The 57671-nt window shown below is 51.6% G+C and carries 45 protein-coding genes, 2 pseudogenes and 1 riboswitch (1 of these 48 running past the window's edge); of the genes and pseudogenes, 41 read left to right on the top strand and 6 right to left on the bottom strand.

The features are described 5' to 3' along the window. From ALO_RS07290 to ALO_RS07220, 16 genes are all read left to right on the top strand, one after another. Positions 1-301 carry the end of a phosphatase gene (locus ALO_RS07290; RefSeq protein WP_004094352.1) on the top strand. It extends 422 nt beyond the left edge of the window, so only the last 301 of its 723 coding nucleotides appear in the window; its start codon lies off the left edge, out of view; it ends in the stop codon at positions 299-301. Between the two features lie 43 nt (positions 302-344). Continuing rightward, on the top strand, positions 345-1223 hold the full coding sequence (rapZ, locus tag ALO_RS07285; protein WP_004094350.1) for an RNase adapter RapZ: 879 nt from the start codon (positions 345-347) through the stop codon (positions 1221-1223). A 4-nt stretch (positions 1224-1227) separates the two neighbouring features. Continuing rightward, positions 1228-2604, top strand: a complete 1377-nt coding sequence (locus ALO_RS07280; protein WP_004094348.1) for a gluconeogenesis factor YvcK family protein — start codon at positions 1228-1230, stop codon at positions 2602-2604. A gap of 267 nt (positions 2605-2871) precedes the next feature. Then, on the top strand, positions 2872-3840 hold the full coding sequence (gene whiA, locus ALO_RS07275) for a DNA-binding protein WhiA (RefSeq protein ID WP_004094346.1): 969 nt from the start codon (positions 2872-2874) through the stop codon (positions 3838-3840). A 152-nt stretch (positions 3841-3992) separates the two neighbouring features. Then, positions 3993-5078, top strand: coding sequence for a hypothetical protein (locus ALO_RS07270; protein ID WP_004094344.1), 1086 nt, complete (start codon positions 3993-3995; stop codon positions 5076-5078). Positions 5079-5222: 144 nt separating this feature from the next. After that, positions 5223-5684, top strand: a complete 462-nt coding sequence (locus ALO_RS07265; protein ID WP_004094342.1) for a chemotaxis protein CheX — start codon at positions 5223-5225, stop codon at positions 5682-5684. Between the two features lie 153 nt (positions 5685-5837). Continuing rightward, positions 5838-5978, top strand: a complete 141-nt coding sequence (scfA, locus tag ALO_RS21325) for a six-cysteine ranthipeptide SCIFF (RefSeq protein WP_004094341.1) — start codon at positions 5838-5840, stop codon at positions 5976-5978. Positions 5979-6169: 191 nt separating this feature from the next. Next, complete coding sequence (scfB, locus tag ALO_RS07260; RefSeq protein ID WP_004094340.1) at positions 6170-7531, top strand: thioether cross-link-forming SCIFF peptide maturase; 1362 nt, start codon at positions 6170-6172, stop codon at positions 7529-7531. Between the two features lie 369 nt (positions 7532-7900). After that, positions 7901-9313, top strand: a complete 1413-nt coding sequence (gene rpoN, locus ALO_RS07255; protein ID WP_004094339.1) for an RNA polymerase factor sigma-54 — start codon at positions 7901-7903, stop codon at positions 9311-9313. A gap of 468 nt (positions 9314-9781) precedes the next feature. Then, positions 9782-9988, top strand: a complete 207-nt coding sequence (locus tag ALO_RS07250; protein WP_004094337.1) for a Com family DNA-binding transcriptional regulator — start codon at positions 9782-9784, stop codon at positions 9986-9988. 32 nt (positions 9989-10020) lie between these two features. Beyond that, positions 10021-11037, top strand: a complete 1017-nt coding sequence (locus ALO_RS07245) for a FecCD family ABC transporter permease (protein WP_004094335.1) — start codon at positions 10021-10023, stop codon at positions 11035-11037. After that, entirely contained in the window at positions 11034-11837 is an 804-nt protein-coding gene (locus tag ALO_RS07240) for an ABC transporter ATP-binding protein (RefSeq protein ID WP_004094333.1), read from the top strand. The genes ALO_RS07245 and ALO_RS07240 overlap by 4 nt, the downstream gene beginning before the upstream one ends. A 58-nt stretch (positions 11838-11895) precedes the next feature. Beyond that, positions 11896-12417, top strand: coding sequence for a flavodoxin family protein (locus ALO_RS07235; RefSeq protein ID WP_004094326.1), 522 nt, complete (start codon positions 11896-11898; stop codon positions 12415-12417). Beyond that, entirely contained in the window at positions 12414-13835 is a 1422-nt protein-coding gene (hutW, locus tag ALO_RS07230; protein WP_004094319.1) for a heme anaerobic degradation radical SAM methyltransferase ChuW/HutW, read from the top strand. The genes ALO_RS07235 and hutW overlap by 4 nt, the downstream gene beginning before the upstream one ends. 126 nt (positions 13836-13961) lie before the next feature. Continuing rightward, positions 13962-14936, top strand: a complete 975-nt coding sequence (locus ALO_RS07225; protein ID WP_004094306.1) for an ABC transporter substrate-binding protein — start codon at positions 13962-13964, stop codon at positions 14934-14936. Between the two features lie 31 nt (positions 14937-14967). Beyond that, a complete protein-coding gene (locus ALO_RS07220; RefSeq protein WP_004094301.1) occupies positions 14968-16905 on the top strand; it encodes a TonB-dependent receptor plug domain-containing protein in 1938 nt (645 codons plus the stop codon). A 118-nt stretch (positions 16906-17023) separates the two neighbouring features. Here ALO_RS07220 and ALO_RS07215 read toward each other — a convergent pair whose 3' ends face one another. From ALO_RS07215 to pdxR, 3 genes are all read right to left on the bottom strand, one after another. Further along, complete coding sequence (locus ALO_RS07215; protein WP_004094300.1) at positions 17024-17659, bottom strand: outer membrane beta-barrel protein; 636 nt, start codon at positions 17657-17659, stop codon at positions 17024-17026. Between the two features lie 275 nt (positions 17660-17934). Then, positions 17935-18732, bottom strand: coding sequence for an SDR family NAD(P)-dependent oxidoreductase (locus ALO_RS07210; RefSeq protein ID WP_040292942.1), 798 nt, complete (start codon positions 18730-18732; stop codon positions 17935-17937). 88 nt (positions 18733-18820) lie between these two features. Next, positions 18821-20272, bottom strand: a complete 1452-nt coding sequence (gene pdxR, locus ALO_RS07205; protein WP_004094298.1) for a MocR-like pyridoxine biosynthesis transcription factor PdxR — start codon at positions 20270-20272, stop codon at positions 18821-18823. A 120-nt stretch (positions 20273-20392) separates the two neighbouring features. Between pdxR and pdxS the strand changes: the two genes are divergently transcribed. From pdxS to ALO_RS07135, 14 genes and pseudogenes are all read left to right on the top strand, one after another. Next, positions 20393-21271, top strand: coding sequence for a pyridoxal 5'-phosphate synthase lyase subunit PdxS (gene pdxS, locus ALO_RS07200; RefSeq protein WP_004094297.1), 879 nt, complete (start codon positions 20393-20395; stop codon positions 21269-21271). Between the two features lie 4 nt (positions 21272-21275). Further along, a complete protein-coding gene (gene pdxT, locus ALO_RS07195) occupies positions 21276-21875 on the top strand; it encodes a pyridoxal 5'-phosphate synthase glutaminase subunit PdxT (RefSeq protein WP_004094296.1) in 600 nt (199 codons plus the stop codon). Between the two features lie 80 nt (positions 21876-21955). Beyond that, positions 21956-22062: riboswitch (SAM riboswitch) on the top strand. A gap of 118 nt (positions 22063-22180) precedes the next feature. Further along, complete coding sequence (gene metA, locus ALO_RS07190; RefSeq protein ID WP_004094295.1) at positions 22181-23098, top strand: homoserine O-acetyltransferase MetA; 918 nt, start codon at positions 22181-22183, stop codon at positions 23096-23098. Between the two features lie 207 nt (positions 23099-23305). Further along, positions 23306-24112, top strand: a complete 807-nt coding sequence (locus tag ALO_RS07185; RefSeq protein WP_004094294.1) for a class I SAM-dependent methyltransferase — start codon at positions 23306-23308, stop codon at positions 24110-24112. Positions 24113-24462: 350 nt separating this feature from the next. Next, positions 24463-25437 carry an ABC transporter substrate-binding protein gene (locus ALO_RS07180; protein WP_040292941.1) on the top strand — a complete coding sequence of 325 codons (975 nt, stop codon included), beginning with the start codon at positions 24463-24465 and terminating at the stop codon, positions 25435-25437. Positions 25438-25553: 116 nt separating this feature from the next. Further along, positions 25554-27476 carry a TonB-dependent receptor plug domain-containing protein gene (locus tag ALO_RS07175; protein WP_004094289.1) on the top strand — a complete coding sequence of 641 codons (1923 nt, stop codon included), beginning with the start codon at positions 25554-25556 and terminating at the stop codon, positions 27474-27476. Positions 27477-27803: 327 nt separating this feature from the next. Then, positions 27804-29054 (top strand): ABC transporter substrate-binding protein, encoded by a 1251-nt coding sequence (locus ALO_RS07170; RefSeq protein WP_004094286.1) that lies wholly within the window; start codon positions 27804-27806, stop codon positions 29052-29054. 1 nt (position 29055) lies between these two features. After that, positions 29056-29757, top strand: coding sequence for a GTP-binding protein (locus ALO_RS07165; protein WP_004094283.1), 702 nt, complete (start codon positions 29056-29058; stop codon positions 29755-29757). After that, on the top strand, positions 29754-30770 hold the full coding sequence (locus tag ALO_RS07160; RefSeq protein WP_004094282.1) for an ATP-binding cassette domain-containing protein: 1017 nt from the start codon (positions 29754-29756) through the stop codon (positions 30768-30770). Before ALO_RS07165 ends, ALO_RS07160 begins: the two co-directional genes overlap by 4 nt. A 202-nt stretch (positions 30771-30972) precedes the next feature. Beyond that, positions 30973-31949, top strand: a pseudogene (locus tag ALO_RS07155) (diaminopimelate dehydrogenase). Positions 31950-32248: 299 nt separating this feature from the next. Further along, positions 32249-33145, top strand: a complete 897-nt coding sequence (locus ALO_RS07150) for a tetratricopeptide repeat protein (RefSeq protein ID WP_004094276.1) — start codon at positions 32249-32251, stop codon at positions 33143-33145. Positions 33146-33340: 195 nt separating this feature from the next. Further along, positions 33341-34288: an ABC transporter permease gene (locus ALO_RS07145; RefSeq protein ID WP_004094275.1), complete on the top strand. Its 948-nt coding sequence runs from the start codon at positions 33341-33343 to the stop codon at positions 34286-34288. Further along, positions 34282-35062, top strand: a pseudogene (locus ALO_RS07140) (ABC transporter ATP-binding protein). The gene ALO_RS07145 and the pseudogene ALO_RS07140 overlap by 7 nt, the downstream one beginning before the upstream one ends. A 26-nt stretch (positions 35063-35088) precedes the next feature. Further along, a complete protein-coding gene (locus ALO_RS07135) occupies positions 35089-36102 on the top strand; it encodes an ABC transporter substrate-binding protein (RefSeq protein WP_004094273.1) in 1014 nt (337 codons plus the stop codon). 59 nt (positions 36103-36161) lie between these two features. On the opposite strand, the gene ALO_RS07130 is transcribed toward ALO_RS07135, so the two are convergent. Both ALO_RS07130 and ALO_RS07125 read right to left on the bottom strand, forming a co-directional pair. Further along, positions 36162-37349 (bottom strand): MalY/PatB family protein, encoded by a 1188-nt coding sequence (locus ALO_RS07130; protein ID WP_238528228.1) that lies wholly within the window; start codon positions 37347-37349, stop codon positions 36162-36164. A 275-nt stretch (positions 37350-37624) separates the two neighbouring features. Then, positions 37625-38803, bottom strand: a complete 1179-nt coding sequence (locus ALO_RS07125; protein ID WP_004094271.1) for a MalY/PatB family protein — start codon at positions 38801-38803, stop codon at positions 37625-37627. A 360-nt stretch (positions 38804-39163) separates the two neighbouring features. On the opposite strand from ALO_RS07125, the gene pdxK reads away from it, so the two are divergent. After that, entirely contained in the window at positions 39164-39970 is an 807-nt protein-coding gene (gene pdxK, locus ALO_RS07120; protein ID WP_004094270.1) for a pyridoxine/pyridoxal/pyridoxamine kinase, read from the top strand. Between the two features lie 188 nt (positions 39971-40158). Then, positions 40159-43269 carry an AAA family ATPase gene (locus ALO_RS07115; protein ID WP_004094265.1) on the top strand — a complete coding sequence of 1037 codons (3111 nt, stop codon included), beginning with the start codon at positions 40159-40161 and terminating at the stop codon, positions 43267-43269. 68 nt (positions 43270-43337) lie between these two features. On the opposite strand, the gene ALO_RS20765 is transcribed toward ALO_RS07115, so the two are convergent. Continuing rightward, a complete protein-coding gene (locus ALO_RS20765) occupies positions 43338-43937 on the bottom strand; it encodes a HutD family protein (RefSeq protein WP_004094262.1) in 600 nt (199 codons plus the stop codon). Positions 43938-44134: 197 nt separating this feature from the next. Between ALO_RS20765 and ALO_RS07105 the strand changes: the two genes are divergently transcribed. The 9 genes from ALO_RS07105 to nifH all read left to right on the top strand — a co-directional run bounded on the left by ALO_RS07105 (position 44135) and on the right by nifH (position 57632). Next, positions 44135-45748, top strand: a complete 1614-nt coding sequence (locus ALO_RS07105; protein ID WP_040292938.1) for a sigma 54-interacting transcriptional regulator — start codon at positions 44135-44137, stop codon at positions 45746-45748. A 90-nt stretch (positions 45749-45838) separates the two neighbouring features. Further along, on the top strand, positions 45839-47209 hold the full coding sequence (locus ALO_RS07100) for an amino acid permease (protein WP_004094258.1): 1371 nt from the start codon (positions 45839-45841) through the stop codon (positions 47207-47209). Between the two features lie 262 nt (positions 47210-47471). Next, positions 47472-48863 carry a tryptophanase gene (locus tag ALO_RS07095; RefSeq protein WP_004094253.1) on the top strand — a complete coding sequence of 464 codons (1392 nt, stop codon included), beginning with the start codon at positions 47472-47474 and terminating at the stop codon, positions 48861-48863. A gap of 435 nt (positions 48864-49298) precedes the next feature. Continuing rightward, positions 49299-51332: a urocanate hydratase gene (locus tag ALO_RS07090; protein WP_004094251.1), complete on the top strand. Its 2034-nt coding sequence runs from the start codon at positions 49299-49301 to the stop codon at positions 51330-51332. Between the two features lie 37 nt (positions 51333-51369). Next, positions 51370-52629, top strand: coding sequence for an imidazolonepropionase (hutI, locus tag ALO_RS07085; RefSeq protein WP_004094248.1), 1260 nt, complete (start codon positions 51370-51372; stop codon positions 52627-52629). 25 nt (positions 52630-52654) lie between these two features. Continuing rightward, positions 52655-53968, top strand: coding sequence for an SLC13 family permease (locus ALO_RS07080; protein WP_004094245.1), 1314 nt, complete (start codon positions 52655-52657; stop codon positions 53966-53968). 46 nt (positions 53969-54014) lie between these two features. Then, on the top strand, positions 54015-55541 hold the full coding sequence (hutH, locus tag ALO_RS07075) for a histidine ammonia-lyase (protein WP_004094243.1): 1527 nt from the start codon (positions 54015-54017) through the stop codon (positions 55539-55541). Positions 55542-55722: 181 nt separating this feature from the next. Further along, the gene (locus tag ALO_RS07070) at positions 55723-56397 is read left to right on the top strand and encodes a DUF1847 domain-containing protein (protein WP_004094242.1); all 675 of its coding nucleotides are present in this window, start codon (positions 55723-55725) and stop codon (positions 56395-56397) included. 359 nt (positions 56398-56756) lie between these two features. After that, positions 56757-57632, top strand: coding sequence for a nitrogenase iron protein (nifH, locus tag ALO_RS07065; RefSeq protein ID WP_004094239.1), 876 nt, complete (start codon positions 56757-56759; stop codon positions 57630-57632). The last annotated feature ends 39 nt before the right edge of the window (positions 57633-57671 follow it).

Genomic DNA, 57671 nt, shown 5'->3' with positions numbered 1-57671 from the left:
TTATGAGAAAGTGGTACAGGCCGCCGTGGAATACGATGTAGCTTTGGAGATCAACAACAGTTCTCTGACCATCAGCCGCAAAGGCAGCCAGCCTAATTGCGAACAAATCGCCGCCCTCATGAAACAATACGGCGCTAAACTGATCATAGGCTCCGACAGCCATTACTGCGAAACAGTGGGCGAATTTACGGCTGCCTTAGCCTTGATTGCGAAATATAATTTCCCGCCGGAACAGATACTGAATTCCAGCATGGAGCAAATCGCCGCCCATTTGCGCCGGAGAAAATATCGAGTGATATAAAGCATCGAAGCCACTTTCCGAGTCTGCTGAAAGGATGATTGCAATGGAACAATTTCGACTGGTGATTGTTACAGGCTTATCGGGCGCCGGAAAAACCCAGGTCATGCGCGTGCTGGAAGACCTAGGCTATTTTTGCGTGGATAATCTGCCGCCGGCGCTGATTCCCAAATTTGCCGACTTATGTTCCCAGTCCGCCGGCCGGGTCAGCCGCATAGCACTGGTAGTGGATATCCGGGGCGGTGAATTTTTCGACAAGATGGTACAGGTGCTGGAAGACATGGAAAGCCAGGGCATTCTGTATGAAATATTGTTTTTGGAGGCTTCGGACGAAACCCTGATCCGGCGCTATAAGGAAACCCGGCGACGACATCCCCTGGCAGCCGAGGGACGGGTCAGCGAAGGTATTACTCTGGAACGGGCGCGCCTGGAAAAGATTCGCGGCCGGGCCACTCATATCATCGATACTTCGGAATTGTCCACTCCCCAGTTGAAAGAGAAAATTACCGCACTGTATTCCGAGAGCACGGAACATGAGCGCATGACCATTACGATCGTTTCCTTTGGTTTTCGCCATGGACTGCCACTGGATGCGGATATGGTCTATGACGTCCGGTTTCTGCCGAATCCCCACTATGTGGAGTCTCTCAGGCGGCGCAGCGGTATGGAAGCGCCGGTGCGGGAATACATCTGGAAATGGCCTATTACGCAGCAATTTACGGAAAAACTATTAAATTTGATTGACTTCTTAGTGCCGAACTATGTTAAAGAAGGAAAAAGCCACCTGGTTATTGCTGTCGGCTGCACCGGCGGCATGCATCGCTCGGTGTTCATTGCCGAAAAGCTCTATGCTCATCTGAAAAACAAAGGCTACAAAGTGAATGTGGAGCATCGGGATGTGAAGCATAACTTGGTTGAGGAGTAGAAATATGAAGTGGATACAGTGGCTATATCCCGGAATGAAGCTGAAACGCTGGCTGTTTCTCTTTGCTCTCGGCGTCATTCTGACCAGTTTCGGACTGGCGGTGGTGTTCAATTATCAGTTCATCAGCCAGGTGGAAACCCAGATCTTTCTTACGGTATACAGGCTAACCGGGACTCATATGCCGGGAAGCGCCCCTCTGGCCGGTTTGTTGGTGTTTTTTGCCGGAGTGGCAGCCATGGTGCTGGCCACCAAGCAGATGATCCTATCGATTACCAGCGTGCTGTTGCCGGAAGGCGTCGGCAGCATCGTACAGAAAATCTATGATAAACGCAAGCGGGACAAGGGGCCGTCGGTGGTCGTACTGGGCGGCGGTACCGGATTATCGGTACTCCTCAGGGGATTAAAAAAATACACCAGCAATCTTACTGCTATTGTGACTGTGGCCGATGACGGCGGCTCCTCGGGACGGCTCCGGCAGGAACTGGGCATGATTCCTCCCGGTGACCTGCGCAACTGTCTGGTGGCTCTGGCAGAAACCGAGCCGCTGATGGAAAAACTGTTTCAGCACCGCTTTGGCGGCGGCGGCATGCTGGCCGGACACAGTTTCGGCAACCTGTTCATCGCTGCTATGAATGAGGTGTTAGACGATGTGGAACTGGCCATCAAAGAATCCAGTAAAGTGCTGGCGGTTTGCGGCCAGGTGCTGCCGGCCACTACCAAGCCTGTACGGTTGGTGGCCACTATGACTGACGGCAGCCAGGTTGACGGTGAATCGCGGATTCCTTTGTCCGGCAAGAAAATTAAACACGTTGCCATCGAGCCGGCTGATGTAAAACCGGTGGCCAGTGCTCTGGAGGCTATCGCTGAAGCCGATGCCTGCATTTTGGGGCCGGGCAGTCTATACACCAGCATATTGCCTAATCTTTTGGTTAAAGAAATTGCCGATGCGCTGCGGCATTCGCCGGCGGTAAAAATTTATATCTGCAACGTCATGACTCAGCCGGGTGAAACCGACCGATATACCGCATCCCAGCATATCAAGGCGATTATCAATCATTTAGGACCGGGTGTGATTGATTACGCCATCATCAATGTCCAGACTGTAGCGTCCCATCTTAAAGAAGCATACGCCAGAGAAGGAGCCGCCCCGGTCGAGGCCGATGTCCAGAATGTGAAGGCGCTAGGCGTAGAGCCGGTTATGGCCAACATCATCAGCGAGACCAGCCTGGTGCGTCACAATTCAGCCCAGTTGTCCCGCATTATTATGGATATGGTTGAAAAAATAAGATATAAGAGCCAGGTACCTTTCCTGGATTATTACCTATATAATCTACCGGTTTCGTCGGAGAATGATTCCAATGACAATGAGGATGTCTGTTGAAAATCATCTGTGGCCTGGAATCAGAGACCGTTCCAAAAGATCCGGATGCTAGGTAAGAGCAACGCTTGCGTTGCCGTACTGAAGAATTTAGGTGACTTTTCGGCTTATGAGAAATCATCCGTTACTGCCTATTCTCCCGAAAGGTCACAAATTTTGATACAACACGACGAGGACGGGCGTGAGACTGTACGTCGAGGTGTACGTCAACGCCCACGGGAGTAACGATGCAGATGGGCCTTTTTCATGGTCCCCAGGGGGTGAAGTTGGTTGTCCTTCTCTTCCGACGTTCGCAACGAATTGGCGCGGGTAACGGGTGAAAAGCGCTGCTGCCATATTGCTGAGCTGGCAGCATTGATGCGTATGGGCGGTGCCATGCTCATTGGCGGCAATTCTAATCTGGGCATCAGCTTTACTACGGAAAATGCGGCGGTGGCCCGGAAGGTTCTCAAACTCTTAAAACAAGGCTTCGATGTTAAGACCGAAATTATGGTTAGCCGGGCCTTGCGCCTCAAAAAAAACAATTCTTATATGGTAAGAGTCACTCCGTCAGCCCTGGTAACCCAGCTCTTATCTACTTTAGGGATCATTGATGGCCAGACCCTGAATGCGGGCAAAGACAGCGGGATTATGCGCAAGATTTGCTGCCGGCGGGCCTATCTGAGGGGGGCCTTTTTGGGCGGCGGCTCGGTGAACAGGCCGGAAGGCGACTATCATCTGGAACTGGTCACCGGCAATCTGGATTTCGCCAAAACTCTGCTGCGGCTCCTCAGGACGTTTCAGCTGAGCGCCGGCCTTACCGACCGGAAAAATGATTACATTGTCTACCTGAAAGACGGCGATGCCATTGGCGCGGTTCTGCAGATCATCGGGGCCCATGATGCCCTGATGATCTATGAAAATGTGCGGGTAATGAAGGAGATGCGCAACCAGGTTAATCGTCTGGTAAACTGTGAGACAGCCAATCTGCAGAAAACCGTCAATGCCGCTGTACGCCAACTGGAAGCCATTCGTTACATTGAAGCCACCGTCGGACTTCAATCCCTCTCCGAGGGATTGCGGGAAACCGCCGAGCTCAGATTGCAGCATCCCGAGGCCAGTCTGCAGGAGCTGGAACGGGCTCATGGCGATCAGGTCAGTAAATCCGGCATCAATCACCGGTTGCGAAAACTAGAAAAAATTTCTGAGAAATTACAAGGAAGAAGTTTTTCTCCTGGAAAAAAATCAACGTTTACATAGACAATACGATATTGCTATACTTGTGGTTGTATCGGAATTCATGACTTTTCAGAGAACGGTAGTAATGGATGCTCTTTCATCAGTGAAAAGTCATCTGAATTCTTCACAATACGGAGACGCAGAGCGTCTCTCTGATATAGGAGGTGAAAAAAGTGAAGTGGCTGCCAATTTATGTAGTACTTACTGTATGTCTGCTGATGCAAAGCGGTTTGACGAAGGCAAGCGCCCCGGAGTCGCAGTCTCTCTATGACATAAAGGAATGGCCGGTTACTATTTCCAGCTACGGCGGCACTCTCTTGTTTTCCGACAGTCCCGAGGAAGTGACTGCCGATGGTATTCTGTATCAGGATACAGTCAGCGGCAATATCCGGGTCTTTTTCCATCATGTAAATTCCAGCACGGGCAATAAACGTTTGACTGTAGTCCTGGAAAATCCGGGGAATAAACCGGTGCGGGTGAATGTTCACCAATACGGATTAGGTGGTCCCAGCAAGAATTACCTGGCAGTGGGCAAGGATGCTCAAATGCAGTATTTCGCCGGCAGCGAGCAGTATGAGGTACTGATTCCTGAGCGGGACAGCGTTCATTTGTCCAAGGAACTGGCTTACAGAATCATCAAACCGGACGAACTGGTCAACGGCATTTACGATTTTATCGCCGATCAGCCGGTAAGGGTCAAAGTGGTGATGGGTCCTACCGGGATCAGCTTGCGGCAATTTGCCCGTATTGCGCCGATCCTGCCCAAAGACCAGTACAAGCTGCGGGGAACTTTTCCCAGGATGGATCGGATGGTACTGCCGTACAAAGTATATGATCCGGCGAAACACGGCATGGTGGCCATTACCCTGGCGGATCACCAATTGGATCAATACGCCAGAGGGATCGATGCTACTGACGGGTTCGAAGCATTGAATTACGGAAATTTTGGGATTATCTACCGCTTATTTCTGCCGGGAGCAGAGGGAAATGTCTCTTATTATCTGAATCCCCGCGGCGGCGTTTATGCCGGCGCCATGGGAGTCAGGCACCAGTATCTCCGGCAGCCGCCGCTGGCTACACCCAACGACAGACTGTATATCGGCCAAGGCACCGTAACGACCCTCACTCCCCTGGGTACTTACGCCGGACAGGATTCCCTCTGGTTTACCTTCAGTCCTCCCGGCGCTTCCAATCTGCCGGTTAAAATCGTCATCATGCCCAATAGTCCTGCTCCCGATTCCGGTCGTACTAAATCTTAAACTGCATAATACTATGATCTTGAGGACAGTGTTGATAAGAAAAAATTCTTGTTAATACTGTCCTCATTTGGTAATATAGTACTATTAATGACAAATATTTATTGATTAACAGTAAAAACTAGCGCGGTTAAGGGGGGGCAAAGTATGGAGATGGGGGTCGTTTCTCCCTTTACAGAAGCAGTTGCAGGAGTATTGCAACGGTTTGGCATGCAGCAGGTGGAAGTTGGGGAACCCAGAACTGAGGAAGGGTTGTTGCGCAGTCAAGAGGTGACAGCCCTGGTCGGGTTGACAAAAAACGTAAAGGGAAATGTGGCTTACAGTATGTCGGAGGGCATGGCCAAAAGTATCGCTTCTCTGATGATGTCAGGGATGCCGGTGAATGAGCTGGATGCCATGGCTCAAAGCGCTGTGGCCGAAATGGCGAACATGGTGACTGCCCACGCGGCAACCGGCCTTGAAAAATTAGGTTATAGCGTGGATATCACAACGCCTTCGCTGGTTATGGGCGATGGCATGATGGTCCGGCTGACACATCTGAAAACACATGTATTTCCGGTGAAAACCGAAAAAGGCATCATGGACGTCAGTGTCGGACTGGAATTTTAATCCATAGCCACCATTGCCGGACAAATGGCGGGATTATGGCATAAGCTATAGTGCCCTCCTTTGTTTACAACGAATACTTGCCTAGTGAGGCAAAAGCGGCTAAAATAAGAAATGAACCCAGGTACCAGATACCAGGCAAAGGAGGGGATTCTAGTGGCCAAACACGTGAAAACCATTAATACAGCCTCACTGCAACAAACCGTACATACCGGCGGTTGCGGCCAGTGCCAGACTTCTTGCCAGTCGGCCTGCAAAACATCCTGTACAGTAGGCAATCAGGTCTGCCAGAAGTAAGCTCAGGCGAAAAAGCCCCGTGCCGTAGCGGTGCGGGGCTTTGCGTATTTAGGGAACCGTTGAAAAAGGCCCATCTGCGTTTTCGGGCCTGCGAGAACGCGCTGTTCAGAAAGCGTCCCTTTTCGGACGGTTCCGGATTTGAGACCGCAGATAGGATTTACACATAGAGTATGTTATGAAAGGAAACGAAAATGAAAAAGAGTATTCACACATTTACCCAGGGCGATTTGCATATATTGCTGGATGTCAACAGCGGCGCCGTACACCTGATTGACGGCATGACTCAGGATATTCTCCAGGTGTTTGAAGGCGGCAATGACCAGGCGGTTTTGAATGCCCTGTCAGGTCACTACGACAGAGGGGATGTTACGGAGGCCCTGGAGGAACTTCACCAGTTAATGGACCAGGGACTCCTGTTTGCGCCGGAACTCTCTTTACCGGACGTATTCCGCCAAAAACCTGTCGTTAAATCCCTTTGTCTGCATGTGGCCCATGACTGTAATCTGCGCTGCGGTTATTGCTTTGCCGGGACCGGCGCTTTTGGCCATCAGCGGGGATTGATGGATGCAACGGTGGGGAAAAAGGCGATTGACTTTCTGATTGAACATGGCGGGGATCGCCGTTATGCGGAAATCGACTTTTTTGGCGGGGAACCCCTTTTAAATATGGAAACCGTCCGGGCTGTGACAGACTATAGCCGTCAGCGCGGCCAGGAGACAGGCAAGATCTTCCGCCTGACCCTGACGACTAACGCGGTCCTCCTGGATGACGCAACCATACAATATTTAAATGATAACGACATCAGCGTCGTACTCAGCCTGGACGGCCGGCGCCAGACCCACGACCGGATGCGCCCCCGTACCGGCGGTGCCGGCAGTTTCGACGAATGTGTGCAAAATATCACCAAGCTGGTTCAGTCCCGTAATGACCAGAACTACTATGTGAGGGGCACTTTCACCGCCTGGAATCTGGACTTTGCCGCCGATGTGCTGGCCATGGCTGATCTGGGCTTCACCCGGCTGTCAGTAGAACCGGTTGTGGCAAAAGGCGCTGCTTACGGGATTGAAAGCCGCCATTTGCCGGAGCTGTTCCGGCAGTACGATCTCTTGACGGAAGAGTATCTGCGGCGAAAAGAACAAGGCGTCGGATTCGATTTCTTCCACTTTAACGTGGATATCAATAACGGTCCTTGTGTAGCCAAACGGCTCAGCGGCTGCGGCGCCGGCCATGAATACTTCGCAGTTACACCTGACGGAGACCTGTACCCCTGTCATCAATTTGTGGGACGGGACGGCTTCTGTGTCGGCAGTGTATTTGATGGCATTCAGCGGCCGGAAATCGGCCAGCGATTCCGGGACGCTGATGTCCTGACTAAAGAAGCTTGCCGTTCCTGCTGGGCTAAATTCTATTGCAGCGGCGGCTGTCATGCCAATGCCGATTTATTCCATGGCCGGCTGGACCAACCTTATGAGATTGGCTGTGAACTGCAAAGAAAGCGCTTGGAATGTGCCATTTATATCCAGGCAAAACTGGCTCTGACTCGGGAAAAATAGAATAGAAGAAAAAATTCGGCCTGACTATAATAATTATGGAAAAAGAAGAAGTCAACCGCATATTAATTAATAACAGCCGGCGCGGAATACGCTCGCAGGATCCGCAATATTTTACTATAACCTGCCTGATCCTGCAAGGCAGGAAATTTAGTTTCTTTTGTCGAATCTAAATTTACAGACAAATGATCGTCGGTTATTTAGCTTTTATTGTCCCCGGCCGGAAGCGGACAATGGCAGAATAGCCGACCTGCGGTAAGACAGGACGGTCATGTTCTTAATATTCAAATAATATTAGCGCGACGGTTATACCACCGGGATACCGGGGACCCTGGACGGCCATGTTAAGATCGGAAAGGAGGGCTTGCCGCAATGCGAATGGAATTTGGTCTGAAACTTGATGTCAATCAAAAGCTGGTTATGACGCCGCAGTTATGCCAAGCCATCGCTATTTTGCAGCTTTCCACACTGGAACTGGCTGAAATGGTGGAACAAGAGATGCTGGAGAATCCTGTTTTGGAACTGGCGGATGTACAGGCTGACTCCGACGGTGAAGAATCCGAGTCGGGAGAAAGTGCCGAGTCCACGCTGCCGGAGGCTGAATCGGATCAGCAAGTGAAAGAATACCTGGAGTGGGAGAATTACTTCAATCAAGGTTATGATGCCGGCGAAACCACAGTTTCGGACGAGAAGACTTCTTTTGAGGGGTTCGCTAAATCAGCCGTCACTTTGCAGGAGCATCTGGAGCTGCAGCTCAGATTCTCGCCCCTTAGTCCGGCGGCTTTGTGCATCGGTGGCTACCTGATTGGCTGCATCGATGACCAGGGGTATTTATCCTGCTCCGTTGAGGATGCGGCCGCCGCACTGGGGGTCCAGCCTGAAGCCGCGAAAAAAGTCCTGCGGGTGATTCAATCCTTTGATCCGGTGGGTGTGGGGGCCAGAGATTTAAAAGAATGTCTGAATATCCAGCTGGATCATCGTCGTATCCAGGATGTTTTGGTGAGGGTAATCGTGGACCGATACCTGGAGGAAGTGGCCAACAGCCACCTGAAACAGATCGCCGATCAGCTCCAGGTCACGCCCCGTGAGGTGCAGCAGGCTGTCGACATTATCCGGACTCTGAATCCAAAACCCGGCAGTGCCTTCAGCAGCGGCTCGGAATCAGGCTATATCGTACCGGATGTGAATATTGACAAGGTCGGCAATTCGTTTGTAATCATCATTAATGATCATTCGATTCCGCGCCTGGTCATTAATCCGTATTACCGCCGGGTCATGCGGGATATTGACTCTGAGGCCAAAAAATACGTGGAAGGCAGGATTCATGCCGCGGTGTGGCTGATGAAAAGCATTGAGCAGCGGCGGCGCACCCTGTATAATGTGGTCGGCGCTATCCTGGACTGCCAGAAAGATTTCTTCGAGTTGGGGCCTAAACATTTGGCGCCTTTAACCATGCGGCGGGTGGCCGATCAGCTGGGAATCCATGAATCCACCGTCAGCCGGGCGATTGCCAATAAATATGCTTCTACTCCCCATGGCGTGTTTTCGTTGCGCACCTTCTTTTCCGCCGGTGTTTCAGGCAGCGGCGGAGCCCAGCTTTCGTCTTCCCGGGTAAAACGTGAAATCAAAGAGATGGTTGCCGGCGAAGCTTCAGGCCAGCCCTTTAGCGATCAAACCATCATGGAACGTTTGCAGCAACAGGGCATCGCCGTATCCCGGCGCACTGTGACCAAATATCGCGAGGAACTGGGGATACCCGCGTCCAATAAACGCAAACGCTATTAAGGATCGTTGAAAAAGCCCATTGTGTTGCTTCAGCCTCCTGCGGCGGTCTCAGTCGGAAAGCGACCTCTTTTCTCCTTAATCCCACGCTGCTCCACAGCTTTCTAGTATCAAGGTACCTTCCGAGCGTACAGTCTCCCGCCCGTTTTCGTCACGCTGTCAGAAATTCGTGACTTTTCGGGAGAACAGGTAGGGCGATCACAAGACAAAAGAACCTGCTGGCTTCAGCAGGTTCTTTTATTCATATATGGGAAAGATTTCAATATATCCCTCTTGACAAAACGATAAAGCGCAGGATAAAATGATAATGAAATTCATTATCATCAAATCAATGAGGTTTCAGATGCTTCCATACCTGCAGAGAAGAGAGCCAAGAGCTCCGTTGCGGTCTTATATCGCGCGGAGTTTTTTTACTGCGGAGTACAGGCCTTAAGACTGACACAGTTCGGGAGAAAAAAGGAGAGATTGCGGATGATGGCCGGTTGCGATCGGGCAGACGAAAGGAAACGAAAAGAAGCCTTGCCGCCTATACGTTGCAAGCATTGCAGCAGGCTGCTCTGCCGGGGTATTGCCCAGACCATTGAAATTAAATGCCCCAAATGCGGTACGATTCAAATAATACAAGGCTGCGAAGCCGTGACGGCTAAATGCTGCGTCAATGGCCGACCGCTTTTGTAGTTCCGGTAATATTTTTATGAGGGGAGCCATTTATGAATTTGGCCAACAGTACGTTAAAGGACCCTAGGATATCTTTGCGCAACGGCGTAAGTTTGGCTGCTATAGGGCTGTTGCTCGGCATGATTTTCAGCGGAATTTTATGGGGGGCGGTAGCGGTCAGCTGGCAAGAGATCTGGCAAGTGCTGACAGGGCGCACTACCGGAGAAAATTATCAAATTATTTATAATATCCGGCTGCCCAGGGTCTTATTGGGGGCGATGGTGGGGATGAACCTGGCGTTGTCCGGGTGCGTGCTGCAGGGTATCATGCGCAATCCTCTGGCGGACCCGGGGATTATCGGCGTGTCGGCCGGGGCCGGTTTGGCGGCGATGATCATTATGATTCTTCTGCCTGAGATGACCCTGCTTGTGCCGATAGCTGCCTTTATCGGCGCGCTTTTGGCGCTGTGTTTGGTGCTGGTTCTGGCCTGGAACAAGGGGGTCCAACCCCTGCCTATGGTTTTGGCCGGAGTAGCGGTGGCTGCCCTGCTGGGCGGCGGCATGAGCCTGCTGATGATCTTTTATTCCGACCGCATCCAGGGCACGGTCAACTGGATGGCCGGCAGCCTCCAGGGCCGCAGCTGGAACCACATTCGCATGATCCTGCCCTATACCCTGTTAGGGACTATAGGAGTAGCGGCGGCATCCCGCTATTTAAATCTTTTGCAGCTGGGTGACGAAGTGGCTAAGAGTCTGGGGACCCGTGTCCAGGCGGTACGTCTGGGCCTCATAGGGCTGGCGGCACTCCTGGCGGCTTCGGCGGTCAGCGTGGCGGGGCTGCTGGGTTTTGTCGGTCTGGTGGTGCCCCATATTACCCGGATGCTCTTAGGCTCGGACTTTGAATACCTAATGCCTTGTTCAGCCTTATTCGGGGCTGTCACGGTAGTGGCAGCGGATATGGCGGCCCGCACCGTATTCAGTCCGGTGGAAGTTCCGGTAGGAATTTTCATGGCTTTTCTGGGAGCGCCATTCTTTATCTACCTGCTGCGAAAGGGGATGCGACAGGGATGAACGCTGAAGTCCGCCTGGAAGCAAGACAGCTCACTCTGAGTTATGGGGAAAAAATCATTTCTGCCTGTCTGGATATTGTAATCAACCAGCCGGAAATTATAGCCATCATTGGGCCCAACGGCTCCGGCAAATCTACTTTCCTGAAGGCTCTCAGCCGGCTGTTGCCGCCGGCTGAAGGAACGGTGCTTTTAAACGGCGAAGACATTCATCGGATGCGTCCTAACGCGGCGGCCCGGCTGCTGTCGGTGCTGCCTCAGTCGGCCCAGGCGCCGGGAGATATGCTGGTGCGGGATTTAATCGCCAACGGACGGGCTCCTTATATCAGTTTGTTCGGCCGCCCGGGGAAAGAAGATGAAGCGGCCATTCTGTCGGCGGCTGACGCCACTGGTGTGACCGGGCTGCTGTTTCGCCGGCTGGATTCCCTGTCCGGCGGTGAGCGTCAGCGGGCCTGGCTGGCTCTGGCCCTGGCCCAGGAACCCCAGCTCCTGATGCTGGATGAGCCCACTACTTATCTGGATGTGCATCACCAGCTGGAATTCATGAAACTGGTAAGCCGACTGTATAAAGAAAGAAAGCTGACAGTAGTCATGGTCCTCCATGATCTCAACCACGCTGCCCGCTATTGCCAGCGGATCATTGCCATGAAACAAGGCGATATATTTGCCGACGGGCCGGCTGAAACCGTTTTGACTGCCGAATCGATCCGGCTCCTTTACGGGGTGGAAGCTACCATCATGACCATCAAACAAGGAAACAGGGAGCATTTGGTGTGTTTCCCTCACGATGTGTGCAGCGTCTGACGGCTTGCCGTAACTCTTCGGCCATATTTTATAATTTTTATGCAGGGGAGCGAGAACAATGAAAACGTTGATCGTGTATTCCACTCTGACAGGCAACACCCAAAAAGTGGCGGAAGCCATACAGGAAGTATTTGAAGTCCAGGCTGATCTGGCGCCGGTGGAGGACAATCCGTCGGCAGAAGGCTATGATCTGATTTTAGTCGGTTTTTGGGTGGATAAAGGCATGGCCGATAAAAAATCCAAGGAGTACCTCAGCAGCCTGCGCCATAAGAAGGTAGGATTGTTCGCCACCTTAGGCGCTTACCCTGACTCAGACCATGCCAGGCAAACTATGATCCAGAGCAGCCAGTTGCTGGACAGCAGTAATCAACTGACCGGGACCTTTATTTGTCAGGGTAAGGTAGACCCCAGGTTAACCGCGATGTATAAGCAATTCCCCGAAGGACATCCCCATGCCATGACCCCGGAACGCATCGCCCGGCTGCAGGAAGCCGCCAAGCATCCTAATGAGGCTGATTTTACCAAGGCCAAGGCAGTCTTCGCCGAGGTTCGCCGACAGCTTCTGGCGGGTGAAATATGAAAGCAGCCAACGCAAGCGGCCGGAGCCTGAAAGACGTATTGGCGGCCCTGGAGCCGGAACTTTCTGAAATGGTAATCGGTCGCCCTACAGACAGTCCTTTGCAGGAGTCTTTTGACGCCAAACGGGTGATGCATAGCGGTGTGGGTGGTTTTCCCCTGCCTCGCGGGGAGTGGCAAAGCCACTGGCAAGCCGCCCTGACGAATCCCGGAACCGGCGCCGGCCGCTCAGCCTATATCCATATTCCCTTCTGCCAGCGCAAGTGTTCATATTGCGGCTTCTTTCAAAATTTCTGCCAGGAAGAACTGGAAACGGCCTATATTGACCGGCTGATCGCCGAACTGAAAATGAGCGCTGATAAACCCTATCAATCCTCAAACCCCATGAACGCCATATTTTTGGGCGGCGGAACCCCCAGCGCCTTGTCGCCGGCCAATATCAGCCGGCTGTTGAAAGCCATCCATGACTATCTGCCTTTGACTAATGACTGCGAAGTTACCTTAGAAGGCCGGGTCCACGACCTGATTCCGGCTAAAATGGAGGCTTGGTTTGCCGACGGAGTCAACCGGGTTTCACTGGGGGTTCAGTCCTTTAACACCAAGGTACGCCAGGCCGCAGGCCGCATCGACAGCCGGGAAGTTGTCATGGAGCGGCTCCGGGCTCTGGCCGCCTATAACCAGGTTGCAGTCATCGTTGACCTGATCTACGGATTGCCTTATCAGACGCCGGAAGTCTGGCGGGAGGACCTGAACGCCCTGAAAGCGCTCCCCCTGGACGGCTGGGATCTTTATCAGCTGAATCTATGGGAAAATAGCGATATGAAAAAGGCCATCGACGCCGGCAGAATACCGCCGGCAGCCACCACTCAGGAACAGGCCGGGATGTTTGGCGCAGCCAGGAACCGCCTGGACGGCTGGCCGGTGAACCAGATCAGCGTCTGTCACTGGGGCAAAACCGGCCGCGAGCGGAATCTGTACAATCACATGTCGCAAAAGGGCTGCGTGATGCTGCCCTTCGGCGCCGGCGCCGGCGGCAGGCTGGATGATGCCCTGATCATGCTGGAGCGGGATATAAAACAGTATATGGGCCGTATGGACAGAGACGAAAAGCCGATCATGATGATGCTGTCCCTGCACCCCCTGACAGATATCCATGACGCAGTCAAGCATCAGATCAAACAGGGCTATTTGGATATTGCCGGCCTGGCTGCTCAATTTGACCCCCGCCTGACCGAACTGAATGCACTGCTGGCAATATGGGAAGAACGGGGCTTGGTCGCCCGCCAGCCGGAAATCGCCCGCCTGACTACTGCCGGACAGTTCTGGTATGTGAATCTGACCCAGTCTGTGCTGGAGTGCATCAATGCCATGCTGCAGGGTGAATGGTCCTGGGAAAAGCAAAAGGTAGCGGCCCAAGGGTAAAGAATTGAATGAAAATAAGCCTCCCTGCAAGCTCAGAGAGCCTAGAGCTCCGTTTTCTATGCAATGGTAGAAACGGAGCTCTACATTTTTGCCCAAAACTTATACAGGATAGGATGTGTAGTCAATATGCTAAACAAATGGATTGTGGGCGTTGTAGCAGTACTGCTGCTGGGCGGCAGTCTGTGGAGCCTAACCCGGGATGGTGCCGAGCGGACGGCAGGGAAGACCGTTGCCCGGACAGTAACAGACAGTGCCGGACGGCAGTTGGTGATCCCGGAGCGGCCGCAGCGGGTAGTGGCGCTGAATGCGTCCCATGTTGACCTGTATACAAGCGCCGGCGGCCACCTGACCGGCCGTGCTGCGACCGAGACTCTGCCTCCTGCCGTAAAAACGGCGGTGCAGGACGTTCCTCAGGTAGGCGTTCCCAATAATCCCAGTCTGGAAAAGATCCTGGCTCTTAAACCGGATCTGATCTTAGGGGCGAATATACCCTTTCATCAGGAACTGCTGCCGGTTCTGACGCAAGCCGGCATTCCGGTCTATTTGAGAAACCCGGACACTCCGGAGGATGTTCTGAGCATCTTGCGCCTCTACGGTGAACTGGCAGGCACCCCCGGCAAAGCCAACTCTCTCGCTACTCAAATCGAAAGCCGCATGCAGGCTGCTATCGAAGGCAGCAAAGGAAAAACCTCGCCCCGAACTCTTCTGCTATGGGGTACCACTGAAAGCTTCAGCATGATATTGTCCGGCACCTTCACCGGCGATCTGATGAAACGCCTGGGCGGCGACAATGTGGCCGATCAGGCTGAAAAGAGCGGCCCCATGGCCGGCTCCGGCTATGTCCCCCTGAGTCTGGAGTTTGTTTCTAAAGCCAATCCGGAAGTGATTCTGTTCATAACCCACAGCGCCGATGACAAAGTCGAGGCCAAATTCCGGGCGGAACTGGCGGCTCATCCGGCCTGGAAGGGCATGAAAGCCGTAAAGGAAAACAGAGTCCACAAGCTGCCCTATCACCTGTTCGCGATTAATCCCGGCACCCGGATGGCGGAAGCGACCGACGTTTTAGCCGGCCTGTTGTATGCTGACAGCGTCATGCAATAAAGTTTAAAATTTAGGAGGAGGGTTTACTATCATGAAAAAGCAGCGGCACGGTCAAACCGGAAAAGTGGCCCTGTTAAGCCTGAGCATTATGACTGCTCTGAATTTCCCCATATACGCGGCGGAGCATGTCCAGCCTGAAGAAATCGTAGTCACCGCCACCCGGACCGAGCAGGATGTCAAAGAAACCCCAGCCCCTGTAGAGGTCATTGACCGCCAGAAAATTGAAACCCTGGGCGCAGGCACTGTGGTAGAGGCCCTGAAAATGGCTTTTAACTTAAACCTGTCGGAGGCAGGCATGACCGGCAACCAGGTCAGCCTGCGGGGCATGAATACCAACCACTCCCTGATTCTTATTGACGGCCGCAGGATAGCTGGCGAGGACACCAACATGACAGCCAATGCCTATGAATTAAACCGTATTAACCTGGCCAATGTGGAACGGATCGAAATTGTACGGGGACCGGTCAGCTCTCTCTACGGCTCAGATGCCTTAGGGGGCGTCATTAATATCATCACCCGCAAGGCTGAAAAGCCCCAGCACAGCATTAGCCTGGGCAACAGCAGCAGCCAGCAGAACGCCTCCTACCGCTTTGACCTGGGAAAACAGGGAAAATGGTCCTGGTCGCTGGATGCCGCGCTTACTGATGTTAAGGAACAGACCCGCAGTGAGAGCACCAATATGTATGGTCCCCGCCAGTTCTACAACCTGAACGGTACATATGAACTGGCAAAAAATAAGCATCTGGATGTATTTTATGAAAGAACGAACGAAGAACTGCAGACTGATACTGCCACAACATGGGAGGATTTTACGAATACCCGGAATTCCTACGGCGTGGCCTTTCGGAGCAAGACCGAACGGGCAAATTTCGAACTGCGCACATACTACAATGACCTGAAAAAAGACAACGACATGCTTAGCAGAGCAGATGGAAGCTATGTAGATTTTGACCGGGCCGAGTATAATACCTGGGTAGTTGACGGTAAAAATACCATGCGGCTGAATGAGCAGCATACCCTGACCTATGGCGGCGAGTACCGCACCAATGAATACAGGGGAACTCGTTTGGGAACAGGGGGCGATTCTCCTTCCACGATCAGTGTAGGCGGGATCAGCAAGCCTATTTCGGAAAAAGAAATCCGATACCAGGCTGTTTATTTACAGGATGAGTGGAAGCTAAGCGATAAAGTGCTGGTGGTTCCTTCCCTGCGCTATGACGGCAGCAGCGACTTTGGCGATAATTTCAGCCCCAAATTAGGCGTGACCTATAAATTTATGGAAAATCTCCGTCTCAAGACCAATTACGGTGAAGGTTTTAAAGCCCCTAGCATCAGTGAACTGTATATGAATATGACGCGTAAGCCGATTCCGACGATGACCGTCATTGTTTCGGGGAATCCGGACTTAAAGCCGGAAAAATCTACGAGCTTTGATGTTAGCCTGGAAGGTGAAAGCGGCGCGAATTTTGGCAAGGTTACTTATTTTAACAACGAAGTAACTGACCTGATCAGCACTGAAACCTCGACAACGGGAGCACCGCCCAACATGATTTCCACCAGCAAATACATCAATGTTGCCGAAGCGGAAATAAAAGGCTTTGAAATGGAAGCAGGCCGGTATCTTTCTGACCGGCTGACCTTCAAAACCGCTTATGCCTACATGGATGCCAAAGACGTTACCGGCGGCAAGCGTCTGGACGGGCGCGCCCAAAATAAGTATTCCGCTCAACTTATCTATGACGACAAGAAGCCAGCCGGCCTCAGCGCTATCCTCTGGCATGAGTGGGTGCGGGATTATCAGTATGAGAATGTAAACTACGATTACAATATGCTGAATTTTACCCTGAATAAAAAATGGAGCGACCGTTACAGCACCTTTGTGGGGGTCGATAATATCCTGGACGAGAAGATCGATGAGTTGGTGTTGAACGGTCTGATATGGCGGTTTGGCATGAATTATAGCTTTTAGCTCAGAACACCCTCCCTGTGGCGGATATTCTGCCGGAGCTGCGAAAAAGGCATTGGAAACCCGGTAAAGGTTCTCCAATGCCTTTTCGTATGTAATCGTTCTGAAAATAGAGCAGCAATTACATTCTGAAGTTTAAGCCCAAACCGGCGCCATCATATTTGGAACCGTTCACATCCATCCGGTTCACGGTAGCGTAGACGCCAAAGGACTCATTCTGATACATGAGACCGGCCTGAGTTTCCTTGATGATATCCGACTTCTGCCAGGAAGCGAAGGCGTGAAACGTATCGCCAAGAGGAATGGTAACGCCTGCGCCGTAGAGGGGCTCTGTATCCGTTTCGGTGTATTTTTGCTCCCAGGGCTGCCCATAATTTCTGTAATATTCCGAGGAATAAATTCTGGCGCCGCCAAACAGCTGCAGGTTAGGCACAATTTTGTAAGCAGCTTTTACGTCGGTGTAGTTTTTCATGATTGTCAATTCGCTCCAATAACCATAGGACTCACTCAGAGAACCAAAGTGGAAGGAGTCAATGCCAACGGCCAGTCTGTCTGTGAGGCCGATCCGGAGGTAGAAATTTACTAATTCTGTTGAATCATCGCCTGTCCCCCAGAAGTCCATGTCGTCATAGTTTATGCCTCCTATCCCCAGGTCCATTTGCCAGGCCTGAAAATCCATGACCGGGGCTGCCAGGCCGATACTGGAAAATAGCATAACCATTGCAAAAATGCTAAAAATGAGAGCCGATTTTTTCATAAATACCCCCCTTTTTTTTGCTGTAAACAGAAGCACATGGAATCAGCATAGCATGAAATGACAAATATGTATAGGTCTTCTTGCCTACCCGGTCTTCCGTAATAGTTCCTTTAGAGTCTGTTGCCAAACTCATCTGTGGCCTAGAAACAGGGAGCGTTCAAAAAGGTTCAGGTGCCAGGCACGACGAGGACGGGCGTGAGACTGTACGTTTGCAGGGTACGTCGAACGCCCGCCCGCAGGAGTAACGACGCAGATGAGCCTTTTTCAACGCTCCCCTACCCGGCGGTTAGTCCGCCGTCTACCGTCCAGGCCGCTCCGGTGACGAAGGAAGCGGCATCGGAGGCCAGAAAGGCGATAACCTGGGCTGCTTCTTCCGGCCGGGCCACCCGGCCCAAAGGGTATGCACTCTCCACGTCGGCCAGCTGATAGGTACCGTTGGCATCGGCTAATTGCTTATCCAGCATAGGAGTTGCCACATCCCCGGGGCAGACGCAATTGACCCGTATGTGATGGGGCGCCAGTTCCAGGGCCAGAGCCTTGGTAAAAGCAACCACCGCTCCTTTGGAGGCGCAGTAGGCGGTACACAGCCAGTTGCCGTTCAGACCGGCGTCGGAGGCCAGATTGACAATGGCAGCCCCCTGACAGAGGGGACGTTCCTTTTCCGTCGCATTCTGACGGCGGCGCAGTTCAGGCAGGGAGTACTGACACATGAAATAGGTTCCTTTCACATTGATGTCCATGATCTCGTCATAGTCGGACTCCGTCATATCGGCAATGGCCTTTTCACAATAGACGCCTGCTGAGTTCACCAGGATATCCAGCCGGCCGAAATGTGCTATAGTTTGTTGTACTAATTCTTTGCACTCCGCCCGCAGCGTCACATCCGTCCGGACAAACCGGACCGCCGCCTGCCACTGGTTCAATTGTTCCAGGGCTGCCTGGCCCTGGGAGTCCCGCCGGCCGGCGATTACCACTTTGGCGCCGTTTGCTAAAAAAAGGCGACTGGCTGCCAGGCCGATTCCCGAGGTGCCGCCGGTAATCAAAGCGACCTTTCCCTGTAAGTCGTATTGCATCGTAACCACTTCCTTCCCGGTAGTTTTCCCGATTTTTTGCCGGAATTCCTTTGCTCCTGTCATGATGCTGTCTGATTTCCGGCATTGCCTATGGTTCCGCTTTATATTCAGCAATGACTTCGCCCAGAATTTTTATTCCCTGAACGATTTTTTCCTGATCAGCCACAGCAAAACTCAGCCGCAGAAACCGGTCCGGCGGCCGGCGGGGGAAAAAGGCGGTTCCCGGCAGCAGCAGGAGACCTTTTGTCTCGGCGGACTGGACAATCAGGCGGGCCGATACCCCTTCCCGCAGGGCCAGCCAGCAGGTCAGGCCGCCCCGGGGCGGATGGCAGACTGTCGAATCCGGCAGGAATTCCCGGATGGCGGCTAGGGCCGCCTCGTATCTTTCCTGATAAATCCGGCGGATAGCGCCGATATGTTTCTGCCAGATGCCCTGACGCAAATACAGGTCAAAGGCTCGCTGAGTCAGGCCGGAGGTGGCGATGTCCGAGTGATGCTTCACCGCCGAAACTTTTGCCACCCAGTGGGGTGGCATCAGTAAAAAAGCCAGCCGCAAACCGGGCATAAACATTTTGGAAAAGCTTTTCAGGTAAATGACTCGCTGGTCCCGGTCCAGAGCCTTTAAGGGGGCCAGGGGGGAACCGGAAAAATCCAGCTCGCTGATATAGTCATCCTCCAGAATAATGGCGTCGTAGCGCCGGGCCAGGCCGATCAATCGGTTGCGCTTGATCACCGAGTAGGAGTAACCGGTGGGATTTTGAATGTTGGCCATAACATAAATCAGGCGGGGGCGGAAGGCGCGAATTTTGTTTTCCAGCTCCTGCATGGCCATGCCGTCTGCGTCCATGGGAATGTCGATGATTTTGGCGCCCCGGGAACGAAAGGCGGCGATAGCCCCCGGATAGGTGGGACTTTCGGTAAACACGCAGTCACCGAACTGGAGAAAAGCCTTGGCAATGATGTCAATGCCCTGCTGGGCGCCGGAAATAATCTGCACATTGTCGGCCTGAGCCTGGACACCCTGGGTTTTTAAGTAAGCAGCAATGGACTGCCGCAAAGGAAAGAATCCCTGACTTTCCTGATACCCGAAAGCAAACCCCTGATCCCGGTCCAATACCTCGATCAATACCCGCTTAAAGTCATCAATGGGCAATAAATCCGGCGGCGGCATGACGGTGGCAAGATCAATGCAGTTCCTGCCGCCCGCAGGGATATGCTCCGGCAGTTCCAAGTCGATGTCAGGGGTTGCCGGCTCATACTCATCGGCCGTGCTGCCGGCGATTTCGGCCACATAGTTGCCGCTGCCGGCCCGGGAGTAGATGTAGCCGTTTTGTTCCAGAAGCTTATAGGCGTTGACCACTGTGCCGGGATTAACCCTTAAAAAAGCAGCCAGCTTCCGCACCGGCGGCAGAAGGTAGCCATGGCTCAGCTTGCCGCTCAGAATCAGTTCCCGCAAGCTGTCGTACAGCTGAGCATAGAGGGATGCCCTGCTGGTCTTATCCAATTGTATCGATACAAAATCAAAAAAATCTTCATTCATCTTGTAAAATTCCTTTCCTCTCTGCTATAATAACAAAAATTCGCCGGCGATACAAATAATTGTATCGATACGCCTATTTTAGCAAATTTTTTGCTGCCGGCAAAGAGGGGGAGTCTGGATATGGAAAATCGGTATGAACTAAACAAAAATCTGGCCCAGATGCTAAAGGGCGGCGTCATTATGGATGTGACCAACCCCGAACAGGCTAAAATCGCCGAAGAAGCCGGCGCTGTGGCTGTCATGGCTCTGGAAAGAGTACCGGCTGATATTCGCAGCCAAGGCGGAGTAGCCCGGATGTCCGATCCGAAAATGATCCGGGAGATTAAGGCTTCGGTTACCATCCCGGTCATGGCCAAGGCCCGGATCGGCCATTTTGTAGAGGCCCAGATCTTAGAGGCCATTGGTATCGACTATGTGGACGAAAGCGAAGTCTTAACCCCGGCGGATGAGCTTTACCATATCAATAAATGGGATTTTAAGATTCCCTTTGTCTGCGGCGCCCGCAATCTGGGCGAAGCCCTGCGCCGTATCGGTGAAGGAGCAGCTATGATCCGCACCAAGGGAGAAGCCGGTACCGGCAATGTAGTGGAAGCTGTCCGGCATATGCGGACCATGCTGGCGGATATGCGGCGGGTCAAGGCCGCTCCCCGGGAAGAATTGATGAGTATAGCCAAGGAAATGGGTGCGCCCATGCACCTGATTGAATATGTCGGGGAACACGGCTCTCTGCCGGTGGTCAATTTCGCTGCCGGCGGCATCGCCACCCCCGCCGATGCGGCCCTGATGATGCAGCTGGGCTGCGACGGAGTCTTTGTCGGGTCCGGTATTTTCAAATCCGGTGACCCCAGCCGGCGGGCTAAAGCCATCGTTCAGGCCACTACTCATTACAATGATCCGGAGTTTTTAGCCGGAATATCGGAAGATCTGGGTGAGCCTATGGTGGGCATTGAAATCGATAAAATCCAGCCTGCTGAACGGTTAGCTTCCCGGGGGTGGTAACACCATGCTGACTATCGGGGTATTAGCTCTGCAAGGCGCAGTGAAAGAACACCTGGATCATCTCAACGCCTTGCCTCAGATTCGGGGTGTGGCGGTTAAAAAAGCAGCGGATTTGGCTCCTGTCGCCGGACTGATTTTGCCGGGAGGCGAATCCACGGCGATGGGTAAGCTGCTGCGAGAATTTCTTCTGTCCCGGGCAATCCTGGACCGGATTCAGGAAGGCATGCCGGTGTGGGGCACTTGCGCCGGCATGATCCTGCTGGCCAGGACCATCGCCGGTCAGGAAACCGGTTATTTGGGGGTCATGGACATCTGCGTGCGGCGTAATGCCTATGGCAGTCAGTTGGACAGCTTTTCCACGGAAGCCCTCATTCCGGCGGTATCCGCTGCACCGGTGCCCCTGGTGTTTATCCGGGCGCCTTATGTGGAAGAGGCGGGGGCGGATGTGACAGTCCTGGCCAAAGTGGATGGTCACATTGTAGCGGTGGAGCAGGACCATATGCTGGCCACGGCTTTTCATCCGGAACTGACTGACGATTTGTCGTTTCACCGCTATTTTGCAGCCAAGGCAGCAGCCTGGAATGTATTGAAAACGAATCTTTGATCCCCGACGAAAAAGCCGGCGCCAGTCTCTTGACCGTCTTCTCTTGCTTATGCTATGATTAGAAAAACTAAATAACGCAACTCTTATCCAGAGTGGTCGAGGGACTGGCCCGATGACGCCCGGCAACCGGCTCGTTAGAGCAGTGGTGCTAATTCCAGCAGAACAGCAGTGTTTTGGGAGATGAGAGGGGAGCTAACAGATTTGTTGACCTCTTTCTTCCGGAAAGAGGTCTTTATTTTATTAGACGGAAACAAGAGCTGCAAAGCAGGCTTGTTTCTCGTTGCAAAAAACAGGAGAGTGGTAAAATGCCGATCAAGATCCCTAATAACCTGCCGGCGGCAGACATTCTGGAAAAAGAAAATATTTTCGTCATGTACGAAGACAGGGCCTATACTCAGGATATACGGCCTCTGAAAATTTTAATCTTAAACCTGATGCCCACCAAAATCACTACTGAAACGCAGCTGTTGAGGCTGTTGGGCAATACGCCGCTGCAAGTGGAAGTGGATCTGATGTATACCGCCAGCTATTTACCCACTAATACACCTGTGAAGCACCTGACTAAGTTTTATGAAACCTTTGATAGCGTTAAGTCCCACAATTATGACGGCATGATTATCACTGGCGCCCCGGTGGAACAGATGCCTTTTGAAGAAGTGGCTTACTGGCCGGAACTCTGTGAGATCATGGAGTGGACTAAAAATCATGTGTATTCCACTTTTCATATCTGCTGGGGGGCTCAGGCCGGCCTGTATTACCACTACGGTGTTCCCAAATATGATTTGCCGCAAAAAATGTTTGGCGTTTTTCCCCATAAAAGAATTTTTACCGCCCAGGATCAACTGTTTCGAGGCTTTGATGATCTTTTCTACGTACCTCACTCCCGCCACACCGAAATCCGGCGGGAGGACATTGTCAATAAACCGCAGCTGCAGCTTTTATCCGAATCCTGTATTTCCGGGGTGTATGCCGTGACGGACCTAAGCGGGCGCCAGTTCTTTATCACCGGTCACTCCGAATATGACCCACTGACCCTGAAAGGCGAATATGACCGGGACGTATCCCAGAGCCTGCCGATTCAAGTGCCGCAAAACTACTACCCCAATGACGATCCCAACCAGTCTCCGATGGTTCTTTGGCGCAGCGCCGCCCATCTTTTATTTTCCAACTGGCTTAATTATTATGTCTATCAGAGGACCCCTTATGATCTTTCGTATTTATAAGAGTCAAGGGCCAGGGCTTGATTGATTCAGACACAAAGAGAGCAGCTGCAATAATGGGTTGACACATGCGATACCGCTCATCATATAGCAAGCGGTATTGGCGATGATTGACATATATAGTTTAGCCCAATATAATGAGAATGAATATTATTATCATCATTGTGACGTATTTTCTGAAGGAGATAAAATGATTGGGGAGGGAACAGTATGCAACATCAGCCTAATCTGCAGGGTGTGCCGGAGACGTTGCTGATTCCGTTATGGGCGCGGGCGGTTGAGGCGAAGCGCGGCAAGCCGATCCTCAAAGATGCAAAAGCGATTGAGATCATGGAACGGATCGAATACGATTTCACGAAATTCGACAAGGCATGGAAATCACAGACTGGCGTGGTGATCAGAACCGAAATCCTGAACAAAGCGGCGGCGACGTTTATAGCCAGGCACCCTGATGCTGTGGTCGTCAATATCGGTTGCGGCCTCGACACCCGCTTTGCACAGGTGGATAACGGCAAGATTCGCTGGTACGATCTGGATTTGCCGGAGTCGATCCGTATTCGCCGGCAATTTTTCTGTGAAACAGAGCGCTATAAGATGATCGCCAAATCTGTCTTCGATTATTCCTGGATTCAGGAAATTGCTGCAGAGGCGCAGCCGGTCCTGATCATTGCGGAAGGGACCCTCATGTACTTCACCGAGCAGGAGATCAAAAGCCTGATTAATAAACTGACCGACGTCTTCCCCAAGGCCGAAATGCTGCTGGAAATCATTACGCCGGGGATCGTGAAAATGAGCAAGCAGCATGATACAGTCGGCAAGATGGACAACGTCAGGTTTCAGTGGGGAGTGACCAGCGGTAAAGAACTGGAACAGTACAACAACCGCATCAAGGTCATCAACGAGTGGAATTTATTCGATTATCATCAAGACAGATGGGGCTGGATGGCCTGGATGGCTAAGATCCCTGCCGTTAAGCGCCGGTTCAGCGACAGCGTCGTTCATTTAGTATTTGGGTAACCGCGCTTTTTGGTGAACAGGGACAGGCAATAAGGTAAAATTGCTTACAGGTAATAGAAAAAGGTCACCGCCGCTTCTTCTGTCAGAAGCGGCGGTGACCTTTTTCTGCTTTGCTGCGCGCCGGGCGTCTGTCTATGCCATTGACAGATAGAAGAAGGTATTCTATAATGTTTTTGATAATGATAATCATTATCAAAAACGAGAGGGCCACAGAGCTCCGCATGAATAGGCGGAGCTCTGCTTTTTTGCGGAGCGCACGGCCGCCGGGAGCAGCCTGCCGCGGACCGGGCTGCACTTTCATAGTGATGCGGCGGGAAAGCAAGAAAACAGGAATAAGACGAGGTGGCAATATGAATAGCCGGATAGGCAGGATTATTGGTATTTTGATAATGGGAGCCCTGGCAGTGGGCGCAGTTTTATCGCTGCAGATGCAACCGCCGGCTGTACAGCCGGCGTCAACAGTGATGCGGCCGGTAACTGACAGCGCCGGACGGGTGGTGCAAATTCCCGTCCGGCCGCAGCGTGTTATCGTCCTGAACCCTTCCAGCCTGGATCTGTTTTATGCCGCCGGCGGCAAGGTGGTTGGCAGGCCAACGACACAAGCCCTGCCGGATACGGTTAAAACGGCGGTTGCGGCCGTGCCGGAGGTGGGGACTACCGCTAATCCGAACGTAGAAAAACTGATCGCACTTGAACCTGATTTAGTGCTGGGAGTCAATGTGCCGCCGCATCATCAGCTGGTACCGGTTCTGGAAAAAGCGGGCATTCCGATTCTGCTGCAAATGCTGGACAACTATCAGCAGATACTTGATACGCTGCGCTTTTATGGCGAGCTGACAGGACGGCCGGAACAGTCGGCTGCGGTCATCAAAGAGATAGAAGACGATTACAGGCGGCGGATGGCGAACAGGGGGTCACAGCCTGCACCGGAGGTTTTGCTGGTCTGGGGATCGACGACAAGTTTTCAGATGGCGACGTCCAACAGCTTCGCCGGTGATCTGCTGCGCCGGCTGGGGGCGCACAATATGGCCGACAGCAAGGCCGGCCTGAGCGCCAAAATGAGCTCTGTACCCTTAAGCCTGGAATATGTCAGCAAGAGCAATCCTGATGTAATTTTACTGATCACCCACAGCTCGGACACAAAGGTGGGCGAAAAATTCCGTGCGGAACTTGCCGGCCACCCTGCCTGGCAAGGGCTGAAAGCGGTAAGCAATAACCGGGTACATCAATTGCCGTATCACCTTTTTGCCGTAAACCCCGGCACCCGGGTAGGCGAGGCGGTGGCGGTGCTGGAGAGGCTGGTTTATCCGGAGGCGGCGCGTTGAAGGCGGCAGCATATAACGAGTAAGAAGAGGGGTGGCTATGAATGAAAAATCTGCAAGCCGCCTGTATAGGAGGGGAGCATGCGTTGTCTGGCAATCGATATATGAGTAGACTACGAATGAACAAAAAATGGATTGCCGCGCTAAGTCTGGCGATTGCCGCGGCTTTGAACCTGCCCGTCTATGCGGCGGAAGTCAGCGAGGTCCTTGTCACCGCCACCCGGACGGAACAGAAAATAAAAGACGTCCCGGCAGCGGCGGAAGTCATTACCCGGGAGCAGATCCAGGCCAAGGGCGCCATCACGCTGCGGCAGGCTTTGGAAACCGCAGCGGGCATATCCTTTGGCGTGGATGGCATGAAGGGATCGTCCGTCTCCATTCGCGGTTTTGATTCAAAGCACGTGCTGATTCTGATTGATGGCCGGCGAATTAGCGGCGAGACCAGCCTAAATCGCGCCAATTCCTTTGAAATTGACCGGATCAGCATGGAAAACGTGGAGCGGATCGAGATTATCCGCGGCGCCAGCAGCGCTCTTTACGGCTCCGATGCGCTGGGCGGCATCATCAATATCGTCATGAAACGGCCTGAGCAGCCGCAGCTTAGCCTGGAACTGGAAGGGCAGAAAGCTGATGCGTTTAGCGATGGGCGCGACTGGTCGTTGCGCTATGATGCCGGCAGGCAGGGACGCTTCGGCTGGTCGCTGAGCGCGGGCGAACGCAGGGAAGATCCATTTGCCCAGGAGGATGGGATACATAACAATTATTACGGCACCCGGCGGCCGATTAACTTCCAGGGAGAATGGCTAACCGGCGAAACAGGCAGGGTCACTCTGGGAATTGATTATTTAGATGAACAGACAAAGCGGACGGCGGACAAATCATTTTATACCAATGATAATCAGAGAGCAGATTTCAATATTGGCTATGAAAGCAAGGCGGCGGATACGGATTATAAAATTCGCTTTTATCAATCCGTTTATGATAAGGATATCGAAACCCGCAGCAGGACAAGCGGCGCGTTAAGCAGCTTTGACGTCATTAAGCGCACGATCAATACCGTTGAGGCGAATGCCGCGACGCCGGCGTCGGAAGATCACCTGCTGGCCTACGGCCTGGAATACCGGCAGGAAAAGGTGCGCGGCACCCGCATTGACTCCGGCAAAAACCCCTACACCCTGTATCGAGAGGGTAAAACCGCCGCCGGATCGGAAGCGACACTCGATTATTATGCCGCTTATGTGCAGGATGAGTGGGATGTTAACGACAAGCTGCTGTTGGTCTCGGCGCTGCGTTATGACGACAGTGATCAATTTGTCAGTGCCGTCAGCCCCAAAATGGGCGTCACCTATAAACTGCAGCCGAACAGCCGTCTCAAGGCTAATGTCGGCTATGGCTTTAAAATCCCCACGACAACCGAGCTCTATCACGCCTTTCTCATGGCCGGCAAAACCTATTTTATCGGCAATCCCGATTTAGATCCGGAGCGATCGGTCAATTATGACTTCAGCTGGGAGGGAGAAGCCGGGCCCCTGTCCGGAAAGGTAGGCGTTTTCCGCAGCGATATAAAAGATATGATTGAAAGTTATGAGGTCGGGCCGGATTATCCCGGGTACCAGGCTGGCTATAAAAATAATTCCTATGGCAATATTGCCAAAGCGCAGCTGCAGGGCGTCGAGGCGGAAATCGGCCGCAGAATCAATGACCGCCTGACGGTTAAAGCCAATTACACCTATCTTGACGCAAAAAACAAAACGACCCATGTCCGTTTGGAAGAACGGGCCCGCCACTTAGTCGGCGCCAGTTTGCTGTACAGCGACCGGGAAAGCGGCATAAACGGCAACATCTGGGGGACCTGGAACGGTGACTGGATTGATTCCGGCGGAAACGCTAAATCCTACGCCGTCTGGAACGCGTTGGTCAGTAAACAGCTGAATCCGGCAACCACCATTTACCTTGGCGTGGATAATATCTTTAACTATAAAGATTATGACCGGTGGATCAATGGTGCAATCTACCGCACCGGCATAAGATTAAAAATTTAAAGGCCATGAAAATTCAAGCCTCCGAGCGATTCGGAGGCTTTTTATCAGTCCTTGCCATATCATTTCTCCGGATTGCGGCGCGAGGGTTTGGAACGCTTGCCGGCGAATATCTGCCATAGTTCCACCGAATACTAAGCGAGAAGAGGAGTAAATGCTGAAGCCAAAACTGAAGTGCAGGGATGCAGGACGCCGAAACCGGCCAATGCCTGCAAGACTGCCCGGGCCTGTCTGTAATTTTTGCGGTTTGGTAACCCTGGCTACCGATTTACGCCAAAGCAGCATGTTACAATATCGACAAAAGCTACAATGCAATAGGAGGGAGCACCCTTGACAAAATATATTAACCTGACCGACACTGTCTACGACGTTACCGAAAAATACCCGGAAGTCATCGCATTGCTGGCAGCCAATGGCTTTGAACAATTAAACAACCCGCTGCTGCGAAAAACGCTGGGCAAGACGATTACCCTGGAAACCGCGCTGCGGAGCAAAAAAATCAATGTCGAACTGTTTGTGCAAAAGCTGGAGGACGCCATTGAGCAAAACCGTCCCGCCGCCTCCACCGGCCTGATTGCCATGAAAAAAGACAGCGGCGGCGACATCAGAATCGAAGGCGTCCTGCCCTGCCCGATCCGGCTGCCGCTGCTCGAGCGGTTTGAAGCCTGGCTGGCCGGAAACAAGGACCGCCTCGCCTTTGATGTCGATTACGACCTGAAAGCGGCCAGCATGGGGATCGACTGGATTAAGGAGCGCATCGCCGCCAATCCAGGCGACGAATCGGTTCTGTCGGATTTGTTCATGTCGGCGGGCTTTGACTTATTCTTTGACCGGAAGCTGATGGGCAAGTTTAAAGACGAAGGCATATTTGAGGATATCAGCGGCTTCGAGCGGCTGAACCGCGACTTTGACAACGAACGCATCGACCTGAAAGACCCGCGGCGCCAATACTCGGTCATTGGCGTAGTTCCCGCCATTTTCATGGTCAATACCGACGTGCTTGGCGGCCGTCCTTTCCCGGAACGCTGGTCGGACCTCTTAGCGCCTGACTTTGAGAATACCATTTCCCTGCCGATGCGGGATCTGGATTTATTTAACGCCTTACTGCTCAATATCTATAAAGAGCACGGCGAAGACGGCGTGGCCAGAATGGGCCGTTCGCTGCTGCGCAGCATGCATCCGGCGCAAATGGTTAAATCGCATCGCCGGCAGGCTGATGAAGAGACGCCGGTGATTACCGTTATGCCTTACTTCTTTACGCAAATGATCGGCGCCAACACTCCGTTCAAGCCGGTATGGCCCAAAGACGGCGCGATTATCAGCCCCATCTTCCTCCTGGCGAAAGCGGCGACGAAGGAAAAGACCAAGCCCTTTGTCGATTTCCTCTTTTCCCGGGAAGTCGGCGAAATCCTGTCGGGCAACGGCCATTTTCCTTCGACCAATCCCCAGGTCGACAACCGGCTTGCGCCGCACCAGAACTTTATGTGGCTGGGCTGGGACTATATCAACTCCCATGATATCGGTGAACTGCTGATTAAGACAGAAGACCTGTTTTATGCCGCGGCAGGAAAGGAGAGTTAAGATGAACCTGACGATTTTTTCCGGCCCGCCGTCCTCCGGCAAGACCTCGGTCATCCTGAAAACCATTGCCGCGGTGCAGCAGCGCGGCCTGCAGGTCGGCGTCGTCAAATTCGACTGCCTGTATACCGACGACGACGCGGCCTATGACAAAGCCGGCATCCCCGTAAAGAAAGGACTGTCCGGGGCGCTCTGCCCCGACCACTTTTTCGCCTCCAACATCGAGGAAGTCGTGCGCTGGGGCAACCAACTGGGACTTGACCTGCTGATCACCGAATCAGCCGGTCTGTGCAACCGCTGCTCGCCCTACCTGAAAGAGATCAAAGGCGTTTGCGTGATTGACAATCTATCCGGCATCAACACCCCGAAAAAGATTGGCCCAATGCTGAAAGCCGCCGATCTGGTGGTCATCACCAAAGGCGATATTGTTTCCCAGGCCGAGCGGGAAGTGTTTGCCTCGCGGGTAAGCTCGGTCAACCCCCAGGCGGTGGTCATGCACGTCAACGGCCTGACCGGCCAGGGCGCGTATGAACTCGGCACGCTGCTGTATGACGCGGAACAGAGCGTCGCTTCCGTGCAGGGCATGCAGCTGCGCTTCCCCATGCCCGCCGCCATGTGCTCCTATTGTCTGGGAGAAACCCGCATCGGCGAAGCCTTTCAAATGGGCAACACCAAGAAAATGAAACTGGAGGATGAAGGACGATGAAAAACCTGACCATCCGCCAGTTGCTGCAAAAATATCCCTTTGCCGGCAGTTATTTCGAGCAGAACAAACTGGATATTGCCGGCTATGAAGACCGGACCTTCGCGCAGTACCTCGCCCATTTCAGCGAAGCCGAGATCGAGGACCAGGCCATTGACCGGGAAAATCTGCTGGCCGGCCTCAGCCTGTTTATCGAGCAAATGACCGCCTTCCTTGGGCTGGAACAGGAGAGGCGGGTGGAAACGCTGACCATCCTTCCCGGCCGGGACAAATCCGGCCAGGCGGAACAGTTTCAGGAACTGACCGTCCGCCAGTCGGAGATTGTTTCCATCGTCGGCCCCACTGGCTCGGGGAAAAGCCGCCTGCTGGCCGATATCGAATGGACGGCGCAAAAAGACACCCCTACCGGCAGGACCATCCGGATCAACGGCGAGGAACCGGATAAGAAATGGCGTTTTTCGTCCAACAACAAGCTGGTAGCCCAGCTTTCCCAGAACATGAACTTTGTTATTGACCTGACCACGCAGGAATTCCTGCGGCTGCACGCGCAAAGCCGCCTGGTGGAAGATGTGGAAGGGATTGTGGAGCGCATTATCGCCGAGGCCAACAAGCTTGCCGGCGAGAAGTTTGACCCGGACACGCCGGTAACCAGCCTGAGCGGCGGCCAGTCCCGCGCCCTGATGATCGCCGACACGGCCATTCTCAGTTCATCTCCCATCGTTTTGATCGATGAAATTGAAAATGCCGGCATTGACCGCAAGAAAGCGCTGAAGCTTTTAGTAGCTGAAGACAAAATTGTCCTGATGGCCACCCATGACCCGCTGCTGGCCCTGATTGCCGACAAACGGATCATCATTAAAAACGGCGGCATCAGCAAGGTGATTGAAACCAGCACCCAGGAAAAATCCCTGCTGGCTCAGCTGGAGAAAACCGACGGCATGCTCCAAAGCATGCGGCAGAAATTAAGAGGCGGCGAAACATTGACGCCGCAGGATATGCTCAGCCCGGCGCTGTAGCAGGATAAGAACATCGCCTCCTGTGTTATGCGGGCGGGCAGCAATGTGAATCCATCCGTTGCGCGCCAAACCTGCCAACATCTCCGGAGTGCCGACTAATTTGTCAGTAATCCCGTCCTCTTGACACCCGCAAAATATGATTGCCTGAAAAACCATATGGACGTAAAATAATAACAGTATTTATTGTAAAAAGGAGAAATTCATGAAACGGAAAGTTCGTATAGGTATTGCTGGCTACGGCAATTTGGGCAAGGGGGCCGAACGGGCTGTCGGCAATAATCCTGACATGGAATTGGTTGCGGTATTTTCCCGCCGTCCCCTTACCGGTACTGTCAGCGGCGCTGTGGCTGTTTCCATGGATCGGATTGCCGAGTATAAGGACCAAATTGATGTGATGCTGTTATGCGGCGGTTCCGCCACCGACCTCGCCGGACAAGGTCCGCAGCTTGCAGCCTTATTCAACACAGTGGACAGTTATGATACCCATGCCAAAATTCCGGATTACTTTGAAGCTATGGATAGCGTGGCGAAAAAAGCCGGTACAGTGGCAACCATATCGGTTGGCTGGGATCCGGGATTGTTTTCGCTGAATCGCCTGCTGGCCAACGCGGTGCTGCCTGAAGGCATAGATTATACTTTCTGGGGAAAGGTGTAAGCCAGGGGCATTCCGATGCCATCCGGCGCATTGCCGGTGTCCGGGATGCCCGGCAATATACTATCCCGAAGGAAGAACTAATCCGTCGCATCCGTTCGGGTGAAGCGCCGGTTTTTTTCGAAAAACAGGCGCACCTGCGGGATTGCTATGTGGTTCCCCAGCCGGGAGCCGACCTTAATGCGATTGAGCAGGCAATCAAAACCATGCCGGACTATTTTGCCGGCTACGAAACCCGCGTCACCTTTATTACCGAAACGGAAATGGCGGCCAAGCATGCCGGAACGCCCCACGGCGGCTTCGTTTTGCGCAGCGGTTCCAGCGGTCCGTCAACCCGGCATATCATGGAGTTCAGCCTGAAGCTGGACAGCAATCCGGAGTTTACCGGCAACGTGCTTGCCGCCTATGCCCGGGCGGTTTTCAGAATGGCGTGCAACCACTATACCGGAGCCTATACGGTTCTGGATATTCCGTTCGCGTGGCTGTCACCCAAACCGGCGGCACAGTTGCGGCGAGATCTGCTCTAGCTGCCGCGTCCCAGACATCCTTAATCAGTCTCAGCACCCTTTTCCCGTTGATAAGGGATGTTCCGCTGGCTTGCAGTCCGAACAGGCCTGATGATAGTATGCACTTTCTCCGCGAACTTCCGCATGGGTGCCCGTGCATGCAACAGTGCGGTTTTCCAACCTGCTGCAAGAGAAAGGACGGTGGAGCTGATTGCTTATATCTGTCAATCGTAAAAAAATACATACCCTGGAAGGAAATCGGCCGGCTTAGCCGAATAAATAAGTTAAAAGCTGGAAACTATCCTGAGGGAAGGTGTGGTATGAACCCGATTTTTACTCTGGCAAGGCGTATGAGTGGCAAGAGCCTGCTTTTTTCTTTGCTGTTGCTTTGTCTTTTTCTGTTCTTAGCCGCTCCGGCCGATGCGGCGGTCAAACCCGGCGCAGAGGAGCACTGGTTTAACAAAGGGCTGCAATATGACTCCAGGCAGGATTACAATAAGGCTATTGCCGCTTACAGCCAGGCCATCGCTTTGAATCCGCAATATGCTGACGCCTACTATAACCGCGGCAATGCCTATAAAAACAGCGGTGAATACGACAATGCCATTGCTGACTATACCCAGGTTATTGCTTTGGCGCCGCAGAACATGGACGCCTGGCGCAGTCGGGGCGATGTTTATGCGGAAAAGGGCGACTATGACAAGGCTGTTACCGACTATACCCAGTTCATCGCTTTAGAGCCGCAAAATGCCGAAGCCCATAATAACCGGGGCATCGCGTACAGTGACAAAGGCGACTATGATACAGCCATCACTGACTATACCCGGGCCATTGCTTTGCAGCCGAAGTATGCTACGGCCTACTATAACCGGGGTATTGCTTATAAAAACAAAGGCGACTACGATAAAGCCATCGACGACTACAGTCAGGCTATCGCCTTGAACCCCCGCGACGCCTCTGCTTATAACAACCGCGCCAATGCCTATGTTATGAAAGGTGACTATGATAAAGCCATCACCGACTACAGCCTAGCTACCACCCTTGATCCTGACTATGCCGTGGCTTACTACAATCAGGCGCTGGCATGTGAAAAGGCCGGCCGGCTTGCCGAGGCCGCCGCAGCCTACCGCGCATTTATCAGTCATGGATCAAATCAAGATGAAGAAGAGGTAACCTATGCCCACCAGCGCCTGGCTGCTATCGGCGGAGACCGTTAGCGATCATCTTTTTGGACGGCGGGATGTTTATAAAATCTATTGACACCAATAAAATGGCTGTGTTATGATAATAAAAATTAAATGCGGGGCTTATTGCTTAGCTGATTAGTAAACTAAAGGCTAAGGTTGCAGAAATGTAACCTTAGCCTTTTTTGTATTTGGTCGGCTAAAGCCAACAAGAAAGAAGGTACACACGTGAAAAGAATCTACCCATGGCTGCCGGTACTATCCATCCTGCTGGCGCTCGGTCTGGAAGCCGGACTTGAAAATACCGGCGGGCATATTCCTGCCCAACGCCCTTATCAAATCTATTTTTTAGCTGTCTTGCTGGCCGTGTTCTCCGCAGTGGCTGCCGCTTCCCGTTTCAGCGCCCGGGCAAAAGCTTGGATCGGCGACAAAGCCCTGTTTGTCGCTGTAGTCATTTTACTCCTGACTCTATATAATCTGGCGACGAAAAAATTCGGCTTTCTGCCGGTGATCTTTTTTCCTTCCGCTGACCGAATCCTGAGTGTGCTGGTGGAAGATTTTGATTTCCTGATGATCTGCCTGGCTGCTTCCGGCAAGCTGTTGTTTACCGGATTCATCCTGGGGGCTGCTGCCGGATTTATCACCGGCATTGCCGTCGGGTTCAGCAAGACTGCCGGCTACTGGATCAATCCTCTTGTCCGCACCTTGGGTCCTATTCCGTCCACAGCCTGGATTCCGGTGGTGCTGGTTAGCTTTCCCACTACCTTTTCCGCCAGCGCCTTTCTGATAGGGCTGGCTGTATGGTTTCCTACGGCGGTTATGACCAGCAGCGGTATTTTGAATGTGCAAAACGCCTATTTTGAGGTGGCCAGCACTCTGGGAGCCGGGAAATATTATCAGATTTTCCGGGTGGGAATTCCCGCCGCTATGCCCCACATGTTCATCGGTATCTTCAACGGGACCTGCGCCTCGTTTATCACCCTGATGACAGCTGAGATGCTGGGGGTTAAAAACGGCCTTGGCTGGTACATTAACTGGCAAAGGGAAATGATGTCCTACGCCAATGTCTATGCCGGACTGATCATGATCTCGGTCACGTTTTCCCTTCTGATCACTCTCTTATTTAAAGTGCGCGATACTGTGCTGGTCTGGCAGAAAGGGGTTATCAAATGGTAGGAGAGATTCGGGCCGAGGGAGTTGCCAAACGGTTTTTTCAGCAGGATGAAACCGAAGTCATCGCTCTTAACGGCATTAACCTGACGATTCAAGCGGGAGAATTTGTATCCCTGATCGGTCCTTCCGGCTGCGGCAAATCCACGCTGCTCCGCCTGATTGCCGGGCTGAACGGTCCGGATGCGGGGAAGCTTTATATCGACGGGGACGAAATCGAAAAGCCTTCCTATGAACGGGGCCTGGTGTTTCAAAACCCACTTTTGTTTCCTTGGCTGAATATCCGGGACAATGTGTCTTTTGGCCTGAAGGCCCGCAAAATATACAGGGAAAGGGAGGAAGAGGTAGATCAGTTTATCGACCTGGTGGGACTTTCCGGCTTTCAAAAATCTTATCCTCATCAGTTGTCCGGCGGTATGGCCCAAAGAGCTTCCCTGGCCAGAGCGCTCATCAATCATCCCAAAGTCATGCTTTTGGATGAACCCCTTGGGGCTTTGGACGCTTTTACCCGGATGAATATGCAGGATGAATTGATTCGCATTTGGCAGGAAAGGAAGATGACTATGATCATGGTGACCCATGATGTGGATGAAGCTATCTACCTGGCCGACCGGGTGATTGTCATGACTCCCCCGCCCCGGAAAGATCGAAAGTATCATTGAAGTGGGCCTTTCCCGGCCAAGAGCCCGCAGCAATCCGGAATTTCTGCACCTTCGCACCAAGATTTTGTCGATCTTGGATTATGCAGGAAACATTAAAGAGCCTGGTTATTATTTGTAAAATACATTTTAAAAGGAGAAGATCGAATGAAGCTCAAATTTAAAATGATGATTGTCACTATACTGTCAGCAACCTTGCTGATGGCCGGATGCGGCGGACAGCAGACAGCCGCCCCCAAAGCCGAAGACTATGTCTTAAAGGTGGGCTACGCCGGCAGCTTATGCGAAGGTCCGATACACATGGCCTATGAGAAAGGTTTCTTTGCTGAAGAAGGCCTGAAAGTGGAGTTGGTCAAACTGGCCGCCGGCGGACCTATGTTTGAAGCCGTTACTGCCGGGAAGATAGAAGCGGGATTTGGCCTGATGGCCAGTCTGATTCAGCCGCTCTCCAACGGATTGCCGGTTAAAATCACTACCGGTCTCCACACAGGCTGCGACAAGGTACTGGTTCCTCAAAATTCCGGCATCAACACCGTCGCCGACTTGAAAGGCAAACGCATCGGCGTTCCCAGCCTGACCAGCAGTCCGGTTATGTTCGCCAAACGCGCCTTGGCTGCTGCCGGAGTAGGCGTAAGTGAAAAGAACTTAGAAGTGGAATTTGTCGTGTTCAGCAACAGCGAACTGCCCCTGGCCCTGCAAAAAGGCGCTATCGACGCCATTGCCGCCAATGACCCGGTAGCCTCTATCGCTGCCCAAGAGTATAATCTGAACATCCTGCTGGATTCGGCTGTCACCGCTCCCTACCATGACCAATATTGCTGCGTGGCTTATGTCAAAGACACTCTGGCTAAAAACAATCCGGAAATAGCCGCCAAATATACCCGTGCTATGCAGAAAGCCAGCGCCTATGTTGCTCAGCATCCCGAAGAAGTCGCCAAAATTCAGGTAGAGAAAAAATATGTGGCCGGCAACGCCGAATTTAACGGTAAGGTATTAAAGACTTACAACTATATCCCCTCGGTTTCCGGCGCTTATAACGCCTTCGGTGTCACTGCCGCCGAGTTGCAGAACGTCGGCATGCTCGGAGCCGCCGCTGATGTGCCGGCTCTGCATAAAAACAGCTTTGTCACTCTGCCGGGAGTTCCCGATACAATAAAATAAGTTAAGAAAAAGCAAAAGCGGCAAGATAGTTGCCGCTTTTGCTTTAGAAGTATATAAAACTAAAATCCTCTTGCCCGATACGCTCCTACAATCCGGTCGACTGCTTCCTTCAGAGTAGCACGGGTGCAGCCGAAATTCAGGCGCATGAAGCCCGAGCCCTGAGCGCCGAAAGTAGCGCCATTATTTAATCCCACTCTGGCTTCTTTGCCAAAGAAATCAGCCAGGGCCTGATCACCGAGCCCCAGTTCCCGGCAATCCAGCCAGGCCAGGAAGGTGCCCTCAGGCAATGCGATCTCGATTTTGGGAGTTTCTTTGCTGAATCTTTCCGCCAGGTAAGCGGCATTGGCGGCGAGAAAGGGCAGCAGTTCATCCAGCCAGGGTCCACCGTGCTTATAGGCGGCTTCCATGGCGACGCTGCCGAAGACAGTGCTTTTGGTGATGCTCAGGGTGGAAATGGCCTCATAGAATTTTTGGCGAAGTCCCTTGTCGGGAATCACTACGGCTGAAGTATACAGGCCGGCGGTATTGAAGGTCTTGCTGGGGGCCACGCAGGTAAGCGTCAGGCTTTCGATTTCCGGATTCAGGGAAGCCAGAGGAATGTGACGGTGTCCGGAATACACCAGGTCGCCGTGGATTTCATCCGACAAAATGATCAGGTTATGGGTCACAGCGATTTCCGCCAGTTTTTTCAGTTCAGCGGCGCCCCAGACCCGCCCCACCGGGTTGTGGGGGCTGCATAAAATCAGCATTTTGGCGTCAGAGGCTTTGCGCGCCAGGTCCTCAAAATCCATGCGGTAATGGCCATTCTCCGCAATCAGCGGATTTTCCAGTACAGTCCTGCCGTTTTGCAGGACGGAGGAGAAAAAGGGAGGATACACCGGCGGCTGAATGATTACCTTGTCCCCGGGGTTGGTCAGGGTTTGTACCGCCACCGCCAAAGCGGTGCACACTCCGGGGGAATTCACCATCCACTCCGGTTTGGTTTCCCAGCCATGACGCTGTTTCAGCCACTCTGAAAGCGCTTCAAATCCCAGAAAGCGGGGAGAGGGATAGCCAAAAACGCCGTGGGCCACTCTGGCCTGGAGGGCTTCCAGCACAGCGGCTGGCGGCGGGAAGTCGGTGTCAGCCACCCAGAGGGGCAGCACGTCTTTGGCACTATACAGCAAATCGGCGTCATCCCATTTCAGGCTACCGCTGTTGCGGCGGTTAATTTCCGTTCCAAAATTGATCTTGGTCAATGCAGTCACTGCCTTTCGTAACAAAATGTGATTGTTCGTTGAAACATTGGCTCTCGGGATATCAAGCATCAAAATGAGAGAAAAGCAAAAAGGCAGATACTTCGGAATAAAAGGGAAGTACCTGCCTTCAGTCTACTGATCAGCCCAAATAATAAAATATGAAGCTGGTAAAAGAATACACAATTTCTGAGTTGGTGTCAATAGCCAGCGGAAGAAGCCTTTTTTACTTTTCCGACAGGAATCAGGCCAACAAGGAAGTGCGCATGGTCCATTCCCTCTATACATTAAAAGCCGCGGTCCTGATAAGCGCGGGTGATCCGGTCGATGGCCTCGGTCAGCACCGCGCGGCTGCAGCCAAAATTCAGGCGCATGAAGCCCGAGCCCTGAGCGCCGAAGGAGTATCCCCTATTCAGTCCCACTCTGGCTTCCTTGGCAAAGAAATCACTCAGGGCATCGTTGTTCAGGCCGAGGGCCCGGCAGTCCAGCCATGCAAGAAAAGTGCCTTCCGGCAGGTTGACCTTGATTTTTGGGGTTTCCCGGCTGAATCTTTCCACCAGGTAGGCGGCGTTGGCGGCGAGAAAGGGCAGCAATTGTTCCAACCAGGGCCCGCCGTGCTTATAGGCGGCTTCCAGGGCGGCGCTGCCAAAGACATTGCTTTTGGTGAGACTGAGTGCCTGAATGACGTCGGCAAAACGTTTGCGCAGCGCTGTATCAGAAATCACCACGGCTGAGGTGTAGAGGCCGGCGATGTTGAAGGTTTTACTGGGGGCAACGCAGGTCACCGTAATTCTGGCGATGTCTTCGCCCAGAGAAGCCAGAGGCGTGTGGCGGTGACCGGGATAAACCAGGTCGCTGTGAATCTCGTCGGACAGGATGATCAGGTTATTGGACAGAGCAATTTCAGCCAGTTTTTTTAGTTCGGCAGCGGTCCAGACCCGGCCCACCGGGTTATGGGGACTGCAAAGAATCAGGAGTTTGGCGTCGGCGGCTTTACGGGCCAAATCGTCAAAATCAATCCGGTAACGGCCATCTTCAGGAATGAGCGAATTTTCCACCACTGTCCGGCTGTTTTGCAGTACTGCAGAGAAAAAGTGCGGATAGACCGGCGGCTGAATGATCACTTTATCTCCCGGTGCGGTCAGAGTTTGCACGGCAATTGAAAGCGCGGTAACCACTCCGGGAGAGTTAACCATCCACTCCGGTTTGGTTTCCCAGCTGTGACGCTGTTTCAGCCAGCCGGCCAGCGCCTCAAATCCCAGGAATCGCGGGGAGGGATAGCCAAAGACACCGTGTGCCACTCTCGCCTGAAGAGCATCCAGCACAGCCTGCGGCGCAGGAAAGTCGGTGTCAGCTACCCAGAGCGGCAGTACGTCTTTAGCGCCATACAGCAAATCGGCGTCATCCCATTTCACACTGCCGCTGTTGCGGCGGTTAATTACAGTATTAAAATCGATCTTAGTCAATACAGGTCACTGCCTTTCAAGATAAATTCCGGCAACCGGATGAACATGACACCCTCCTTTCGCAGGGGTATAGAAAGACAAAAAGGCAGATACTCCCACAAAAGAGGAGTATCTGCCTTCAGTCATTCTGATCAGCTGAATCACAAGCTAATGAAATTGATAAAAGGATACACGATCTTTGGCCTGATGTCAATAGAAATAATGAAACAGTTAAGACGGGTAAAAGCAGTAAAAATTTATTGCTGCAGAATCTTTTCTTTTGACTTTGGAGAAATGTGCTATACTAATATACAATTCTATTTTATGATACAATTGCGTATTTGCAAACAAAAATTTTTACACAGGAAGGAGCACCTTTGGATGACCGTATATAAAGCCTTGACCATTGCCGGCTCCGATACCAGCGGCGGCGCCGGACTGCAGGCTGACCTGAAGACATTTCAGGAGCTTGGCGTCTACGGCATGACCGCCATTACGGTGATCGTCGCCCAAAATCCTGCCCGCAGCTGGGCCCACGACGTATATCCTCTGTCCCTTGAGGCGCTGGAAGCGCAGCTGGATACCGTGCTGGCCGGCATCGGCGTCGACGCTCTGAAAACCGGCATGCTGGCCAGCAGCGAAATCATTTCCCTGGTAGCCAGAAAACTGGACCAATACAGAGCCAAAAACATCCTGATAGACCCGGTCATGGTGTGCAAGGGAACCGATGAAGTCATGCATCCGGATGCGGCGGTGAGCATTCGTCAGGATCTGGTGCCCCGGGCCACCATCATTACGCCCAATGTCTTTGAGGCATCTCAGTTAAGCGGCATGCCCATCCACTCTGTAGAGGACATGAAAGCCGCGGCTGCCAAAATTTATGAACTGGGTCCCCGCTATGTCCTGGTCAAGGGCGGTGCCAAACTGGGCATTGCCGCAGCGATTGACGTTTTATACGATGGCAGCCGGTTTGAAATCTTCGAAGCCTCCAAGATTAGCACCACCTACACCCATGGCGCCGGCTGCACTTATGCCGCCGCCATTACCGCCGGCCTGGCTCAGGGCCTGTCGGTGCCGCTGGCGGTCAAGCAGGCTAAAGAGTTTGTCACCCTGGCCATTCAGCATTCCTTCCCGCTGAATTCCTATGTGGGCCCGACTTATCATGCGGCTCACCGTCTGAAACAATAAGCAGAAGCCGGAGCCTCTCCCGCAACGGGATGGGTTCCGGCTTTTAAATTATGCGTCATCTCATGAAGGAAGAAGTATTTTCTGGCGTTCTCTGTTGTTTTAAACGGCATGGGATTATATAATGAAAATTGAGATAATTTTTGACTAAAAACCATGCTTATCGGAATTCCGCCATAGGAGATGAGAAAGTGGCTAATCTACGGGCAGTATTATTTAAAAGGCCGGCAGTTTATTGGAATGATAAACAAATTGTCTTTCCCTTTGCCAAAATGGAAGCACTGTTATACTACCTTTTGGTTAACGGGGAAGCTACCCGTGAAAATTTAGCCGCACTTTTCTGGGGGGACAGGGAGGATAACGCCGCCAGGCAAAATCTGCGCAACACGGTTTATTTGCTGAGAAAGACCCTGACGTCGGACCTGCTGATCACGTCATCCCGCGCCAGTATTGCTTTAAATCCTGCCTTGACGATATCGACGGATCTGGAGTTATTGACGGCAAATCAGATCGCGGAATTTCTGGGAAAAAATCCGGCAGAGTTTTTAGCGGGGTTTTCCTGCAAGGACGCGGCCGGTTTTGACCATTGGGTCAGCGAAAGGCGCGAGCAGTTCCGGAAGACCGTAATCGGTTATTTGACCAAGTGGATCCTAAAAATGATCAAACAGGAAGAGTATACGGCTGCCACAAAATATCTGCATGAATTAATCAGTTTGGATGCTTATAATGAAAGCGCTTACAGGACCCTCATGAAAATATATGCCAAAGAGAATTCCTATACAGCCCTGGAGATCTATCGGGATTTGGAACGGAAAATGGAGCAGGATTTAGGTCTGGCCCCCAGCATGAAAACTCAGGAACTCTATCATCGGATTAAGACCAGGAAAAGCGTCCCAAACGTTACCCCGGAATTAGCTTCTTCCAGCCAGCAGTTTTTCGGACGGGAAAAGGAATTGCGGCAAATCCGGTCATGGCTGGACAAGTTTCATCGTGGCAGTCAGGGCGCAGGAATGCTTTTTTTGCAGGGAGACCAAGGCGTCGGCAAAACAACCATTGTGGAAGCATTGATTCCGGCTATTCCGCCGGAGAAAAACAATGTATTTCGCACCCAATGTTATCAGGCGGAAGCGGAATATGACTATAAGGCCTGGAACAGTATTTTTCTGCAGGCAATGGCATTTTTAAATACGGCTCAAGTACATTTGCCGCCACTTTGGCAACAGGCGGTCGCTTATGCTTTTCCCACCGTAAAGATAAAAGAACAACTGCAGCAGGACGCAGTCATGGATGCTTATACATTCAACACGGCCATGCGGGAAGAAATTCTGTGTGCGGTACTGGGCCAAGCCGCCGGTTTGAAGAAAACCGTTTTAGTGATAGAAGACATTCACTGGCTGGATCAGCGAGGCTGGTCCTTGTTATGGCAGATTCTGCACATTCACGGAGAGAATATATGCTGTGTGGCGACCGCCCATAGGGAATATTGGCAGCAGATTGCAACGGTCATGGAAAAATTTGAACGGGATACTATGCTGGAATATTTGACGGTTGAACGGTTTAGTGAGCAGGAAGTGATGCAATTAGCGGCTCTGCGTCTGCCCGGCATCAGCTATAAGATGCAATCCAGGCTGTATGATTATACCGGCGGCAATGCGCTGTTCTTAAATGAATGCCTGAATCTGATGGCGGCCGGCAGCGATATCACTCAAGGGTCCATTCGCCTGAACTGCGTATTAAAAGAACGTACCGGCAATGTTTCTCCCAATGCCAGAAAGATTTTAGAAATTTGTTCCGTTTTTTTTAATAATGTCCGTTATGAGACATTGCTGGCCGCTGCCGCCATGAATGAATTCGAACTGGTGGAAGCGTTGGAAGAACTGGCGCAAAAACAGTTGTTGCTGCAGGATCTTCAAGCGGATAAAAATGATCGTGATCTGGCCTATCGGTTTTATAATCTGCAGACTCGCAGCTATGTCTACAGTCAGATGTCAACCGTCAGGCAACGGATGCTCCATAAGCAGGCGGCTTTCTATCTGGAGCAGCAACTGCAAGAGGGCCGGCAGAACAAAGATGTTTATGAACATATCTTATATCACTATACTAATGCCGATGAAAAGCTGAAAATATTGGACTATACGATTCGGTTGGCGGAAAAATATTTCTGCCCCCAGTATGAAATGTTTCCGGAACTGAATCCATCCTATCCGGCAGGATATGTTGATTTTCGGGAGAGCCGCAGCCAAATTACTGCATGCTTGAGGAAAATAGAGGAACTAGTCAATGTATTGGCCGCAAAAAATATTCCGGAGGAGCAATTGGCTATTTATAAGGCGGCTTATTGGGAAATGTCCGGACGGTATCATATTTGGCGGGGAGCGCATCTGCAAGGTGTGAGGCTGATTCACCAAATGCTGCGCTTAGCCGCGGCAAAAAGATTCCGGGACTACCAAATCAAAGGGTATCAGCAGATTATTTATTGCGGCATTCAAACCCGTAAGGCTCATTTGATCCAACGATTTGCCCTGAAGCTGCTGCGTTTGACGGAACACGACCCAATTCCCGATAAAAAAGCGACAGCCCTGCGCTTCCTGGGGATTGCCTGTGCCCTGAAGGGCCAGCAGGAGCAAGCCGAGGATTATTACCGGCAATCTCTGGCCTTATTAAAAAAACTTGCGGGGCGCAATCGTTTCTATGCTTTCCCGATTGCCGCCGCCAATAATTACATTGGGGACTTACGACGAGAAACCTTTGATTATACGGCGGCGCTGCGGCATTATGAACAGGCGATCCGGATCGCCGGGCGGAAAAATATCAGCGAAGGGGTAGCCTTATTTTATATTAATGCCGGCTATGCCGCGTTTCAACTCCGGGATTATACGAAAGCCGGCGCCTATTTTACCGATGCCCTGTCCGTGGCGGAGGGGCTGGGGGATCAAAAAGGCTATTGGTATCTGCGCGGATATTGCACGCTTAATTGCATGCTGGCGCTGATTGCGGTCAGACAGGACCATCCTCAGGAGGGGAAAAAACATCTGGAGCAAGCCGGGGAATTCCTCAAACAGTATAATGATCCTTATCAAAAGGCGATAGTTTTTCGGACGCAAGCAGAAATCAAACTGCTGATGCAAAGAAAAAAAGAAATAGCTGCCGTATTTGCTGATAAGCTGCTTTTACCGGCGGCGGAATATCATCAGCAGGCGCGAATCATCTTTAATAAGCTGGGGAAAGCAGCTGAACTGGCATCGCTGGAAGAAATAATGGCGGCGTACGAAAGCAATAATCAAATCAAAAGCTGGTTCTGATGCAGTTGTACTGTTCATTGTAGCAATACCAGATTAATTATTTCAGATTTTATATTGATTACTCTCTTTTACCGGCAACAAATATCCATGCGGATCAGTTTAGCGCCTGCGAGGCTGATCGTGACGGAGAGGCCTTCAGGGAACCCTTCCAGCAAAAGCAGGTCATGCTGCAAAACCGTAGCCTGCTCACTGCCGGCAAAGGCAAAGAAAGCCGAACCGCAGCCGCAGAAAAATGCCATGCGGTTATACGGCTTGCCGCAACTCCCGCAACCACCAAGCCCAATTGTGCCGTCTTGCTCAATCACCGCCATTCTGCCGTGAGCCCCCGGGCCCAGCATGAGATTGAAGTCGGTAACCTTGCCGGTTCCGGACGAATCCCAACCGCCGTCGAATACATCAATTTCCTGGTAGGGGTGCATGAGCAGGTCGTAATGGCCTTTGTGGCATACCTGCGCGGTTCCCTCAAGCATCACCAGATGACGCGTGATATTTTCCAGTTTGCTGTATTTAGCCGCCGCATCGGAGTAAGCAACTGCCATACTGAGCCGATAAGAGAAGTCCCTGTTGGCATAGGATGATTCCGGCGGGTAAATAACATACTGCTTGCTGATACCGCCTGACCAGGAAGTTGTAGCAGCAGCATCAGCCGTAATCCTTGTGAGTTTCATTTTTGACCTCCTTTCAGCCAGGCCCGGCATGAAAAACGGAACAATAAGCCAGCTATCATAATTACCATGCGGCAATTGGCATGCTATGCATACTTATAAATAACCCTGGTTATTCCTCCGACTATGATTAAACTGGAGTAATTTTACGGATGAGACGATAATAAGGTGACACATACGATATAAGTTGAAAGGCGGGTTTGGAAGTGCTGGAGTATATTATTCAAATTGATTTTGTAAATCGTCCCGGGTTGGGTTATGAAATATTCAAACTTACCGAAAAGCACAACGCAGATAAAATTGCTATGGAGGCAACCCCTAAGCATGGAATGGTTATCCAGTTCCAATGTGAGGCTGAAGAGCAGGCGCTGAATTTAGTAACTGATCTCACGAAGGTGGAGCATATTACAAATGTTGCATTTCGCGCGCAGATGCCTTATCAGGAAAAAGAAATTGAGCTGCGGACGATTCTTAATTCTGTTAGCGAAGGGGTTCTGGCGATTGATAAAGACGGTATCATATCGCATCTTAATGAAGTGGCCTGTAAAATACTGCATTGTAAATCAGAAGAAGCCATCGGTGTAAAAGTGGAAGAATTAGTGGGAGAAGATCCCCCCATGCTTGAAACATTGCGATTCGGTCATGTTTGTAGGCTGAGAGAACGGAAGATAAAAAGAAACGGAAGGACTGTACAGTTCTTGTCCAGCAACGTACCGATCCGCAATGATCAGGGGCAAATCATAGGCGCTGTTTCGACCATTCAGGACTTTCAGCAGGTAGAAAAAGTAATATTACAGGCAAGTAAATCATCTCAGTCAACAACATTTGATGATATTATCCATCAAAGTCATCAAATGACCCGGCTTATAGCTTCTGCCCGTACTGTAGCCAGAAATTCTTCCACCATTTTATTGCGCGGGGAAAGCGGCACAGGCAAGGAGCTGTTTGCCAGCGCCATTCATGCGGAGGGATCAAGGTGCAATAAGCCCTTTATTCCCATAAACTGTGCGGCATTAACAGAGTCTTTGCTGGAAAGTGAACTGTTTGGTTATGCAGAGGGGGCTTTTACGGATGCTGTCAAAGGCGGCAAGAAGGGGCTTTTTGAGCAGGCCAACGGCGGTACGCTGTTCTTGGATGAAATAGGCGATATATCGCCCCGGCTGCAAGTGCGGCTTCTGCGTGTCTTGCAGGAGGGGACGCTTCGCCGCGTGGGAGGTAATAAGGATATTGGCATCGACGTACGGGTAATAGCGGCCACGAACCGCAATCTGGAAGAAATGATTGTATCAGGGGAATTCCGGGATGATTTGTATTACAGACTGAATGTGATCCCTCTGACAATCCCGCCTTTGCGGGAGCGAAAAGCGGACATTCCTGTGCTGGCCCAGCATTTGATTCGAAAAATTTGCACTAAGATCCATAAGCCGGAAGTTCATTTAGTCAAAGCAAGTGTTGAAATTCTGGCAGCGCAGAAATGGCCGGGCAACGTACGACAGTTGGAAAATACGCTGGAGCGAGTGATCAATTTAACCGATGTTGCCGAAATCAGGCCCGAGCACCTTGCCGCCTGGGCGGACCTAACGGAAGCCGTTACCGTAAAGGATATCGGGAATATATCAAAGAATCAGCAGGCCTTGCAGGTCGAAATTCCGCTAACCGGAGATTGGCCGCCGCTAAAGGATATCGTAGCCAGCGTGGAAAAAGAAGTGATTACCAGGGTTCTAAAAAAATATCCTTCCTCCCGGTTAGCGGGACAAGTCTTAGGAGTATCCAATACTACAATATTAAATAAGATTCATGCATATAAAATTTGAACCCTCCTCGAATCTCCTTAACACTGGCATGAATATTGCAAATGATCCAAGTAGTTACTTTCAAGCTAAAAAAGGAGAGGAGCGAGAGAAATGGATTCAGCAAATCATGGCATGCAACGGGGACTAAAAAATCGACATATTCAGATGATTGCCCTGGGGGGAGCAATTGGCACAGGATTGTTTTATGGATCGGCGCAAACGATTCAATTGGTGGGACCGGCGATTACTCTTTCGTATATCATTGGCGGGATCGTTATTTTTATGATTATGAGGATGCTTGGTGAAATGGCGGTGGATGAGCCCGTCTCGGGTTCTTTTAGTTATTACGCGTACAAATACTGGGGAGAGTTTCCCGGTTTTTTATCCGGCTGGAACTATTGGTTTAATTACATTATTGTTAGTATGGCTGAACTGACGGCGGTAGGAATTTATATCAACTATTGGTGGCCCGATGTGCCACATTGGGTATCTGCCCTGGCGTGTTTGGTATTGATCACCTTGCTGAACCTAATCGAAGTAAAAATGTATGGTGAACTGGAATTCTGGTTTGCAATCGTGAAAGTAGTTGCTATCATCGGCATGATTATTCTGGGGGCTATGATGATTTTCACCGGAATCGGCGTCGGCGGAACCCCTCTCGGCTTTGAAAATCTTTGGATTCATGGCGGATTTATGCCCAATGGGATAGGGGGATTGCTGCTGTCGCTGGTCATCGTGATGTTTTCATTTGGCGGCATTGAACTGATCGGGATTACTGCGGGGGAGGCCGATAACCCAAAAAAGTCAATCGCTCAGGCCGTCAATCAGGTAATGTGGCGAATTTTGGTTTTTTATGTAGGCGCATTAACGGTCATGATGATTATTTATCCTTGGAATAAAGTCGGTTTAGATGGAAGTCCTTTCGTGCAAATTTTTTCGAAAATGGGTATTCCGGCGGCCGCGACGATTTTGAATGTGGTTGTTCTTACTGCTGCTCTGTCGGTTTATAACAGCGGCATTTACAGTAATGCCCGCATGCTGTATGGGTTGGCGCAGCAGGGCAATGCTCCCCGGATTTTTGCGAAATTAAATGACAAAGGTGTACCTGTAGCAGGCGTTCTGGCGTCCTCCACGTGTACTCTGGCTGCTGTGGCGCTAAATTATTTGATGCCTGGGAAGGTCTTTATGTATCTTATTGCCGTGGCCGTTCTGGCCGCAGTCATTAGCTGGATTGTGATTATTATTGCCAATCTTAAATTCCGTGCCGCGAAGGGGAATGATGCAGACAAACTGGAGTTTAAAGTGCCGCTGCATCCATATTCCAACTATGCTTGCCTGGCGTTTATGATTATGATCGTGGTTTTGATGCTTCAGATTGATAGCATGAAACTGTCGGTCTATATTATGCCTGTATGGTTAGTTGTTCTTTGGATCGGCTTTAAATTGAAAAAAGGGACGGCAAAGTCGAGGAACATTACATAAGTTGATCAGGAGCAGCCGGATAAAGGATATTTCTACAGAAAGTGGAAGTATCCTTTATCTTTTTTATTCTCTGCATCGCTGCCAGGATGATTCATTATCTTTTCATATTGGTAAGAAAATTTATCAATCAAAATTATCATAATCCTCTTGATTATCCTATTTGGCATTGATTATCGCTTGGTACGATACTTGCAAAAGTATATAACAAGCTTAAAGTGAATGAACTCACTTTACAATTCGGATGAACTAGGAGGAGTTTATAATGGCGGTTAAGTACATCCCGGAACCCTTTAGAATTAAAATGGTGGAGCCAATCAAAATGCTTACCCAAAAAGAAAGAGAACAGAAGATCAAAGAAGCAAAATATAATTTATTTAATCTTGCCGGGCAGGATGTGTATATTGACCTTCTGACCGACTCAGGGACCAACGCCATGTCCGACCAAATGTGGGCGGGCATAATGCGAGGTGATGAGGCCTATGCCGGGTCGTCCAGTTATTACAAGCTGTTGGAAGCGGGTAAGGATATTTTCAATTATGATTATATCCAGCCGGTTCATCAAGGACGGGCGGCGGAAAAAGTTCTTTTTGGCGCTATGCTTGTCCCGGGAAAAATTGCTATCTCCAATATGTTCTTTGATACAACGCGGGCTCATGTAGAGCTTTGCGGCGCACGGGCTCTGGATTGTGTCGTGGAAGAGGCGAAGGACCCAACGAAGAGGGCTCCGTTCAAAGGCAATATGAATGTGGAAAAGATGGAAAAGACGATTTTGCAATACGGGCCGGAAAATGTGGGACTGGTTGTAATGACCATTACCAACAACTCTGCCGGCGGTCAGCCCGTGTCCGTGCAAAATATTCGTGAGGTAGCCGCTGTTTGTAAAAAATATAATATTCCTTTGAACATTGATGCTGCCCGTTATGCTGAGAATGCGTACTTTGTCAAGCTGCGGGAAGAAGAGTTCAAAAATAAGTCAATTAAGGAAATCATCAGGGCCATATTTGACTGTGGCGATATGTTTACCATGTCTGCTAAAAAGGACACGATCGTAAATATGGGGGGCTTAATTGGCGTTAAAGATGCAACCTCTCCGCTGATTCTGCTAATCAAGGCCCGGTGCATCTCCTTTGAAGGCTTTACAACCTACGGCGGCCTTGCGGGAAGGGATCTGGAGGCATTGGCGATAGGCCTTTACGAGGGACTGGATGAGAATTACCTGAAGTATCGCATCGGTCAAATGGAATACTTGGCAGCCCATTTGGACGACGCCGGTATTGCTTATCAGTCGCCGGTGGGCGGCCATGGTGTATTCGTTGACGCTAAGGCGATGTTCCCGCAGATTCCCTATTATGAGTTCCCGGGACAGGTCCTGGCAGTTGAACTGTATAAGGAAGCCGGCATTCGCGCCTGCGATATTGGTTCCTATATGCTGGGCAATGATCCGGATACCAAGCAACAACTCCATGCTGAGTTCGAATTTACCCGTCTCGCCATTCCACGCCGTGTATATACGCAAAGCCACTTTGACATCATGGCGGAAGCACTCATTGCGATCAAAGAAAGGGCGCACAAAATTAAGCACGGTTATAAGATTACCTGGGAGCCACCCATCCTCCGGCACTTCCAAGCGCATCTTACCCCGGTTGACAAATAGAAACTACCGCAGATTATACAGGCTGGCATCGTTTTTTTAACGATGCCAGCCTGATGATTTTAGGGCGGAGGCAGGCAACCGGCTGGCCGCCGAGGCGCGGACCGGAGGCAAAGGCTGGTTCCAAATTATTGTTGATTCCGTAAAGATAAATTCGGAACCAGCTTTTTTAACCATTTATTGATTTTACTTTATAAATTAAATTGTAGTAAAATTATTTGACGATATTTTGACAGTACATTTGTAGGATCTTAAATATTAAAGCCTTCAAAAACAGGGAAAGGCATAGGCGTTAAGGAGGAGACATCTGTATGTAATGTTTGCGCCGAATGGAAGCCTTTTGACGATAATTTGATATTATCACAATATAATTCAAAATATAGAAAATTGTGAAATGAATTTAACAACGATATCAATATCGATATCGCGAAAGGGGATATGGCAGTGAAGCTGGATAATCAAGCAATTGCGGGTGCCATGACCATTAAACTGGACAATATTTTACCGGAACCGCCTGTATTTAAAGAGGGCGTACGCAGGGCGCCTGACCGGGGCTTCCGCTTGACCGCCGCTCAGAGTAAAGTAGCGCTGAAAAATGCGCTGCGATATGTTCCGGCGGAATTGCATCGTCAACTGGCCGGTGAATTTATGACAGAGCTGAAAACCTACGGCCGGATTTATGCCTATCGTTATATACCCAAAGAACGCATTTACGGTAAGCCGCTGGATGAGTATAAGGGCAACTGCATAGAGGGGAAAGCCTTCCAGGTCATGATCGACAATAACCTGGATCATAACGTGGCCTTATATCCCTATGAATTGGTGACCTACGGGGAAACAGGCAGTGTGTGTCAGAACTGGATGCAATACCGGTTGATCAAAAGATATCTGGAAGCCCTGACCCAGGAGCAAACACTGGTGGTAGCGTCAGGCCACCCTCTGGGACTGTTTCCCTCCAGGCCGGAAGCCCCTCGGGTCATCATCACCAACGCTCTGATGGTAGGGCTGTTTGATAATCAAAGTGACTGGGAGCTGGCTGAACAGCTGGGAGTAGCCAATTACGGCCAAATGACGGCCGGCGGCTGGATGTACATCGGTCCCCAGGGGATTGTCCATGGCACGTTTAACACCATCCTGACGGCTGGCCGGCTGAAGCTGGGGGTAGCGCCGGAAGACGACCTCCACGGCAAGCTGTTCGTCTCCTCCGGCCTGGGCGGTATGAGCGGTGCCCAGCCGAAAGCGGCGGAAATTGCCAACGCGGTGGGCATAGTTGCCGAGGTGGATATTTCCCGCATTAACACCCGGCTGGAGCAAGGCTGGGTTAAAAAGTGCAGCGACAATCTGGAACAAGTTTTCGCCATGGCTGAAAAATCCCAGGCGGCCGGCAAGTCTCTTTCTATCGCTTATCATGGCAATATTGTGGATTTGCTGGAATACGCGGTCACTCATCATAAAAAGATTGATTTACTGTCTGATCAAACTTCCTGCCATGCGGTTTACGACGGCGGTTATTGTCCCCAGGGGCTGACTTTCGGCCAGCGTACGGAAATGCTGGCTCATGACCGGACAAAATTCCATGGGCTGGTCAATCAAAGCCTGAAGCGTCATTTTGAATGCATCAAGACCTTGGTGGAACGGGGCACTTATTTCTTCGATTACGGCAACTCGTTCCTCAAGGCTGTGTATGACGCCGGCGTAACCGAGATAGCCAAAAACGGCCATGATGAAAAGGACGGTTTTATTTTTCCCTCCTATGTGGAAGATATTATGGGACCGGAATTGTTCGATTACGGCTATGGGCCCTTCCGCTGGGTATGTCTAAGCGGAAAACCGGAAGATTTACGTAAAACCGACTTGGCGGCTATGTCTTGCATCAACCCGAATCGTCGCGGTCAAGATCGCGATAATTACATTTGGATACAGGATGCGGCAAAAAACGCCCTGGTGGTGGGGACTCAAGCCCGTATTTTGTATCAGGATGCTGAGGGGCGTAAAAATATCGCCCTGAAATTCAATGCCATGGTGCGCAACGGAGAGATCGGGCCGGTGATGATGGGCCGGGATCACCACGATGTCAGCGGCACGGATTCCCCCTTCCGGGAAACGGCCAATATCAAGGACGGCAGCAATATGATGGCCGACATGGCGGTGCACTGCTTTGCCGGCAATGCCGCCAGGGGAATGAGCCTGGTGGCGCTGCATAACGGAGGCGGTGTGGGCATCGGCAAGGCCATTAACGGCGGCTTTGGCATGGTGTTGGACGGCAGTGCGAAGGTGGATGAGATCCTGCGCTCCGCCATGCTGTGGGATGTCATCGGCGGCGTGGCCCGCCGGTCATGGGCCAGAAATGAGCATTCCATTGAGACGATGATCGAGTTCAACCGGGACTATCGGGGCAAGGCTCATGCCACCCTGCCTTATTTGCCGGAGGAGCAATTGATCGATGAAGTTGTCGGGGCGGCATTCAAATAACCCATGGTGAGTAAAGATAGAAAAGGAGGGGAGAGCTTTGTCCGGTACAAGCAATACATTGCTGATCAAACATGCGGCGGAGATTGTCACCAATACCGGTGAAACCGCCAAACAAGGAGCGGATATGAACCGGCTGCTGCGTATTGCCGACGGGGCTTTGCTGATTAAGGACGGCAGGATTGAATGGATAGGAGAAACCGCCGCCCTGCCGGCTGTTGATCACAGGGATCTGGAAATCCTGGATGCGGCAGGCTGCAGCGTCATTCCCGGGTTTGTCGATTCCCACACCCATTTTGTGTTCGGCGGCTATCGCCCTGAAGAGTTTTTCTGGCGGCTGGCGGGCACTCCTTATCTGGAAATCCTGGAGCGGGGCGGCGGCATTCTGAACACGGTGCAGCAGACCCGGGCAGCGGAGTATGCCGAGCTGGTCCAGAATGCGGCGAAACGCCTGGACGCTATGCTGTCTATGGGTGTCACCACCGTAGAAGGCAAGAGCGGCTACGGCCTGGATCTGGCCACTGAACTCAGACAGCTCCATGTGATGGGGACTTTAGATCAGGAGCATGCCATGGATGTCGTGCCCACCTTTATGGGGGCCCATGCCGTACCGCCCGAGTTTTCCGGGCGAACTGACGACTACGTCGACTATATGATAAAAACCGTCCTGCCGGCAGTGGCTAACCAGAAAATCGCGGAGTTTTGCGATGTATTCTGTGAAAAAGGAATCTTTTCCCTTCAGCAGACCCGCAAGATTCTGCAGGCTGCCCAAGCTCTGGGCCTGAGGCCGAAACTTCATGCCGATGAGATCGTAGGCTTTGGCGGGGCCGAACTGGCCGCCGAGCTGGGTGCCGTGTCGGCGGATCACCTGCTCCAGGCATCGGACCGTGGAATTTCCGCTATGGCGGCTCATAGCGTGGTGGCGACCGTACTGCCTCTGACAGCCTTTTGCCTGCGGGAGGAATATGCCAGGGCCCGGATCATGATTGACAGCGGCGCCGCTGTGGCCCTGGCCACCGACTATAATCCGGGAAGCTGCTTCAGCCACTCCATTCCCATGCTTATCGCTCTGGCGACGATTCAAATGAAACTGTCGCCGGCGGAGATTTTAACGGCATTGACCTTGAATGGCGCTGCCGCCGTCAGGCGGGCGGACCGGACCGGCACTCTGGAATGCGGCAAACAAGCCGATATTGTGATCCTTAAATACCCGTCCCATTTATTTTTAAGCTACCATGCGGGTATGGACATTGTCCGCACGGTGATTAAAAAGGGACGAGTAGTAGTGGATAAATCGTAAATTAATTAAGGAGAGGGGATTTTACATGATACTTTTGAATCCGGTAGTTATTTCCGTCCTCGTATTATGTATTCTTTGTTTGCTCAAGCTGGATGTGCTGCTGACTCTGCTGGTGGCTGCCGTCGTCGGCGGCTTAGCGGCAGGCATGAGTATGAGCGACACCATGGGTTACTTGATCTCCGGTATGGGCGGCAGCTCGGAAACCGCATTAAGTTATATCCTGTTGGGCATTTTTGCCGCAGCCATGGAACACACCGGCGTAGCGGCCATATTCGCCAAAAAAATCGGGTCTATGGTGAAGGGCAATAAAACCGTATTGGTATGGGTATTAGCGGGAGTCGCCTGTTTATCCCAGAACCTGATCCCGGTCCATATCGCCTTTATTCCGATTCTAATCCCGCCGATGCTGATGCTGATGAACAAGCTGCATCTGGACCGGAGAGCCGTAGCCTGCGCCCTTCAGTTTGGCCTGAAAGCACCGTATATCACCATACCGGCAGGGTTTGGCATGATCTATCACACAATTGTAGCCAACAATATCACGAAAAACGGTTTAGCCGTCAGCAATATGGAAATATGGAAAGTTACCTGGCTGATCGGAACAGCCATGCTGATTGGACTGTGCGTCGCCGTCTTCTGGGCTTACAGCAAGCCCAGAGAATACAATATGGACGAAGACGCCGTTAGAAAATACGAAATGGAACAGAATCGGGAGACAAAATTAAACCGGGACCATATCGTTACCTTAGTCGGCGCAGTAAGCACCCTGGGCATTCAATTGTATTTCGGCTCATTGCCGCTAGGCGCTTTGTTCGGATTGGCGATCATGATCCTATTTGGCGCGATCAAATGGAAGGATATTGAAAAACTTGTAATGACGGGCATGCATATCATGGCTTATATCGCCTTTATCATGCTGGTAGCGGAAGGTTTCGGCAATGTGTTGTCCAAATCAGGCGCCATTGATCAATTGGTGCAGTTTGCCGTAAACGTATCCGGCGGCAGCAAGCTGATTGCCTCTACCGCCATGGTTCTCACCGGATTGGTTATCGTTACCGGCTTAGGAACATCCTTTGGTACTGTTCCGGTTCTGTCAGTGCTGTATGTGCCGATTTGCATGGGCATGGGTTATTCTGTGCCGGCTACCATTCTGCTGATCGCGGCTTCGGCGGCAATCGGCGATGCCGGCTCCCCTGTGTCTGATACGGCACTTGGACCTACGGCCGGTCTGTCGGTAGACGGACAGCACGACCATATCTGGGATACCTGCGTGCCTGGGTTCATCTATTTCAATATACCGATAGCGCTTACGGCGATTATCGGATCCGTAATGATATAAGATATGGCTGATCATAATCAGAGCACTGACATCTGGAGGTGATTTGATGATATTACTGGATGGATATTCTTTAACGCTGCCTGATGTAATCAAGGCGGCGCGTAATTATGAACCAGTCGGACTCAGCGACCAGGGTCGCCAGCAAATTATTGCCAGCCGGAAAATCGTGGATAAAATATTGGCGGAAGAAAGGCCTGTTTATGGTATTTCTACCGGTTTTGGCGACTTCAGCAGTATCTATATTTCCCAGGATAAACGGGAGAAATTGCAGCGTAATCTGATTTTGAGCCATGCTACCGGTGTCGGCGAGCATTTGCCGGAAGATATTGTCCGGGCGGCAATTCTGCTGCGAGCCAATTCATTAAGCAAAGGGTATTCCGGAGTCAGGCTGGAAACGGTGGAAATGCTGCTGAACATGCTGAATCAGCGCATCTGCCCGGCTATTCCGGCTAAAGGATCGGTCGGGGCCAGCGGCGATTTGGCGCCCCTTTCTCATATGGTATTGGTTATGCTGGGAGAAGGCCAGGCCTATGTAAGCGGCCGGCTGCTGGACGGAGCGGAAGCGCTGAAGACCTGCGGCCTGGTTCCCATCGTCTTAAGCGGCAAGGAAGGTCTGGCATTAATTAACGGCACCCAGGTTATGACTGCCGTTGGCGCCATTGTCTGGCAGGATGCGACCAACTTTATGAAGGCGGCGGACATTGCGGCGGCATTAAGTGTGGAGGCCTTAAAAGGCACTCGAACGGCGTTTGATCTCAGGATCAGTCAGGTAAGGGCTCACGCCGGACAGATGGCAACCACCGAAAATATGCTGCGTTTGACGGAAGGCAGCGCCATCATTGCTTCCCATATCAACTGCCAAAAAATACAGGATGCCTATTCCCTGCGCTGCGTGCCCCAGGTGCACGGTGCTTCGAAAGATGCCCTCCGGCGGGTCGGGGAAACCCTGGCGATTGAAATTAACGCGGCCACCGACAATCCGCTCATTATGCCGGAAACCGGTGAAGCGATTTCCGGCGGCAACTTCCACGGACAGCCTATTGCCTTGGTCATGGATTATCTAAAGCTGGCCATTGCCGAACTTGGTAACATATCCGAACGGCGAGTCAACCGACTGCTGGATGCTCATCTCAGCGAGCTGCCTCCCTTCCTGACGGCGTATCCCGGTATCGACTCGGGACTGATGATCACCCAGTATGTCGCCGCTGCTCTGGTGTCTGAAAATAAGGTTCTGGTACATCCGGCCAGCGCCGACTCCATTCCGACTTCCGCCAATCAGGAAGACCATGTGAGCATGGGGACTATTGCGGCGCGGCAGGCCAGAGAAATATTGGGAAATGCCTGCAATGTCCTGGCCATTGAAATGCTGGCCGCCGTTCAGGGGATTGATTTTCTGTCGCCACTGGCTCCAGGGGAGGGCACAGTCAAAGCCTATCAAACCATCCGCAGCATCGTGCCTCATTTGGAGGAAGACCGGGTGCCGGCACCAGATATAAAAGCGATTTATGATTTAATCACCGGCGGTAAATTGGTGGAAGCAGTAGAAGGATCCGTCGGGAATTTAAAGCTTTGAGCAGATTGATGCTGATGTAGCTGATTGATCCGAAAAGTCTTGACAACAACCGCGGAACATGATATCTTATAAAAAATATAATTATCGTAATCGATACTGGCTGATTAGAAAACTGAAGGCCAGGCATCCGCGAGGAATGCCTGGCCTTTTTTGTATTACATGAACAACAGGAGGAATTCAGATGGGTAAGAAAAGAGATCCACAGTCACTATGCTGCACTGATTGCAGCATATATAACTGCCGGACCCGCTCCGGGCAGTTTCCGGGTTTTTGTTTAACTACCAATGATCAAGACGGTCATCCTGTGTCAGAAGACATCGAAGCAGTCAAACAGCATCTGCGGGGGGACGATCAGGACGCCGTTGTCGCCAGAGCATCGGCTCAGGTGGAAGGACTGTTCTACGGTAAAATGACCCGGGTAGAGGAAATCATTGAATTTGCCAACCGCATCGGGGCTAAAAAAATCGGTATTGCCACCTGCGCCGGATTAATTGAGGAAGCGAAAATTTTCGCCAATATTCTCGCTGCCAAGGGGTTGGAATACTATAGTGTCATCTGTAAAGTGGGATCTGTAGACAAAACTGAAATCGGCATACTGGAAGAACACAAAGTCAGGCCCGGCAGCCATGAAGCTATGTGCAATCCCGTTCTGCAGGCCCGCATCCTGAATTACCACCAGACAGACCTGAATGTGATCGTTGGCCTCTGTGTCGGGCATGATTCTCTGTTCATCAAATACTCCGACGCTCTGGTGACCACTTTGGTGACCAAGGACCGGATGACCGGCCATAATCCGGTGGCTGCCCTGTATACCGCCCATTCCTATTATAAGAGACTGCTGCAGGAGAAAAAATAAAGAGTCGCGTAATCTGTTGACACAGATAAGCGGTTATGATATGATAAAGAACAATTCAATATAAATTCAAAATACTGGTAATTGCCATTAGCTGATTAGTAAACTAAAGGCTAAGGTTGCAGGAATGTAACCTTAGCCTTTTTGTATGGTCAGATCGGAAAGCAGCATTTTTTTCGGCTTTGAAGCAGTTCAATGATTCTTCTGACTGGCCGAAAAGCCCCTTGCTTTCCTCCTCGAGATGCTCTGCATCTCTACGGCTGATTAGAGATCTAAAGGCCGGAGAACATGTTGTTTTGCAGCGTGTCCTCCGGCCTTTTTCAAATGGCTGTCAGAATCAACAATAAAGGAGTGACAGAAAAGTGGCTAAAAAAATCAAGCAAATTGCAATCTACGGCAAGGGCGGCATCGGTAAATCCACTACAACCTCCAATATTAGTGCGGCTCTGGCTGTGGCCGGCTACAAGGTCATGCAGGTAGGCTGCGATCCCAAAAGCGATTCTACCAATACTCTGCGGGGCGGTACATATATTCCGACAGTGCTCGATACTCTCCAGGACAGGAGTAGCGTCAAGCTGAGCGAGATCGTGTTTGAAGGTTTCCATGGCGTATACTGCGTGGAGGCGGGCGGGCCGGCCCCTGGCGTAGGATGCGCCGGACGGGGGATTATTTCGGCGGTTCAAACATTGAAGAATTTGAAGGTATACGATGACCTGGACTTGGATATCGTGATTTACGATGTTCTTGGAGATGTGGTCTGCGGTGGGTTTGCCGTTCCCATCCGGGAAGGGATCGCCGAGCATGTGTTTACCGTATCCTCGGCCGATTTTATGGCCATTTACGCAGCCAATAACCTGTTTAAAGGTATCAAAAAATACTCTAATTCCCGCGGCGCTTTGCTGGGAGGGGTGATCGCCAATTCCATCAGCGCTCCCTATGCCAAGCAGATCGTAGACGACTTTGCGAGCCGGACAAAAACCCAGGTAGTTGGTTATGTGCCCCGTTCTGTGACAGTGACACAGAGTGAATTGCAGGGCAAGACCACGATCGAAGCTTTTCCCGATTCGCCCCAGGCTCAGGTGTATAAACAATTGGCAGCCAAAATTGCTGCTCATGAAGTATCTGCGACGCCGTCGCCGCTGGAGATTGAGGAACTGCGGAGCTGGGCCGCCCAGTGGGCTGATAATCTGGTGGCTCTGGAGACCGGCGAAGTGCGTAGCGCAGCGCAGAGCATCTAAATCGTCCGGGCAGTCTAACTAACTATAATATATAATTTT

The sequence above is a fragment of the Acetonema longum DSM 6540 genome (assembly GCF_000219125.1).
GTDB classification, from domain to species: domain Bacteria; phylum Bacillota; class Negativicutes; order Sporomusales; family Acetonemataceae; genus Acetonema; species Acetonema longum.
Note: the sequence above shows the minus strand (reverse complement) of the source record. Positions and strands in the feature narration are given on the sequence as shown.

What these genes read in the sequence shown, in the direction of transcription:
- hutH (WP_004094243.1), top strand. Translation starts at nt 54,015, where the DNA reads ATGATATTACTGGATGGATATTCTTTAACGCTGCCTGATGTAATCAAG.
- hutW (WP_004094319.1), top strand. Translation starts at nt 12,414, where the DNA reads ATGAAAGCAGCCAACGCAAGCGGCCGGAGCCTGAAAGACGTATTGGCG.
- ALO_RS07080 (WP_004094245.1), top strand. Translation starts at nt 52,655, where the DNA reads ATGATACTTTTGAATCCGGTAGTTATTTCCGTCCTCGTATTATGTATT.
- ALO_RS07185 (WP_004094294.1), top strand. Translation starts at nt 23,306, where the DNA reads ATGCAACATCAGCCTAATCTGCAGGGTGTGCCGGAGACGTTGCTGATT.
- pdxS (WP_004094297.1), top strand. Translation starts at nt 20,393, where the DNA reads ATGGAAAATCGGTATGAACTAAACAAAAATCTGGCCCAGATGCTAAAG.
- rpoN (WP_004094339.1), top strand. Translation starts at nt 7,901, where the DNA reads ATGCGAATGGAATTTGGTCTGAAACTTGATGTCAATCAAAAGCTGGTT.
- ALO_RS07090 (WP_004094251.1), top strand. Translation starts at nt 49,299, where the DNA reads ATGGCAGTGAAGCTGGATAATCAAGCAATTGCGGGTGCCATGACCATT.
- ALO_RS07165 (WP_004094283.1), top strand. Translation starts at nt 29,056, where the DNA reads ATGAACCTGACGATTTTTTCCGGCCCGCCGTCCTCCGGCAAGACCTCG.
- ALO_RS07070 (WP_004094242.1), top strand. Translation starts at nt 55,723, where the DNA reads ATGGGTAAGAAAAGAGATCCACAGTCACTATGCTGCACTGATTGCAGC.
- ALO_RS07235 (WP_004094326.1), top strand. Translation starts at nt 11,896, where the DNA reads ATGAAAACGTTGATCGTGTATTCCACTCTGACAGGCAACACCCAAAAA.
- ALO_RS07240 (WP_004094333.1), top strand. Translation starts at nt 11,034, where the DNA reads ATGAACGCTGAAGTCCGCCTGGAAGCAAGACAGCTCACTCTGAGTTAT.
- ALO_RS07245 (WP_004094335.1), top strand. Translation starts at nt 10,021, where the DNA reads ATGAATTTGGCCAACAGTACGTTAAAGGACCCTAGGATATCTTTGCGC.
- ALO_RS07100 (WP_004094258.1), top strand. Translation starts at nt 45,839, where the DNA reads ATGGATTCAGCAAATCATGGCATGCAACGGGGACTAAAAAATCGACAT.
- ALO_RS07210 (WP_040292942.1), bottom strand. Translation starts at nt 18,732, where the DNA reads ATGCAATACGACTTACAGGGAAAGGTCGCTTTGATTACCGGCGGCACC.
- pdxK (WP_004094270.1), top strand. Translation starts at nt 39,164, where the DNA reads ATGACCGTATATAAAGCCTTGACCATTGCCGGCTCCGATACCAGCGGC.
- pdxR (WP_004094298.1), bottom strand. Translation starts at nt 20,272, where the DNA reads ATGAATGAAGATTTTTTTGATTTTGTATCGATACAATTGGATAAGACC.
- ALO_RS07160 (WP_004094282.1), top strand. Translation starts at nt 29,754, where the DNA reads ATGAAAAACCTGACCATCCGCCAGTTGCTGCAAAAATATCCCTTTGCC.
- ALO_RS07265 (WP_004094342.1), top strand. Translation starts at nt 5,223, where the DNA reads ATGGAGATGGGGGTCGTTTCTCCCTTTACAGAAGCAGTTGCAGGAGTA.
- rapZ (WP_004094350.1), top strand. Translation starts at nt 345, where the DNA reads ATGGAACAATTTCGACTGGTGATTGTTACAGGCTTATCGGGCGCCGGA.
- ALO_RS07280 (WP_004094348.1), top strand. Translation starts at nt 1,228, where the DNA reads ATGAAGTGGATACAGTGGCTATATCCCGGAATGAAGCTGAAACGCTGG.
- ALO_RS07225 (WP_004094306.1), top strand. Translation starts at nt 13,962, where the DNA reads ATGCTAAACAAATGGATTGTGGGCGTTGTAGCAGTACTGCTGCTGGGC.
- ALO_RS07095 (WP_004094253.1), top strand. Translation starts at nt 47,472, where the DNA reads ATGGCGGTTAAGTACATCCCGGAACCCTTTAGAATTAAAATGGTGGAG.
- metA (WP_004094295.1), top strand. Translation starts at nt 22,181, where the DNA reads ATGCCGATCAAGATCCCTAATAACCTGCCGGCGGCAGACATTCTGGAA.
- ALO_RS07150 (WP_004094276.1), top strand. Translation starts at nt 32,249, where the DNA reads ATGAACCCGATTTTTACTCTGGCAAGGCGTATGAGTGGCAAGAGCCTG.
- pdxT (WP_004094296.1), top strand. Translation starts at nt 21,276, where the DNA reads ATGCTGACTATCGGGGTATTAGCTCTGCAAGGCGCAGTGAAAGAACAC.
- ALO_RS07135 (WP_004094273.1), top strand. Translation starts at nt 35,089, where the DNA reads ATGAAGCTCAAATTTAAAATGATGATTGTCACTATACTGTCAGCAACC.
- ALO_RS07180 (WP_040292941.1), top strand. Translation starts at nt 24,463, where the DNA reads ATGAATAGCCGGATAGGCAGGATTATTGGTATTTTGATAATGGGAGCC.
- ALO_RS07250 (WP_004094337.1), top strand. Translation starts at nt 9,782, where the DNA reads ATGATGGCCGGTTGCGATCGGGCAGACGAAAGGAAACGAAAAGAAGCC.
- scfB (WP_004094340.1), top strand. Translation starts at nt 6,170, where the DNA reads ATGAAAAAGAGTATTCACACATTTACCCAGGGCGATTTGCATATATTG.
- ALO_RS20765 (WP_004094262.1), bottom strand. Translation starts at nt 43,937, where the DNA reads ATGAAACTCACAAGGATTACGGCTGATGCTGCTGCTACAACTTCCTGG.
- ALO_RS07220 (WP_004094301.1), top strand. Translation starts at nt 14,968, where the DNA reads ATGAAAAAGCAGCGGCACGGTCAAACCGGAAAAGTGGCCCTGTTAAGC.
- ALO_RS07215 (WP_004094300.1), bottom strand. Translation starts at nt 17,659, where the DNA reads ATGAAAAAATCGGCTCTCATTTTTAGCATTTTTGCAATGGTTATGCTA.
- ALO_RS07175 (WP_004094289.1), top strand. Translation starts at nt 25,554, where the DNA reads ATGAACAAAAAATGGATTGCCGCGCTAAGTCTGGCGATTGCCGCGGCT.